The sequence below is a fragment of the Marinococcus luteus genome (assembly GCF_900106595.1).
GTDB lineage: Bacteria > Bacillota > Bacilli > Bacillales > Marinococcaceae > Marinococcus > Marinococcus luteus.
Genome location: NZ_FNNC01000005.1, coordinates 57,672 through 115,342, shown reverse-complemented (window position 1 = coordinate 115,342; position 57,671 = coordinate 57,672). Strand labels below are relative to the sequence as shown.

Below are 57,671 nucleotides of genomic sequence, written 5' to 3'. Positions count from 1 at the left end.
AACGCTCTGCCTGGATAACATAAATAGCCAAAGCCCCAAGCAGTGTAAATCCTACAGCTCCTATTTCCCATTGAAACCAGGTGAGAAAGGCAAGTGCTATTCCGGCTAGTATGAACAATCCGACGATATGATAGCCGTACCACCGCCGTATTAAAAACTTCGGCATGTAACTCAACCCCTACTTCGTGTCGGTTTGAATGCGTTGCTTCAAGTTTAGACCTAAATCTATTATACCTAAAATGCGGGCTAAAAATAATGCTATTGTTGATAATAATATACTCCCGACAATAATGAGAACCCCGTAGTATTTCGGATAAGATTTAGCATGCAGAAAATAAAAGATCACGGTAAAGCCCTGAATAGCCACAGCCAGCTCTAAAAGAGGAAAAAGGTTCATAACAACAATATACATAGCTGTGCCTTCTTCAAGTCCAATCAAAATAAATATAGAACCAGTCAAATAATACCATATGAGAGACCTCGGAAAATTCCAGTTTCGAAAAGCCGGAAACTGCTGATAGTCCATCCGGACACGCTTCAAAATGACATGAGCGAACACCTGGGTTATAAATGAAAGAATAATGCCTGTACCAATCAGGAGCACCGGGCCGATATACTGAACCAGCGTGACCATCTCTGCTAAGGCATCCAGATTCGAAGTATTTTGATCGATGCTCTCCATCATGCTTCTTGCCTGGGCAATAGAGTCATTTAATGTTTGCTGGATCAATTGGATCGGATCAATATTAAACAGAAGAACCGAACTCAAATAAAATAAAACCAGGCCGATTATATACGCGACAGTTCCTGCAGCAAAAACGGCAAAAGCCGGCTTCTTTTGATGAATAAGCTCACCTGCTGCAATGCCCCCAAGACCGAAAATCAAAGCAGTCGGAAAACCAATACCGCCCGTAAACAGAGTCGCAAGCAGCGCACAGACGATAAACATAAAAACGCCCGGCTTCCATCCGTTTCTTGCCACAAAAATAATAAACGGAAGCGGCATCGCTATCGTTAATATACTTCCCACGACCGGCACAAAGATCAACAGCAGTACCAGCACCAGGAAAACAGCGCTAAAGACGGCTGCTTCTGCGACACTTCTAGCATTTTTCACTTCACGTTCACCTCATTTACAAAGGCAGTCAAATAAATGTACAGCAGCCGCCTGATTGCTTTTACTCCGACATTATCCCCGTGCTGCCTTTATCCCTTCGTATTCATGGAAATTCCATTCGTTCATTTTAGCTTATTCCTTTTCAAAAAGAAAGACGAACAGCCGAATAGTCAAAGGCTGTTCATATCTAAAAAACGCTGACTTCCGTCAGCGCCTTATTTCGTTTATTTATCTGCTGCAGGGCTGCTGTTTATTCTTCATTCGGCAGTTTGAAAGAAGATTCGTTTAGCACTTCCGCTTCTATGTTTTCATCTGCGGCCTGAATATCATCCTGCTTCAGTTCTTCAAGCTGTTTATTAATTTTCGTAATATAAGACTGAACGTCCATGTGAAAACCTCCTTCCCGGTATATAAAACGCTTTAACAATTACTTCATTTATACCCCGGGGAGGAAGCAGACTAAACATACAGCCATTTTTTTACAATAAAACACCCTTTCCCAGGCCTGAAACCTGGAAAAGGGTGCTTCAATGTTATCCTTACTGCTCACGCACGAAAGGAAGCAATGCTACGTGACGGGAACGCTTGATAGCGCGAGTCAGCTTACGCTGATATTTCGCACTCGTACCAGTTACGCGGCGTGGAAGAATCTTCCCTCTTTCTGAAATAAACTTCTTCAAGAGTTCAGTATCTTTGTAATCGATATGAGTAATTTTGTTTACTGTGAAGTAACAAACTTTCCGTCTTTTTCCTCTACGACGTGCTGCTGCTGCCATTGTTTATCCTCCTTTATAAAAGATTGTTTATGCTCTCAGGGGTTTTAGAATGGCAAATCGTCATCTGAAATGTCGATTGGCTGCCCGTTATCCGAAAACGGATCATCGTTTAAATTAGACGAATCGCGATTTTGCTGGCCTGAACCTGAGCTCTGGCTGCTCTGCTGCTGAGAATAGCCGCCTCCCTGCGAAGAACCTCCGCCTCCGGATGCTCCGCGCGGTTCAAGAAACTGCACGCTCTCCGCCTGAACTTCTACTACCGTTACACGACGGCCTTCCTGGTTTTCATAGCTCCGGCTCTGCATACGTCCGTCCACACCGGCCAGGCTGCCTTTTTTCAAGTAATTGGCCACATTTTCTGCCTGCTTCCGCCAAATGACGCAGTTAAGAAAGTCTGCTTCACGTTCGCCCTGCTGGTTGGTAAATGGACGATTTACCGCAATGCGAAAGTTAGCGACTGCTACGCCGTTCGGGGTATAACGCAGATCAGGGTCCGCGGTCAGCCGACCGACTAACACGACACGATTTATCATTTAAACCCCTCCTGATTGTTAATGAAATTAGTCGTCGTTACGAACAACTAAGTGGCGGATTACGTTATCATCGATTTTAACCAGACGGTCAAATTCGTTGGTAGCGTCCGCGGTGCCTTTAATATAGGTTACAACGTAATACCCGTCACGAAAATCATTGATTTCGTATGCGAGACGTTTTTTTCCTACTTCGTCTACTTTTTCAATCTCAGCGCCGTTATCTGTTAAGATTTTGTTGTACCGTTCGATTGTGTTTTTGACACCATCTTCGTCAACATTCGGGCTGATAATGTAAAGTACCTCATAATTCCGCATGCTGCGTCACCTCCTTTTGGTCTTCGGCTCTTTTCCGGTGGAAAAGAACAAGGAGCAAAAAACGCTTATCCGTTTTTAACTCGCAAGTTAAAATTATATCAGCTTGACTTTCATTTTACAATATTTCCGGCAGAAAAATTAAACGTTAAAACGGAAGTGAACGACGTCGCCATCCTTAACGATATATTCTTTCCCTTCAAGCCTTACCTTGCCTGCTTCTTTGGCGCTGTTCATTGCACCTGCCTGCATCAGGTCCTCATATCCGACAACCTCAGCACGGATAAAGCCCTTTTCAAAATCACTGTGAATTACCCCTGCTGCCTGAGGGGCTTTTGTATTTTTGCGGATCGTCCAGGCCCTTACTTCCGGCTCGCCTGCAGTAAAATACGTCTGCAGGCCAAGCAGGGAATAAGCTTCCCGGATCAGCTGGTCAAGCCCCGGCTCTTCAATACCGAGGTCCTGAAGAAATTCATTTTTTTCTTCTCCTTCAAGCTCCGCCAGCTCTTCTTCAATTTTCCCGGAGATAACTACTACGCCCGCCCCTTCAGCTGCAGCGAATTCTCTGACGCGGGAGACGTGTTCATTGTCTTCTGCTTCCATTAAGTCATCTTCGCTGACGTTGGCTACGTATAATACCGGCTTCATCGTGAGAAGCTGGAAGCCTTTAACGATTTTCAGCTCTTCCTCAGTCCATTCCAGGCTGCGCACGGGCTGCTCTTCTTTCAATGCTTCGACAATTTTTTCGAGCACCGCATGCTCCTGCATGGCGTCTTTATCCTTGGACTTGGCAAGCTTTGCCACTTTATCGATCCGCTTTTCCGCCGTTTCAAGGTCTGCAAGAATCAGTTCAAGGTTAATTACTTCGATATCATGGATCGGATCTATTTTCCCGGAAACGTGGGTGACGTCATCACTGTCAAAGCAGCGTACCACGTGGGAAATCGCGTCCACTTCCCGGATATGCGAAAGAAATTTATTGCCGAGACCTTCTCCTTTACTCGCTCCTTCAACAATACCGGCGATGTCTGTAAATTCAAATGCGGTAGGAATCGTTTTTTTCGGCTGAAACATATTTGTTAACTGTTCGAGCCTGCTGTCCGGCACTTCCACAATACCTACATTCGGATCGATAGTGCAGAACGGATAGTTGGCAGACTCCGCTCCAGCCTGGGTGATCGCGTTGAACAATGTTGACTTCCCGACGTTTGGAAGTCCGACTATACCTGTTGTTAAAGCCATTTATTATTTCCTTCTTTCTTTCAATTAATATTTCTCTAAACATAACAAAGAGGACAACCGCAGCTGTCCTGAAAAGCGACTCTTTATCGTTAGCATATTGCTTTGAGTATAGTATAATTTCACTTTTGCGACAACAAGAGCAGCTTTCCCGGAATTATTCAAGAACCTTTTTCACCTTTTTACTGAATTCTTTTCTCGGAAGCATGACGCTATGCCCGCACCCTTCACATTTAATCCGGATATCGGCGCCCATCCGGATAATCCTCCAGCGATTTTCTCCACAAGGATGCTGCTTTTTCATTTCTACAATACTATTGATATCAAAAGGCTGCTTTTCCACCATGAGTCCCGTTTTCTCCTTTCTTCTCAATTCACCTGAATGATTCGATACTTTTTATCCTATCGTACTCCGTCAAAAACCTCAATTAAACTGCCAATTCCGTGTTCAAGGCGGCTGTTGCTTAAATATACCAGTTATTTTTAACCAAACGCGGGTATAGTAAGCTAATACAATTATTTTCAGGGAGGATTCTGGAAAGGAGTTATCTGCTATGGGGAAAAAAGCTGTTTCACGTGAATCCTATCGTACTCATTGTCACGTCAGCATGGATGAACCCGGAAGTGCCGGAGAGCTGGCGGACTGCCTTGCCGGTCATATCCGGGAGCGTGTCACAGATAAAGATATCATCCTTGTCTGTATTGGAACAGACCGCTCGACTGGAGACTCTCTCGGGCCTTTAACCGGAAGCAAGCTTCTTGAAAAACAACTGGAAAACTTTTATATATATGGCACTCTCCAACACCCGGTACACGCTGTTAATTTAGAGGAGACGCTCTCCATCATTGCAGCAGAGCATCCGCATGCTTTTATTATCGCTGTGGATGCCTGTCTTGGCTATCTTCAGAATGTAGGGAAAGTTACTTTGAATGAAGGAGGAGTCACTCCGGGAGCTGCAATGAAAAAGAAGCTCCCAATGGTTGGAGATATGCACATTAACGGCATAGTGAATGTCAGCGGAATGATGGAATACTTTGTGCTGCAAAATACCCGGCTGTATACTATCGACACGATGGCTTCTTTAATAGCCGAAAGCTTCCTTCTTGCCGACCGGTCAATATCAAAGCAGCATGTTCTGCAGGAGAAAGAAGCCACCACCCCTCCGGTAACTTTCCACAATGACGACGACCATGCCCGCTTCCTACGGGAAGCTTCATCCGCCGAACAGACGGATGATAAACACAAAAAAAGCCACCATCGGTATCGCCGGAAGTAGATTGGCCACCCGGATTTCTAACAGACCTGCCAGCTTTAATCCGATAGCGATAATCATCACGCCGCCGGTAGCCGTCATTTCAGTAATAAAAGTATCCATGGCCTCCTGCGGCACCAGCCTGTTAATTTGGACAGCAAAAAGGGCAATGGACCCCTGGTAAATAACGACCGGAATAAACGAAAATAACACTCCGATACCCATCGTTGTTGTAAAAATAAGCGCTGAAAATCCGTCGAGCATTGATTTTGTAAATAAAACATCGTGCTCCTGGCGCAGACCGCTGTCCATTGCTCCAAGCACCGCCATCGCTCCCACCACATATACCAGCGTGGCAGTTACAAAACCTTTGGCTACTGTATTCTCTGTACCGCTGCTCCCCATTCGTTTTTCCACCCACTGGCCGACCGATTCCAGACCATCTTCAATTCGCAGGCGCTCTCCTGCCCAGGCTCCAGTTACCAGACTGCCCACGACAATTAAAAATTGTTCTGTCTGCAGCCCCATCTGGATCCCGAGAAGAACAACCGCCAGCGCCAGCGCCTGCATAATGGTTGTTTTCATTCTTTCCGGTATACGGTGAAACAACAACCCCATTAACGATCCAATAATAATGGTCACTCCGTTGACCAATGTTCCTGTCAGCACCATAAATGTCCGCTCCCTTTTGTTTCTTTACTTCTCTATATACACCCTTTTAGAAATTCCGAGGGGACGCTGATAAACAGCTGTCCAGCCGCCAGAAGCACCGAAGAGATTTTCCATACCGCTTTATTCCTTCCTGAATGAACAAATTTGTTCCTTCCTGCTCAAAAATGGACTACGCGCCTGAATGTGCGCTGCCCTTTTTTCTAAAACAACCTTTAATCACTGTGCCTTTCTTCAGTAACAATTGGGCTTTAAATATTTTACTATGAAATGAACTGAAGCGGGCTTGCCCTAAACGGCAAAAGTTACGTAGCTGATGTCTTTTATCGTTCTTTCCGCCTCTTTCATTTTAAGGAGAGATTATAATGATCGTCCTGTTACCCAATCATAAATACGATACTGCTAAAAGTATACTTGCTTTGCAGCAGCAATCCTACTCCACAGAAGCTATGCTTATAGACAATTTTGAAATTCCTGCTCTAAATGAAACGGTGGAATCTATCCGTTCATCAAAGGAAACCTTTGTCGGCTACTTTGTGGAAGGGGAACTCCGTGCTTTTATTGCTTATGAATATCAGGAGAAAAAGCTGCAACTTACACGGCTCGTTGTCCACCCGGATTTTTTCCGGCGGGGGTTTGCCTCTTACCTGCTGAAATATCTATTAAATCAACATCTCGACACTTTAATCTACGCATACACCAGCGAAAAGAACCAGCCGGCAATCGACCTTTACCATTCGTTCGGATTTGTCATTTCCCGCACATTCAGCCTTTCCGACGGGCACCCAATGGTGGTGCTTGAGCGTCACTCTTCCTACGCCTGATATTTTCCACCGGACTCTACCCTTCGAACCATACAAATCAGCAAAGGCTCCCGGTTAATGAACCGGAAGCCTTTGCTCTATTCTATTTCTTCACTCAGAAGCTGAAGAATCCGCTCCAGGTCCTCATCCGAAAAGAATTCAATCTCAATCTTACCTTTATTTTTTCCCTGCTGAATAGAAACGGAGGTACCAAAATACGATTGGAGTTCCTCTGCTTTTTGTTCAAGGAAAGGAGAGGCCGGCTGTTTTTGCTTTGTTTCACGTGGAACACCCTCGTTCATCTGCTGAACAAGTGCTTCCGTCTGCCTGACATTGAGCGCTTGTTTAACAATCTGTTCGCTTACCTTCACCGCCAGCTCTTTCTTTTTCAACCCAAGAAGCGTTCTGGCGTGCCCCATGGAGATCTCCTTGGTTTCAACGAGCTTTTGCACTTCTGCTGGCAGCTGCAGAAGCCGGATATAGTTGGCAATATGCGGCCGGCTCTTTCCAAGGCGCTTGGAAAGTTCATCCTGAGTAATATCGAGTGATTCCACCAGGCGCTGGTACGCTTGGGCTTCTTCTAATGGATTCAGGTCTTCCCGCTGCAGATTTTCAATTAAAGCGACTTCCATCATCCGCTCATCGCTTAAATCCTTGACGATCGCCGGAATTTCTTTCAAGCCTGCCGCTGAGGCAGCACGGAACCGCCGCTCTCCGGTAACGATGTCGTACCCTTTAATACTTTTGCGGACGAGAATTGGCTGCAGGACACCAAACTCTGCCACAGAGTGCTTCAGCTCTTCAATCGCTTCTTCTTCAAATCGTTTTCTCGGCTGATAAGGGTTCGGCCGTAATTCCTGTACTGGTACGGCAGTGATTTGATCTTCGTTGCCGCCTGTTTCTTCCGGGAAAAAAGCGTTCAATCCTCTACCTAGACCTTTGGCCACCAGCAACCACTTCCTTTGCTAATTCTAAATAGACCTCGGCACCCTTAGACTTTGCGTCATACATAATAATTGGAAGACCGTGGCTTGGAGCTTCCCCAAGACGTATATTCCGGGGAATAATCGTTTCGAATACTTTTTCCTGAAAATATTTTTTTACTTCTTCTATAACCTGAAATCCAAGATTGGTCCTTGCGTCGAGCATCGTAAGCAGGACCCCTTCGATTTCCAGGTCATGGTTTAAGTGCTTTTGCACAAGCCGGACCGTATTGAGCAGCTGGCTCAATCCTTCCAGGGCATAGTACTCACACTGCACAGGGATTAAAATCGAGTCCGAAGCGGAAAGCGCGTTGATCGTTAAAAGCCCAAGGGAGGGAGGGCAATCGATTATTATGTAGTCGTACTGCGCAGCCACATCCTCCAATGCATTTTTCAGCCTTATTTCCCGGGAAATAGTGGAGACCAGTTCAATTTCTGCCCCGGAAAGCTGTATGGTGGCAGGTACTACGTCCAGTTGTTCCAAGGCTGTTCCCCGGACAATATCACGAATATCCGTGTCTTCAACGAGAACGTTATACACGCATTTTTCAACGTCCCCTTTTTCAATGCCGGCCCCGCTGGTGGCGTTACCCTGCGGGTCAATGTCCACGAGAAGCACCCGCTGTCCTACATGTGCCAGACAGGCACTAATGTTTACTGCTGTTGTTGTTTTCCCAACGCCGCCTTTCTGGTTGGCGATAGCAACAGTTTTTGCCATCGATACACCTACTTTCCCAGTTCCATGCTGTTCTTCTTATTTACTGCTTCGATTTTGGTATTCGAATGGTCACCTGATAATAACCATCATAGTCTTCTTCATCCGTATCAATTGTCATACCGCTTTTCGTCACCATGTCTATCGACTCCCGGATCGTATTTAAGGCAATACGGGTATCCCTGGAGACGTGCTTTTTCGGCTGCTTTGTCTTTTTCGGCTTTGGATCAAGCAAAGCAGCAATTTTATCTTCCGTCTGTTTCACGTTCCAGTCCTTTTCGATGGCTTCATCAACGATACGATCCTGGCGCTCCGCCTCCGGCAGCTTCAGAAGCGCCCTGGCATGCCGTTCGGTAATTTCTTTTTCTGACAGCTTCTCCTGAACGTATTCAGACAAATGCAGCAGACGAAGCTTGTTAGCAATGGTCGACTGACTTTTCCCCAGCCGCTGCGCCAGACTTGCCTGGGTGAGCTGGTTCATTTCCAGCAGCCTGGCGTATGCGGCTGCCTCTTCAAGCGCTGTTAATGCTTCCCGCTGCAGGTTTTCAATGAGCGCAATTGAAGCCGTCTGGGTATCATTAAATTCTTTCACCAGCGCCGGTATCTCTTTCCATCCAAGCTTCTGCGAAGCGCGCCAGCGCCTTTCCCCAGCAATAATTTCATAGCCGCCGGACTGCTTTCTGACCGTTATTGGCTGCAGAAGGCCGTGCGTCTGCAGCGATTGGGCTAATTCCGAAAGCTTTTCATCTGAAAAGATGGTCCGCGGCTGAAAAGGATTCGCCATGATTTGATGAATAGGAATCATTTTGACTTCGTGTTCATTAATGCCGCTTTTTTCGGCCTGGTTGTCCCCCAGACCGAACCATTTTTGAATCGACTGTTTCATACCCGTATATCACCTCACTTAAAAACTGCGGCCCTTGATGCTTCACTCGTGGATTTCGTACATATGCTCTTTTCATTCTATCACGTTTCTAAGGGTTGTCGAATGAGCCGTGGGTGATTATAAAGGATTTTTTGCCGGGGTCCCTGGTTTTCTTGGATACGCTTTTGGAGTTTTTTTCTTTTTTTCGAATGTTAAAAGCACCCGCTCGCTCTGTTCTTCCGGGAGCTTCATTTTCTTCGGCGCCGCTGCTTCTGCTTCTAATCTCACCAGGGCGTTTTCCGCCTCATGCAGTTCTTCTTCTCCGCTTGCTCCCTTCCACGCAATGAAAACACCTCCCGGCTTTACAAACGGCAGGCAGAGCTCGAGCAGCACTGGAAGCTTGGCCACGGCACGGGCACTGGCTGCGTCAAACTGATCCCGGTACGTCTTTTGACGCGCTAGCTGCTCGGCCCGGTCATGGATGAGGGTCACTCCTTCAAGCCCGAGTTCACTGACGATTTCTTCTAAAAAACCGATTCGTTTTTTTAAAGAGTCGACGATCGTAACCTGGAGCTCCGGAAAGCAGATCTTGAGAGGCAGACTCGGGAATCCGGCTCCTGAACCAACATCGATCAGGGAGCCTTCCGCCTTAAAGGCCTCCAGGGAAGCTCCGGTAAGAGAATCATAAAAATGTTTTTCGTATACCTCCCCTTCTTCAGTAATGCCTGTCAGATTCATGCGCTCATTCCATTCAACGAGCAGCTGATAATACTGCTCGAACTGCTTTTTCTGTTTATCGTCCAAAGAAATATGTATGGCTTCAAGCCATTCCGGAAACGTTTCTTTACTCATTCTTTTCTTTCCTGCCCTTCACTGGATAATACAACAACGCCTGAACTCCTGGTGTTTACACCTTAGCAAAATGGCGTTGTCTTGAAAAAAAGCCCCTGCTTTCAGTAAGCAGGGGCTTAATCACGCACTGTTACGTTGTTGCCATACGGCCCTGTTCAATATACACAAGCAGTATAGATATATCGGACGGGTTCACCCCGGATACACGGGAAGCCTGGCCGACAGAAAGCGGACGTACTTCTGAAAGCTTTTGTCTCGCTTCAATCGCAATGCCAGAGATGGAATGGTAATCGATACTCTCTGGAATTTTTTTCTCTTCCATTTTCTTCATCCGCTCGACCTGTTCAAGCTGTTTGGAAATATATCCTTCGTATTTCACCTGAATTTCCACCTGTTCGGCTACATCCGGTGCAATAGATGACGGGGCGTCTGCAAATGGAGCAACGTCAGCATAGCCGATTTCCGGCCGCTTCATCAGGTGGGCCGCCGAAGCTGCTTCCTTCATCGCTGTAGAACCGCGGGAAATGAGCATATCATTAATTTCTTCATGCGGCTTCAGGGTAAAGCTTTCCAATCGTTTTTTCTCGGCCTCGATCGATTCTTTTTTATGCACAAATCGTTCGTAGCGGGCCTCCGGGACCAGTCCGATCTCATGACCAATCTCAGTTAAACGAAGGTCGGCGTTGTCATGACGGAGAAGCAGGCGGTATTCCGCCCTCGACGTTAACAGGCGGTACGGTTCGTTGGTGCCTTTAGTGACCAGATCATCAATCAATACTCCAATATACGCATCCGAACGATCGAGGATGACGCCTTCCTTGCCCTGTGCTTTGCAGGCTGCGTTGATTCCGGCCATAATTCCCTGGCCGGCGGCCTCTTCATATCCGGAGGTTCCGTTGATCTGACCGGCGGTAAAGAGACCCTCCACGGTTTTTGTTTCAAGGGTCGGCCACAGCTGTGTCGGCACAATCGCATCGTACTCAATCGCATACCCTGGACGCATCATTTTTACGTTTTCAAGTCCCGGGATCGTTTTGAGTATGCCGAATTGAATGTCCTCCGGAAGACTTGTCGACAGCCCCTGCACGTATACTTCATCTGTATTTCTGCCTTCAGGTTCGAGGAAAATCTGGTGCTTCGGCTTGTCGTTAAAACGGACAATTTTGTCTTCAATTGAAGGGCAGTACCTCGGACCGGTTCCTTCAATCATCCCGGAATACATCGGGGAGCGCTGCAGATTGTTTGTAATCAGCTCATGCGTTTCTGCTCCGGTATAGGTGAGCCAGCAGGGCAGCTGATCGGTAATGAATTCCACTGTTTCGTAGGAAAAGGCCCGCGGCTGCTCGTCGCCGGGCTGGATCTCTGTTTTGCTGTAATCGATGGAGTTGCTGTTAACCCGTGGGGGCGTGCCGGTTTTGAACCGGACCATATCAAGACCGAGCGCTTTAATGCTGTCCGACAAATTGATGGAAGGCTGCATGTTATTCGGACCGCTTTCATACGCGAGTTCTCCAAGAATAATCTTGCCGCGCAGATAAGTACCCGTTGTCACTACGACCGATGAAGCGTAGTAGCTCGCGCCAGTGTTAGTAACTACGCCCTTGCATACGTTATCTTCAACAATCAGTTCCTCCACCAGTCCCTGGCGGATCGTTAAATTGTCTGTGTTCTCAAGGGTCCGCTTCATTTCCTGCTGATAAAGAAATTTATCAGCCTGCGCACGGAGCGCCTGAACAGCCGGCCCCTTTCCTGTATTGAGCATCCGCATCTGGATATGCGTTTTATCAATATTTTTAGCCATTTCTCCGCCGAGCGCATCAATTTCGCGGACCACGATGCCTTTTGCCGGCCCTCCTACGGACGGGTTGCACGGCATAAACGCTACGGCGTCGAGGTTCAGCGTCAGCATCAATGTATTGGCTCCCATGCGTGCAGAAGCAAGACCTGCTTCTACGCCCGCATGTCCGGCGCCGATGACAATCGTGTCATAATTTCCTCCGTTGTAACTCATTACGGTTCCTCCTTCTAGTATTACCCTCCGCCTCCAGCGGATGTATCTATTTTCCGAGACAAAACTGGGCAAACAGCTGATCAATTAATCCGTCATGCACGTTTTCTCCGACAATTTCTCCGAGTTGTTCCCAGGCCCGGGTAATATCAATTTGTACCATATCTACCGGTACTCCCATTTCCACGGCTTCCAGAGCGTCATTTACCGACCGTTTTGCCTGATTCAATAACCCAATATGACGTGCATTGGACAAATAATTCATGTCCGCCGCCTCCACTCCTTCATCAAAAAAGAGGTGGGCAATTGCTTCCTCAAGACTGTCGATGCCTTCATCATTCAGAAAAGAAGCGGCAATAATAGGCCGGCCGGATGTATACTCCCGGAGTTCTTCCTCATCCACCTGTTTGGGAAGATCCGTTTTATTCATTATAACAATAACATTCATGCCTTGAACTGCCTGAAATAATGCTCGGTCTTCATCGGAGAGCGGCTCTGCACTGTTGATGACAAGAAGGATCAGCTCCGCTTCCTGCAGCACCTGGCGGGAGCGCTCTACGCCAATCTTTTCCACAATATCTTCAGTTTCACGTATGCCGGCGGTGTCAATTAAACGAAGCGGCACCCCACGGACGTTTACATACTCCTCGAGCACGTCTCTGGTGGTACCCGGCACTTCCGTTACAATGGCTTTATTTTCATGCACCAAATTATTCATCAGGGAGGATTTTCCTACGTTCGGCCGGCCAATAATCGCTGTGCCGAGTCCTTCCCGCATAATTTTTCCCTGCCGGGCCGTTACGAGCAGCTGATCGATTTCTTCGCCGACAAACGCAACATTTTCTTTTAAAACATTCGTCGTCACAACATCAGCATCAAATTCAGGGTAGTCAATATTCACTTCCACATTGGCCACTGTTTCGAGAAGCTTCTGGCGAAGTTTACGGATGCGTTCGGAAAGCCTTCCTTCAACCTGCTTTAAAGCACTCTGCATGGCCCGGTCGGTTTTAGCCCTGATCAGGTCCATGACACCTTCTGCCTGTGTCAGATCAATACGCCCGTTTAAAAATGCCCGTTTCGTAAACTCTCCAGGCTCCGCCAGCCGTGCTCCCTGACTTAATACGTTATCAAGGACACGATTAACCGAGACCAGTCCTCCGTGGCAGTTAATTTCCACAATATCTTCTCTTGTAAATGTTTTTGGGGCCCTGAGGACAGAAATCATGGATTCTTCAATCACGGAGCCGTCCGCCGGGTCGATAATATGCCCGTAATGGATAGTATGAGTTACCACGTCATGAAGAGATTTTTTGCCCTTGTACACATGATCCGCAATATCCAGCGCTTCGTCTCCGCTCAGGCGGACAATCGCAATAGCCCCTTCCCCGCTCGGAGTGGAAATAGCAGCAATCGTATCTGTTTCCATTCATCAACCCTCCCTGGGTTTTTCTTCATCTATTAGACACACGAAAAGGACGACACCTTTTTCGGCATCGCTTTCGTCGTTTCCTTATATGCTTCTAACTAAATAGAATATCATATGAAAGCAGTTCGCAAAAGGTTTTTATCCACATGTGGATAACCTGTGTACAGCTGCCTGTTTCTTTTTAAAAAACCGCCCGGCAGTCCAGGCGGCAGTTTGTCTTACTTTAGCTTTTCTTTTGCACCGGGTGTAATTACTACGTGACGTCTTGGTTCTTTTCCTGACGATGTTGTTTCAATGTTTTTGTGCTGGTGAAGGGTCTGATGAATAATTTTTCGTTCCGCTGCGTCCATAGGCTCAAGTTTAATTGTTTTGGTTTCCCGCAGAGCTTTCCCGGCCATACGCTCTGCAAACCGCTGCAGTGATTCTTTTCGTTTCCCGCGGTAATTTTCAGCGTCAAGTACAATATGCTGTTTGGCGTCAGCGTACTTATTGGCAGCTGTATTCGTAAGATGCTGGAGCGCATCGAGGGTCTTTCCACGTTTTCCAATCAGAAGGCCGAGAGAAGAGCCTTTGATCTCCATCGCAGTATGCTTCCTGGAGATCTGTACTTCCACTTCTGCTTCTACGTTCATAGCCTGAACCAGATCTTTTAAGTATGCAGCCGCTTCCTCCACAGGGTCGACCCGAAGGAATACTTCTACGGAAGCCTGTCTCGCTCCAATACCCAGAAATCCTTTTCTTGGTTCTTCAAGCACCTGGTACTCGATACGGTCTATCGTTGTTTCCCACTCCTGCACAGCTGTATCTAAAGCTTCTTCTACTGTTTTCCCGGAAACCTTCATCGATTGGTTCACCGTTACCCCGCCCTCCTCGTTCCTTATGTTTCCTCGTACCTGTTTTTCGTTTATAACGGTCATCTATATGCATATGCTGAACGTATGTGTATGTGTAAAATGATTCTGAGTTCATTTACGCATGGTTCCTGTAAATAATTTCTTCAGCACCAGCAGAAATCCCTCTATTTTAAAAGTATTTTTCGCTCCCAGCCGCTGCCGGCCAGAAGCGAAAACAGCTTTTATCTACCTTTTAGGCTTTGTTTTCCCTGAGTTTAACAAACCGGCTTTTTTAAATACATGGGTCAGACTTTTTTTCGTTTCATGGTAATCCATATCCGCTACCGGTTTCCTGGCTATCACTATCAGGTCATAGCCTCCGGGGATCCGGGGCTCAAGCTCTGATAAAGCTTCACGCAGGTAGCGCTTGATCCGGTTGCGCATGACGGCGTTTCCCATCCGCTTGCTGACGGTAAGTCCTGCCCGGTAATGAACCTGCTCCTCTTTTTTTAAGGTATAAAGCACAAATTGCCGGTTGGCGAAGGAAGTTCCGTGCGCAAAAATATAGCTGAACTCGTGATTCTTTTTTAAACGATTGTGCTTTTTCATCACCCGGTCCTCCCCTTTTTCCTGTAATAACCGCCGGCATTTTTATTTTTCTTCCGGCTGAAGACAGAAAAAAAGACCACTGGATAAAATCCGTGGCCTTCTTATGCAGATAATACTTTTCTACCTTTACGACGACGATTTTTCAAAACCTGACGCCCGTTCTTTGTTCCCATTCTCGCACGGAAACCGTGTACTTTTTTACGCTTCCGGTTGTTAGGGGTAAATGTTGGTTTTCCCATAGTGTATCGCACCTCCTCAAGGAGTAATAAACGTTCGAAAACATTCCCGTAAATTATATAGAGAATAAGAAAAACTGTCAACCACCCCCTGACCGATACCAGCGGCTTCTTTCCCTGCATTTGTACACAGCAATTCCTCCTTACTGTGTGGATAAACAAAAGCGAACATAAAAAATGCCCACAGCGTTATGAACAACTTGTACACATAATCTAGTGCTGTGGATAGTTTCTCTACACAAGTTCTTGAGTTTGTGGATAAACAAATATGTTCCCGTTGTTATTCATCTTTTTATTTGCTATTATGGATTAAGTTTCTGTTAATAACATTCCATACAATGCAACCTTATCCACAGCTGTTGATAACTTTGTGGATAATTTTCCACAGCTGTTGGACAATGTTATTCACAGCCCTGTGCATTATGTGTATTTCTTTTTTTACATAATTTTATTATTATTGCACAATAATTTTATACCGCATATAATATGCAACTCCCGCATATTCACTTATTGGGTTTCTTTCTTTCACCATGATAAGATAGAAGCCTTTTCTGTCTTTCCAGCGATTTGAGTCTCCAGCCAAACCATTGTATACTGCTAAACCTGTACGAGAGGAGTGCGTCCTTATTGGAAAATATTACTGATTTATGGAACCAGACATTGGAACTAATGCAGGAAAAAGTAAGTAAACCAAGCTATGAAACGTGGTTGAAAGCGACAGAGGCCTCGGATCTTCAAGGAGATACCGTAGTTATTGAAGCACCAAACGAGTTTGCCCGTGACTGGCTTGAGAGCCGTTATACAAACCTGATTACTGATGCTTTAGAAGATATTACCGGATCCGCGCTGCAGGTGAAATTTGTAATCCCGCAGGCTGAAGCTCCGGTGGAAAATGAACCAGCGCCTCCAAAAGCAGCTCCGTCCGGTTCCAGCCAGGACCCTCCAAAGAGCATGCTGAATGATAAATACTCATTTAATACTTTTGTGATCGGATCCGGGAACCGTTTTGCCCACGCCGCATCGCTTGCAGTAGCTGAAGCGCCAGCCAAAGCATACAACCCATTGTTTATTTACGGCGGCGTCGGCCTTGGAAAAACCCACTTGATGCATGCCATCGGCCATTACGTTATTGATCATAATCCCAATGCCAAAGTTATGTATTTATCCTCTGAAAAGTTTACCAATGAATTTATTAATGCTATCCGGGACAACAAAGCTGTGCATTTCCGGAACAAATATCGAAACGTCGATGTGCTGCTAATCGACGACATTCAGTTTTTAGCGGGAAAAGAGCAGACCCAGGAAGAGTTTTTCCACACTTTCAATGCTCTTCATGAAGAAAGCAAACAAATTGTCATTTCCAGCGACCGTCCGCCAAAGGAAATACCAACGCTTGAAGACCGGCTCCGCTCCCGGTTTGAATGGGGATTGATCACTGATATCACGCCGCCGGACCTGGAAACAAGAATCGCTATTCTGCGCAAAAAAGCGAAAGCGGAAATGCTTGATATCCCAAACGAGGTCATGCTCTATATTGCCAACCAAATCGATACAAACATCCGTGAACTCGAGGGGGCACTCATCCGTGTCGTCGCTTATTCTTCGTTGATCAATCAGGATATGAACGCTGACCTGGCGGCTGAAGCTTTAAAAGACATTATTCCTACCGCCCAGCCTAAGACAGTTACTATTGAGCATATCCAGGAACGGGTCGCGACCCAGTTTCAGATGCCTGTGCCGGAATTAAAAGCAAAAAAGCGTACGAAGAGCATTGCTTTTCCGCGTCAGATCGCAATGTATCTTTCCCGGGAAATGACAGATGCCTCTCTGCCGAAAATCGGCGAGGCTTTTGGCGGCAGAGACCATACGACCGTCATTCATGCCCACGAAAAAATATCAAATCTGATGTCGACAGATACAGAACTGCAAAAAACTGTCCAGGGAATCATCGATCAATTACGCACATAGGTGTGGATAACCCTGCGAAGTTATGCACAACTTATTCACAGAGGTAAATGCCCGATTTAGCAGTTCAAATCTTATTTATCCACATTACTAACAAGCCCTACTGCTATTACTACTTTAAAAACAATATATATAAAGGGAGATGACCTATGCATTTCACCGTCGATCGAGATCAATTTGTGCAACATGTACAAAACGTAAATAAAGCTGTCTCCTCCAGAACGACAATTCCAATACTGACCGGAATTAAAATCGTTGCCGCCGCCGATGGCGTAACATTAACCGGCAGTGATTCTGATATATCCATCGAAACGTTCATTCCAACAGAGGAAAACGATAATCAGTATGTTCAGGTGCAGGAGCAGGGGAGCATTGTGCTCCAGGCCCGTTTTTTTGCAGAAATAGTAAAAAAGCTTCCGGGAGAAGAAATCGAAGTCGTCGTACAGGACCAGTTTGCCACTACAATCCGTTCCGGCTCTGTCGTATTTAACCTGAACGGTCTGGACCCGGAAGAATACCCACGGCTTCCAAAGCTTGACGATACAAATATGTTTCATCTGCCGCAGAGCTTACTCAAGGACATGATCCGCCAGACGGTTTTTGCCGTTTCAGCCCAGGAAACACGACCGGTGTTGACAGGTGTAAACCTTGAAAGTGAAAACGGAGAGCTGATCTGTACTGCTACAGACAGCCACCGGCTCGCTCTCCGGAAAGCAAATCTCGAAGCAGGTTCAGACGCTCCTGATTTATCCAACATTGTTATTCCGGGTAAAAGCCTGAATGAATTAAGCCGCCTGCTGAGCGATGATGATGCCACCGTCGAAATTATTATTACGGAAACCCAGGTAATGTTCCGTTTTCCACATCTCCTGTTTTATTCCCGGCTTCTTGACGGGAAATATCCGGTAACAAAAAATATGATTCCTTCTGAAACCAAAACCGGCGTTGAACTGTCCACGAAAGAATTACTGCAGTCGCTTGACCGGGCACTGCTGCTTTCAAGAGAAACGAAAAACAATGTAATCAACTTAAAAACACTCGGAGACGGAAGGGTAGAGATCAACTCCGTTTCTTCCGAAATAGGGAAAGTGACGGAAAATATTGATTGTGATAAAATAGACGGAGAAGAGCTTCGCATTTCGTTTAACGGAAAAAATATCACAGATGCCCTGAAAGTAATCGACAGTGAAAAAATTCATATTCAATTTACCGGGGCAATGAGCCCATTTGTGGTGCGGCCGACAGACCATGATCAGATGCTGCATTTATTCTCACCGGTACGCACGTATTAAAAATTGAACAATTATACGGCCTTTTGTATAAAAACAGGGGGCCGTTTTTCTTATGTTATGCTGACAGGGAATGTGAAACGAATAGTGCGATATACTGGCATTTTCCGCTTATTTTTAGTAAAATATAGAGTATGAATGAAATATGTTCGGAAACAGGCAGAAGTAATAATTATGCTTTAATATCCGGCGTCGGGAGGATCGATATGGGAGAGGCGATTAATATCACAACCGAATATATAACACTCGGCCAGTTCCTCAAAGAAGCTGGAATCATCGATACAGGTGGTATGGCAAAGTGGTTTCTCTCTGAATTCGCTGTGGAAGTGAATGGAGAAGAAGAAGCCCGCAGGGGAAGAAAGCTGTATCCAGGGGACGTAGTGGAAGTCGAAGAAAACGGAAGCTTCACTATCGGTACCGGCGAAGGATGAGCACAGGCCTGTGTATGTAAAAAACATTCGGCTCAAGCAGTATCGCAACTACGGTGATATTGCTTTGCAAATAGAGAACACTGTAAACGTTATTGTCGGGGAAAATGCCCAGGGAAAAACAAACCTGATGGAAGCTATTCATATGCTTGCTTTTGCGAAATCCCACCGGACTTCCAAAGACAAGGAGCTGATTGGCTGGAATCACGAATTTGCCCGTATCGAAGCTTCAGTAGAGCGGGAGCATCGTCATGTTGATCTCGAAGTTATTCTTTCAGCTAAAGGAAAAAAAGTAAAAAAGAATGGCATCGAACAAAAAAAGCTAAGTGAATATATAGGCGCATGCAACGTCGTCATGTTTGCCCCGGAGGATTTAAACCTTGTAAAAGGCGGGCCGAATATGAGGCGGCGTTTTATTGATATGGAGATTGGTCAGATCAGCCCGGTGTACCTGCACGATCTTTCCAAGTACCAGCGCATTCTTAAGCAGCGCAACCAGCTGCTGAAGGGCATGTTTCCCGTGCCGAGCCGGGAGCAGGAATTAACACTTGAGGTCATCGACGAGCAATACATTGAAGCAGCCGTGAAAGTAATTCAGCGGCGTTACGGATTTTTGCAGCAGCTTGAAGGCTGGGCCTCAGAGATTCATACACGGATCACACAGGGCCGGGAGCAGCTTGAGCTGCAGTATGACCCCTCTGCAAACATTCATGCGGAAATGGAAGCCTCAGCACTCGCTGAACAGCTCCGGGCAGAGCTTGCGCGCCGCAGGGAAAATGAAATCCGCCGGGGACTTTCACTTGCCGGACCGCACCGGGATGAAATGAAGCTTCTGGTCAACGAAAGGGACGTACAGACATATGGCTCCCAGGGCCAGCAGAGAACAGCTGCATTATCGTTAAAAATGGCAGAGATAGAGCTGATACGCTCTTACGTAGGAGAATATCCCATCCTGCTGCTTGATGACGTACTCTCTGAACTCGATCAGCATCGGCAGTCTCATTTACTGGACGCGATCCAGGGAAAAGTACAGACTTTTGTTACAACCACAAGCATTGAAAGCATCAAGCACGAGACAATCGAGCGGGCAACCGTATTTACTGCCCGCCAGGGACAATTGGAAAAACAGTAGGTGGTGAATCACATTGTTTATACATTTAGGCGACGGCACCGTAATACGTTCAAAAGACGTCATTGCGATTTTAGACAGCAACAGTCAGGATTCTTCAAGTATCACAAGACAGTTCCTGCAGGCAGTCGAAAATGATGATAAAGAACAAATTGCAGATTCCGAAGCAAAGTCCGTCGTGGTTACAAAAGAGAAGGTTTATTTCTCCCCTATTTCTTCGTTAACGCTGAAGCGCAGATCGCAAATTATTTCAGAATATGATGAATATCATGAAGAAATCCAGTCAGCCAAAGAGGACTGAGCGAACATAGAGATGAAAACGACGGCAGGTATTAACGGACTACACGCGAGAATTGATCCCGCAGGAAGCGAAGGTGAACAGATTGTCGATGAACCAAAATTCATATGATGAAAATCAAATCCAGGTACTTGAAGGACTCGAAGCAGTCCGGAAACGTCCAGGCATGTATATCGGCTCTACAACGTCCAGAGGACTTCACCATTTAGTGTGGGAGATTGTTGATAACAGCATTGATGAAGCCATGGGCGGCTATTGTGACCAAATATATATTACGATCGAAGAAGACAACAGCATCACCGTAGAAGACAACGGCCGTGGTGTGCCTGTCGGCATGCACGAAAAAATGGGCCGGCCGGCCGTGGAGGTTATTATGACCGTGCTTCACGCCGGCGGTAAATTTGGCGGCGGAGGCTATAAGGTTTCCGGCGGTCTTCACGGCGTAGGAGCGAGCGTGGTGAACGCTCTTTCCGAAACGCTTGATATCGAAGTCCACAGGGAAGGCGAAATCTACCAGCAGGCTTACCGCCGCGGAATCCCGCAGCACGACCTTGAAAAAGTCGGCAAGACAGATAAACGGGGCACGAAGATCCGTTTCAAACCGGATGCGGATATCTTTGAAGAAACGACTGAGTTTGAATTTGAAACGCTCACGACCCGTGTACGGGAACTCGCGTTTCTCAATCGGGGACTCCATATTACGTGTACTGATAAACGCACGGAAGAAGAGCAGGTGCAGACCTATCATTACGAAGGCGGGATTGCTTCCTTTGTGGAATATTTGAACCGTCAGAAGGACACCCTCCACAAAGAGCCGATTTTTCTTGAAGCGAACCGCAACGATATTCAGGTGGAAGTTGCGATGCAGTACAACAATGGGTATACAAGCAATGTGTATTCGTTTGCGAATAATATTAATACTCATGAAGGCGGGACCCACGAGTCCGGATTCCGGACGGCACTGACGAGAGTTATTAATGACTATGCCCGCAAAAACAGCCTGTTCAAAGAAAACGATCCAAATTTGATTGGAGACGATGTGCGCGAAGGACTGGTCGCGATTGTCAGCGTGAAAATTCCGGATCCGCAGTTTGAAGGGCAGACAAAAACAAAATTAGGGAACGGGGAAGCCCGCACCATCACGGATTCATTATTCTCGGAGCATTTTTCAAGGTTTATGAGCGAAAACCCGGATACGGCCAGGACGATCGTAGAAAAAGGGCTGATGGCCTCAAGAGCCCGGGACGCTGCTAAAAAAGCGCGGGAATTAACCCGCCGTAAAAGTGCCCTCGAAGTCAGTTCCCTGCCGGGAAAACTGGCCGACTGCACCTCGAAGGATGCGGCGAGCAGCGAAGTATATATTGTCGAAGGGGATTCTGCCGGCGGTTCAGCCAAGCAGGGACGGGACCGGCACTTCCAGGCTATTCTGCCGCTGCGCGGAAAAATTCTGAACGTGGAAAAAGCGCGTCTGGATAAGATTCTTGCCAACAATGAAATCAGAACCATTATTACAGCTCTCGGAACCGGAATCGGCAACGAATTTGATATCGAAAAGGCCCGCTACCACCGCATTATTATTATGACGGATGCCGATGTGGACGGAGCCCATATCCGGACACTTCTGCTGACCTTCTTTTATCGTTATATGCGGCCGCTGCTTGAAAGAGGATATATTTATATTGCCCAGCCGCCTCTTTATAAGGTCCAGCAGGGCAAATACGTTCGCTATCTCTTTTTCGAGCGTGAACTTCAGCCTGCCCTGGCCGAGCTTCCGGCGCAGCCAAAACCAAATCTTCAGCGCTATAAAGGGCTTGGGGAAATGAATCCGACCCAGCTTTGGGAAACGACCATGGATCCGGATTCAAGAACGACGATGCAGGTTACGCTTGAAGATGCGATGGTGGCCGATGAAGTGTTTGAAACGCTGATGGGCGATCACGTAGAGCCGCGTCGTGACTTTATCCAGGAAAACGCGCATTACGTACAGAACCTCGACGTGTAAGAGCCGGCATTAAGGTGAAACAAAGAAACCCCCGCGAAAGATTAAAGCGGGGGTTTCTATCGAATATAGCAGAAACAGGCATTGAAGCCTGCTGGAATAGAAAGTAGGAGGTTACTGCAATGGCAGAAAACGAATCCAGAGTCACGGAGATTGGTATTGGCGAGGAGATGCGCACCTCGTTTTTAGATTACGCAATGAGTGTTATCGTCAGCCGGGCTCTCCCGGACGTTCGTGACGGAATGAAGCCGGTGCACCGGCGTATTTTATTTGCAATGAGTGAACTCGGCATGACGCCGGAAAAACCGTTCCGGAAGTCCGCCCGTATCGTTGGTGACGTTATCGGTAAATACCACCCGCACGGCGACTCCGCGGTTTATGAAACAATGGTGCGTATGGCACAGGATTTCAGCTACCGCCACCCAATCGTTAACGGGCACGGGAACTTCGGTTCCGTGGACGGAGACGGAGCAGCGGCAATGCGTTACACCGAAGCAAAAATGTCCAAAATATCGCTTGAAATGGTCCGCGATATTAACAAAGACACGATTGATTATCAGGAAAACTATGACGGCAACGAGCGGGAACCGGTGGTTCTGCCGGCGCGTTTCCCAAATCTGCTGGTTAACGGCACATCCGGAATTGCCGTAGGTATGGCTACCAATATCCCGCCGCACCGTCTTGAAGAAGTTATTGACGGGGTACTCGCCCTGAGTGAAGATCCTGATATTACGGTAGAGGAGCTGATGGAATATATCCCCGGGCCGGATTTTCCAACAGCTGCTTCCATTTTAGGCCGCTCCGGTATCCGAAAGGCGTATCAGACGGGTAAAGGCTCAATTATTATCCGTTCGCACGCCTACATCGAAGAAGATAAAAAAGGCAAGGAAACAATCATCGTAGATGAGCTGCCTTATCAGGTGAACAAAGCCCGGCTGGTGGAGCGTATTGCAGAACTGGTTCGCGATAAAAAAATCGACGGTATTACTGATCTTCGCGACGAATCAGACCGTAACGGCATGCGGGTCGTCGTGGAAGTACGAAGAGATGCCAACGCCAACGTTATTTTAAATAACCTATACAAGCAAACGGCACTGCAGACGAGCTTTGGTATTAACATGCTGGCTCTCGTGAACGGCCAGCCGAAGGTGCTTAACCTCAAAGAATGTCTGTATCATTATCTCGAGCATCAAAAAGTAGTTATTAAGCGCCGGACTGCCTTTGAACTTCGAAAAGCAGAGGCCCGTGCCCACATTGTGGAAGGTCTGCGGGTGGCGCTTGACCATCTGGATGCGGTGATTGAACTGATCCGGGGATCGGAAACCACAGAAATCGCAAGAAACGGTTTGATGGAGAACTATGATTTGAGTGAAGATCAGGCTCAGGCTATTCTCGACATGCGCCTGCAGCGTTTAACCGGCCTTGAAAGAGACAAGATTGAACAGGAGTACCGGGAGCTGATGGAGCGTATCCGGGAACTGAAAGAAATTTTGGCTAACGAAGAACGGGTGCTTGAAATCATCCGGGAAGAGCTTACCGAAGTGAAGGAAAAATTCGGTGATGACCGGAGGACACGTCTGGAAGCCGGAGAGAATTCCATCGAAGATGAAGACCTTATTCCGCGGCAGGACGTAGTGGTCACCATCTCGCATCAGGGCTACATTAAACGTATGCCGATTGATACGTACCGGAGCCAGCGTCGCGGCGGCCGCGGCGTTCAGGGAATGGGAACAAATGAAGATGACTTTGTGGAGCATCTGCTGACGACCAATTCCCACCAGACAATTCTTTTCTTTACCAACAAAGGGAAAGTATACCGTTTGAAAGCTTACGAAATTCCTGAATTAAGCCGTACGGCTAAAGGGATTCCATTAATTAATCTGCTTCAGATTGATAAAGGGGAATATATCAGCACAGTCATTCCGATCGAGGAATTCTCGGAAAACGCTTATCTTTTCTTCCTGACGAAAAAAGGAATTTCGAAAAGAACCGTTCTCTCCGCCTTCTCGAACATTCGCAAGGGCGGCCTGTTCGCTATTAATGTCCGGGAGGACGATGAGCTTCACGGCGTGCGGCTCACCTCCGGGGACGATTCCTTAATCATCGGCACAAAGCAGGGAATGTCCATTCACTTCGGCGAAGAGGACGTGCGCTCGATGGGACGTACTGCTTCAGGTGTCAAGGCAATTTCGCTTCGTGCTGACGACGAAGTAGTAGGTATGGATATTTCAGTGGAGAATGAAATGATCCTAATGGTGACAAACAAAGGATACGGGAAGCTTACATCAATTGAAGAATTCAGTAAGCAGAACCGGGGCGGTAAAGGGTTAAAAGCGATTAAACTCACAAGCCGCACCGGAGAACTTGCAGCGATGCGTTCGGTGCCATTGGACATCGACCTGATGGTAATGACCATTCAGGGAGTGGTGATCCGCATGCAGGTAGGTGACGTTTCAAGACTCGGCCGGTACGCCCAGGGCGTGCGCCTTATCCGCCTTGATAAAGGTGAAGCCGTGTCTACAGTAGCCCCTGTAATTGAACAAGAAGCCGCCAAAGAAGAACATGTTCCAGCAGAATCAGAAGAAGAATAGTTCGAGTCCCGGCCGTATTTTAAACGGCCGGGCTTTTTTTGCGTGAGAAATGGAATTTTATTCTAGAAATCTTCATAAGAACAGTGAAAGTAATTGAAGTAAAGCCGGTGCTTGTCAACGGCGATCCCTTTTCTCCAGCCGAAGAGGCTGAGACAGTCAGGGAGCATCATCAGCCGGTATTTGAAGACGTTTATGATACAGCGGTGGAAGCTCATGAATCCATGTGGCGCTCCTGGACAGCCGGAGCTCCCATCGAAATGAAAAAAGCACGTGCAGTTGTTGCTCCCCTGATCGAGGATCTCGAAGAAAACGCTTCTCATATATTTACCAGCTATCAGTTTGCGGAGCAGGAAAAGTACTAAAGTCATCATGCGGTATCAGTGGCGCTGTTGGCTGCGCTGCTGGCTAAAAAGCATAGCTGCAGCCGGAAGGAATGGCTCGGAGCGGCAGAAGGCGGAAAAGCATCCGATTCAGAGCTACCAGATGGCAAAGGCTACCGGAACGCTCAGTGATGAGGCATTGCTGGCTATTTTGCAGCACCATGAACGTGAAGACGGAAGCAGTTATCCACTCGGGATGAAAAACGGCAAAATATATGTGCTGAGCAGCCTTTTAGCAGCGGCGGACATGTACCACTCCATGGCAGCCGAGCGGCGGGAGAATGAGGGGAAATCGGCTTTTCATGCAATGCGCGAGCTGACGGTGCAGTGTTTGGAAAGCTTCCTCCCGCCGTAGTCGAAACATTAACAGAGCAGTTCATTACTGTAATGACCGGAAAGAAGGTGCAGCTCGCCGAGGGCAGCTCTGCTTCTATTGTGCATATGGACCGCCGGGAGATAGAATACCCGCTCGTTCAGCTTGATAAAGATGGTCAGATCATCCAGCTAAATGAAAAGTCAGCCATCCACCATGTGGTCTAGCGTGGTGGATATAGCTTTGAAATCCTTTACATAATTATTAGCGTCTGTTTATAAATTTTCGGAAAAATAAAACATATTCCTTTTACTTCTGAGACTGGCCCAAACGTGATAAGATATTAGAAATAAATATAGTTACAGGCAGCAGAGTAGTGAAAAATCCTGTAAAATTACCCATTTTGAAGGAGGAAGATTCGTGCGAGCAGATAAGTTTTCCCAAGAAGGTCTAACGTTTGATGACGTTTTATTGTTACCGGCAAGATCTGATATTCACCCAAGGGATGTATCAGTACGGACATCGTTAACCGATAAGCTTCCTTTAAATATTCCTGTTGTAAGTGCTGGAATGGACACAGTGACGGAAGCAGATATGGCGATTGCCATGGCACGGGCCGGCGGTCTCGGTATAGTGCATAAAAACATGTCTATCGAAGCCCAGGCAGAAATGGTGGACCAGGTGAAGCGTTCAGAAAGCGGAGTTATTACGAATCCTTTCTTCCTTCATCCGGACCACCAGGTGTTCGATGCAGAGCATTTAATGGGAAAATACCGCATTTCCGGTGTGCCGATCGTTGATGAGAACCAAAAGCTGGTGGGAATCATTACAAACCGCGACCTCCGCTTTATCGAAGATTATTCGATCGGGATCAAAGAAGTGATGACCGCCAACAACCTCGTTACAGCACCTGTGGGAACCACGCTTGAGGAAGCGGAGGATGTACTGCAGAAACACAGAATTGAAAAGCTTCCGCTTGTAGAAAAGGATGGCACGCTGAAAGGCCTTATTACGATTAAAGACATCGAGAAGGTAATCGAATTCCCTCATTCGGCAAAGGATACCCAGGGAAGACTGCTAGTCGGAGCGGCTGTCGGAGTGAGCGCCGATACGGATAAACGTGTGGAAGCTCTGGTTAAAGCAGAAGCCGATGCAATTGTGATCGATACTGCCCACGGTCATTCCAAAGGCGTACTCGATAAAATTGCAGAAATCCGCAACAGCTATCCTGATGTGGTGCTGATAGTTGGCAATGTGGCCACAGCTGAAGGAACCAGGGATTTAATCGAGGCAGGAGCGGACATTGTAAAAGTCGGCATTGGACCGGGCTCCATATGTACCACCCGCGTAGTAGCCGGCGTTGGTGTTCCGCAGATCACCGCTGTATATGAGTGTGCAGAAGAAGCGGATAAGCATAACGTACCGATTATTGCCGACGGTGGAATCAAATATTCCGGCGATATCGCCAAAGCTCTGGCTTCCGGTGCTCATGCAGTTATGCTCGGCAGCCTGCTTGCAGGAGTGACAGAAAGTCCTGGAGAGCGTGAAATTTATCAGGGCCGGCAGTTTAAAGTCTACCGCGGCATGGGCTCGATGAGCGCTATGGAGCGGGGAAGCAAGGACCGCTATTTCCAGGAAAACAGCCAAAAGCTTGTGCCGGAAGGCATTGAAGGCCGTATTCCTTATAAAGGTCCACTGAAGGATACGATTCATCAGCTGCTTGGCGGCTTGAGAGCCGGTATGGGCTACTGCGGTACCCCGACGATCTCATCTTTGCGTGAAGACGCCCGCTTCGTACGGATTACCAACGCCGGCCTGCGGGAAAGCCACCCTCACGATGTACAGATTACGAAAGAAGCACCAAACTACTCTTCCTAAGAACGAAAGACGGGGGCCGGCGGCTCCCGTCTTTTCTATGCCCAGAGATATTTCCCAGGAAATATCTCTGGGCGTTGCCAGGTGCAGGCGGGCGGCTTTATAAAAGGAACAATGGCAGGTATGTTTTAAAATGGGGCTGTGGTAAAATATTCGATAGCAAAACACCACGGAGGTGCAGAGATTGAAGAGAAATAAGTTGAAAACAGCAGGTGTTTCCTGCGTGGCGGCTGCAGCCATCTGGACGTTCGGCAGCACGCCGGCTCAAGCGGCAGAGCCTGAGATAGAAGCAAATGCTTCTATTATGATAGATGCGGACACAGGGCAGGTAGTTTATGAAGACAATACCGATGAACTGCTGTCTGCGGCCAGCATGTCCAAAATGATGACAGAATACATAGTAAACAAAGCAATCGAAGACGGCGACATCAGCTGGAACGATGAAGTAGCAATCAGCGATAAAGTCCGCGAACTTTCTCTTCAGACAAATTTATCAAATGTGCCTCTTCGCCAGGACGAAGCCTATACGGTTGAAGAGCTCTACGAGGCCATGGCCATATACTCTGCGAACGGAGCAACGATAGCTCTGGCAGAACATATCGAGGGAAGTGAGGAAGCTTTTGCCGACCGGATGAATCAGCAGGCCGGAGAGCTTGGCATGGAGAATTATGAATTCGTGAATGCGACCGGGCTGAATAATTCCACGATGGTGGGCTACGCTCCGGAAGGCAGCGAAGAAAACGCAGAAAACATGATGTCGGCAAACGATACCGCCCTTTTGGCTTATCATCTTTTGGATGAGTATCCTGAAGTGCTGGACGTAGCGGGTGTTCCGAAAAAAACATTCAAGGAAGGCACGGAAGAACCAATCGATATGATCAACTGGAATAAAATGCTCCCTGGGCTTGAGCAGGAATACGAAGGAGTGGACGGCCTGAAAACAGGTACCACTGATCTGGCTGGAAATGCTTTTACCGGGACCGTCGAACAGGACGGAAACAGATATATATCGGTAGTGATGAACGCAGAAACGAAAATGTCGCGTTTTACCGAAACGGCTAAACTATACGATTATGCTGAACGCGAGCTTGAAAGCCGGACACTCGTGGAAAAAGGCGGAGAAATCGATGGGGACTCCTCCATTGAAGTTGACGGCGGCCAGGAAGAAAGCATAGATGTGACAGCTGGAGAAAAGCTGGAGCTGATTTCGTCGGAGGAAATAGAACCGGAATATGAAATTGCTGTCTCCAAAAATGAAGCCCCGATCGAAAAAGGGGAAGAAGTCGGGACAGTGGTCGTCACAAACAGCGAAGCCTCGTATGTACAGGGCGGAGAGGACCGCACAGAAGTACCTTTGACAGCAGGGGAAGCAGTGGACGAGCGCGGGTGGTTTGGTAATATTGTGCAGAGCATCGGCAACCTGTTCAGCAGCGTCCGGCACGCAGCTGCTGGTAAATAAAAACCGGCACAAAAGCTTTTTCAGTTGCAAACAAGATGCTTTATCCGGACATAGTATAGTGTTACAATAGGGCTACTGAGTGTTATTATTACACCGCAAAATCGGTGGCAATAGATAGAATAATGGAGCTGGAGGGCTGAAGTATGGCAGAGAGAGGAACAGACCGCGTTAAAAGAGGCATGGCTGAAATGCAAAAGGGCGGCGTTATTATGGACGTCGTTAACGGAGAACAGGCTAAAATCGCCGAAGAGGCAGGAGCAGTAGCTGTTATGGCACTGGAACGGGTGCCGTCAGACATCCGTGCTGCAGGCGGCGTAGCCCGCATGGCAGATCCTACAATTGTTCAGGAAGTGATGGACGCTGTATCGATTCCTGTAATGGCAAAAGCCCGTATCGGCCACATCGTGGAAGCCCGGGTGCTCGAATCACTGGGTGCTGATTATATTGATGAAAGTGAAGTGCTTACACCGGCGGATGATGTGTATCATATGGATAAATCAGAGTACACGGTGCCATTTGTCTGCGGAGCTCGTGATCTTGGTGAAGCGACCCGCCGTATTGGTGAAGGAGCTTCCATGCTGCGGACAAAAGGGGAGCCGGGTACCGGCAACATTGTGGAAGCAGTACGCCATATGCGTTTGATCCAGTCTCAAATCCGCAAAGTGATCGGCCTGTCGAAGGACGAATTAATGACAGAAGCGAAAAATCTTGGTGCGCCGTATGAACTGCTGCTTCAAATTCGCGAAGAAGGACGCCTTCCAGTCGTTAACTTTGCAGCAGGCGGCATAGCAACACCAGCTGACGCGGCTTTAATGATGCAGCTTGGCGCCGACGGTGTATTCGTAGGCTCCGGTATTTTCAAATCCGAATATCCGGATAAATTTGCCCGGGCCATCGTAGAAGCGACGACTCACTATGAAGACTATGAGCTGATCGCTAAGCTGTCCAAAGGACTGGGTACTGCAATGAGCGGGATGGATATTTCCCAGCTTGAAGGCTTTGATCGCATGCAGGACCGCAGTCAGTAATATAAATACAGGGGGTTTTTACTCATGATGAAAATCGGCGTTTTAGCTCTTCAAGGCGCTGTTCGTGAACATGTCAAAAGTTTAGAGGCCCCTGATACGGAAATTATTATCGTAAAACGGCCGGAACAGCTTGAAGAAATTGATGGGTTGGTCTTTCCAGGCGGCGAAAGCACGACGATGCGGCGGCTGGTGGAAAAATATCAATTTTTTGAACCGCTGCAGGCGTTCGCCAAAGCAGGAAAACCAGTGTTTGGCACATGTGCCGGATTGATTTTAATGGCTACTGACGTGTTAGGCGAGCCGGAAGGTCATCTCGAGCTGATGGATATGACGGTTCAGCGTAATGCGTTCGGACGCCAGCGTGAAAGCTTTGAAACCGAGCTTTCCATTCGCGGAGTTGCGGATGATGTCGAAGCGGTATTCATCCGCGCCCCGTTGATTACGGAAGTTGGACAGAATGTCGAAGTGCTTGCAGAATATAAAGATGAAATCGTGGTGGCACGGCAGGATCATCTGCTTTCCTGCTCCTTTCATCCGGAGCTGACGAACGACCGCAGATTTCATCAGTATTTCGTACAGATGGTACGTGAAGCACAGGCGGCAGTAAATGTGTAAATACAATCGCGTTGATGGACAATAGTACTTTTGCTTTTTTCTTCAGAGAGTCGGTGGCTGGTGTGAACCGATGAAAATGCGAAAGGAATCCCGTCCGGAGTAAAACGGTGAACTTAAGTAGCCGTTTTCGGTTCGTCCCCGTTAACAGATGAGAGAAGAAGCCGGCAGTAACGTTTACTGCAACGAGGGTGGCAACGCGGGAAATCAAAGTCTCGTCCCTGATTTACAGGGGCGGGGCTTTTTTATAATATATAAACAGCTACTATGAAGGAGGCATCACCTATGCTAGACCCTAAACGATTGCGAAATGATTTTGATGCAGTAAAAGAGCAGCTTTCGAAACGAAACGAAGATATCAGCGAGCTGGATTCCTTTGAAGAACTCGACCGCGAACGCAGGGAACTGATCCAGGAGACGGAGGAATTAAAGCAGCGGCGCAACACCGTATCCGATGAAATCGCAGCTAAAAAGAAAAATAAAGAAGACGCCGATGAACTGATTACGGAAATGCGGGACGTATCAGGCAGAGTCAAAAAACTGGATGAACAAATCCGTGAAAAGGATGAACGCCTGCAGCAGATTCTGCTTTCCATTCCAAATGTTCCACATGAAACAGTTCCGGTCGGCGAAGATGAATCGGATAACGAAGAGGTAAGAGCCTGGGGAGAAACACCGGTGTTTGATTTTGCTCTGAAGCCGCACTGGGACCTCGGCGTGGATCTGAATATGCTTGACGCTGAGCGGGCTGCAAAAGTAACCGGAAGCCGGTTCATGTTTTATAAGGGAGCCGGGGCACGTCTTGAACGGGCGCTGATTCAGTTTATGATGGACCTGCACAGCGATGAACACGGCTATGAAGAATTGATTCCCCCGTATATGGTAAACCGCGACAGCATGACCGGCACCGGCCAGCTGCCAAAGTTTGAGGAGGATGCTTTTCAGATCCGGGAAGAGGACTATTTTCTCGTACCAACGGCAGAAGTGCCTGTCACGAACATGCACCGCGAAGAAATTCTCGCAGGAAAAGAACTACCCAAAGCCTATACGGCGTTCAGTGCGTGCTTCCGTTCTGAAGCAGGCTCGGCAGGACGCGACACTCGCGGCTTAATCCGCCAGCACCAGTTTAATAAAGTGGAACTTGTACGGTTTACGACGCCGGAAAATTCCTATGAAGAGCTTGAAACATTGACCGGCCATGCTGAGAAAGTACTGCAGCTGCTTGAGCTTCCGTATCGTGTGATGAACATGTGCACGGGGGACTTGGGCTTTACGGCAGCAAAAAAATACGACATTGAAGTATGGCTTCCGAGCTATGAAGACTATAAAGAAATTTCGTCCTGCAGTAATTTTGAGGATTTTCAGGCGAGACGTGCGAACATCCGATTTAAGCGGGACCGTGATGCGAAAACAGAATTTGTGCACACGCTAAACGGTTCAGGGCTTGCTCTGGGAAGAACGGTGGCAGCGATCATGGAAAACCATCAGCAGGAGGACGGCAGCATTAAAATTCCTGAAGTGCTGCGCGGTTATATGGGCAACAAAGAATATATTACAGCAAAATAAGCAGGCTTCGATAAAACTCTGGACGCTTTAGGCGGCCAGAGTTTTTTATAGTTATGCAAAATACTTTCGAAGAAGCGATTGTAATGAAAGCGATTACATTGTAGTATGGGAAGTATCTTCGGGCTGTTTTCGAATCGTATAACGTTATATAATCTTACAAAAAAATTCATAAAATTCTTTCACGAATATTGCAATAATAAAAACAATTACTTATAATTACGTTAATCCACCCGGGGAATTGTTACGAAATTACTAAGGTGAGCTGTGGTTATCTCGGTGATTCGTAATAAAGGATGCAAGGTCATCAAGGTGAGAATGGGAAAAAGAGAAGGGATGCCAATGAGTGTTTCATTAGATCAGGTAGATATGTCGATACTCGGGTATCTGCAGGCTAACGGCAAGGAGTCATACAGTGAAATTGCCCGCTGCCTGGGAGTGAGTGAGGGGACTGTCCGTTCAAGAATTAACAAAATGCTCCGGCATAATGTCTTTGAATTTATCATACATACCAATCCGAACAAAATCGGGCTCGATGTGCAGACGATTATCGGGCTGAGCACAAAGCTCGGGATGCAGGACGAAATCGCGAGTAGGCTTCAGCGTTTTTCCGAAGTAAGGTTTGTCGGTGCTTTCTCTGGTAATCATGATTTAATTTTACAGGCTTATTTTAGAAATAACGAGGACTTAGTGAATTTTGTTAACAGAGATTTAGCACAAATTGACGGAATTTTGAACGCCGATGTGAATGTTGAATTAAAACAGTATAAGGATTCGTTTTCTTATTTAACTTCTGAGTAAAAATAAACATTAAAGGTGGTGGTATCACGGGCACAGTTCAACCCGGAACAGTTTAATCTGCTGCGTAGTATAAAGCAAGCAGCAGAAGATCCAGGACAATCAGCGCTGTAGTCTGAATGAAAAGGACACGAAAAAAAGAAGTCTGGATGACCTCAGAAGGCGCAAGCCGTTGTTCCCAGCCCTGAGTTGAAGGTCTGGAGGGGGCAAGGCGGTGAGCCACTTTTCGAAAACTGTGGGTAATGGCATCGAAAAATCCTCCGCGCATTACAAACGCTGCAATGAAAATGATTAGATAAAACAAACCTACATAAAACACATAATTGATCACATTCAGCAGCCCAAAGGCCGGAGAAAAAATGAAAAACAGCAGGCCGGCAGCTATTAAATTAACGGCAAATATGGAGAGATTCAGCTTCCAATGCATAGACGGAACTCCTTCAGGAATTTTATAACGCCCATTATTATAGCACAACTGCTGCCTGCCGCTGAACGAAATATTTCATTTACGAATAATTGCCCTGTGTGGAAAAACATTAATGCTTTTCGTATAGACAAAGCGAATAAATTTTCATTTTCGCAAAAAATCAAAAAATTAGTGAAAATATTCGCAATATCTTGTATACTTTGTAAATACAGAGATAACAGAAATTTTACACAACAAAATATCGAAAGTTTTGGGGAGGTCAACATATCTTATGAAAAAGACAAAAATGACAGTATTAGCTTCTGCATTAACAGCAAGCACAGTGCTCGCAGCGTGTTCCGGCGGCGGGGGCGGAGAGTCCGGCGGAGACGGCGGCAACGGCGGTGGTGACGGAGGAGGCGAAGGCGAGGCAAGCGGGGAGCAGGTAGTCAACCTGGCACAGTCTGCCGATATTCCTTCCATGGACCCGTCGCTCACCACAGATACATACGGTATTCAGTGGACAGGGGAAATTTATGAAGGTCTCTACCGTCTGGGTGAAAACGGAGAGACAGAAGAAGGGATTGCCACGGGAGAACCGGAAGTGAGTGATGACGCGCTAACGTATACATTTAACCTCCGGGAGGATGCCACCTGGACAAACGGTGACCCTGTCACGGCTCAGGATTTCGTTTATTCTTGGCAGCGTGCCGTGGATCCGGAAACGGCTTCTGAATATGGTCCTTACATGATGGGCGGCGTTATCGACAACGCTACCGAGATCAGTGAAGGCGAAGCAGATCCGGAAGAGCTGGGCGTTGAGGCCGTGGATGATTATACGCTTGAAGTAACGCTTGAAAAAGCGACGCCTTACTTTGAATCATTAGCTACATTCCCAACCTTCCTTCCATTAAATGAAGAATTTATTGAAGAGCAGGAAGATGATTATGCTTTGAGCCCGGACAGCATGATGACGAACGGCCCATTCACAATGGAAGAGTGGAATCAGGGTGAAAGCATGTCGTTTGTGAAAAACGAAGACTACTGGGATGCAGACGCTGTGCAGCTTGAAGAAATCAACGTTCAGGTGGTCAAAGAAGTATCCACCGGCGTTAACCTTTACGATACCGGCGAAGTGGACCGTGCAGGAGTTAGTGCAGAATTTGTGGACGAATACAGCACGGAGCAGGATTTCCGTACGGTAGAGGAGCCGACTGTTTTCTATCTTAAAATGAACCAGGAAGGCAACGAAGCCCTCGATAATGAAAACATCCGTAAAGCTATCCAAATGTCTGTGGACAAAGAAGGATTAACGAACACGATTCTGAACAATGGTTCTATTCCTGCTGAAGGCTTAATGCCTGCAAACTTTGTATTCAGCCCGGACGGTGAAGAAGACTTCCGTGAGCAGAACGGAAACCTTGCTGAAGTAAACAAAGATGAAGCTCAGGATCTCTGGGAGCAGGGCCTTGAAGAGCTTGGCTCTGACAGTGTAGAAGTTGGCTTCCTGGGAGATGACACAGAAACAGCCCAGAATACGAATGCCTATATTAAAGAACAGCTGGAAACTAACCTTGAAGGCTTGACTGTTAACGTCCAGGAAGTGCCTTTCCAGGAGCGTCTGGACCGTGACACGAATATGGATTATGACATGCAGTTTGCCGGATGGGGACCAGACTATGTGGATCCAAACACATTCATGAACCTGTTTGAAACCGACGGTGAAAATAACCATATGGGCTACTCAAGCGAGGAGTACGATTCCCTTCTTGAAGAAGCAAACAGCGAGCTGGCTACAGAGCCGGAAGCACGCTGGGACAACTTCCTGCAAATGGAGCAGATTCTTATTGAAGAAGATGCCGCAATTTCACCATTGTATCAGCGCTCCACGGCTTACCTCTGGAACCCGGCGCTGCAGGGTGTTATCGTAAACTCTGCCGGTCCTGACTTTGAATACAAATGGGCCTACATGAACGAAGATGCGACAGAAGAATAAAAATTAAATAAAATAATATTTTCAGGGGGCAAGAGAGTATATCCATGATAATTGGCTTATACTCTCTTTTCCCTTGTTTCCTGTTAATTTCAAAATTTGTACATCAGAGAAAAACATCATGAAATCTCCAAGGAGGAAAAAAGCACATGGCTCGTTACATTGTCACAAGAATTGTCTACATGGTGATCACGCTCTTTATTATCGCCAGTATTACATTCTTTCTTATGAAATTAATGCCGGGGACACCGCTGAGCGCTGCCGACCGCCTACCCGAAGCCCAGCAGCAGATTGTGCTGGAGCAGTACGGGTTGGACAAGCCGGTGCCGCTGCAATATGTTGACTACATGCTTGGCCTCGTCCAGGGAGACCTGGGGGTTTCTTTTCAGTTCGATAACCGGGACGTTTCATCGATACTTGAGAACCGGATTGGCCCGTCTCTGCAGCTCGGGATTCAGTCGTTAATTATTGGTTCTTTTTTAGGCGCCATCCTCGGGTTGATTGCTGCTATTTTTCATAATGGTATTTTAGACTTTAGTTCCACGCTGCTTGCGGTTATTGGAACTTCCATTCCGTCTTTTATTTTTGCAGGACTTCTTCAATATTACTTAGGCGTGCAATGGCAGGTATTGCCGGTCGCCACGTGGGGCACATTTGCCCACACTATTATGCCGACAATCGCATTATTAATATTCCCTATGGCGATTTGTGCGAGGTTTATGCGTACAGAGATGCTTGAAGTGCTCAATAAGGATTATATTATGACGGCGAGAGCCAAAGGGGTTAAATGGTCTTCTGTAATTTTGAAGCACGGGCTTCGTAATGCTTTGATTCCATTAATTACAGTGCTCGGTCCGCTTGCAGTCAGTCTGTTGACCGGAACGCTTGTTATCGAGCAGATCTTTGCGGTGCCGGGGATCGGGGAACAGTTTGTCACAGCTGTAACGACTAACGATTATCCAATGATTATGGGAACGACGCTGTTTTTCAGTTTCTTGTTCGTTCTGATCATTTTAATCATTGATATTCTTTACGGCATCATCGATCCGAGAATCCGCCTGGATGGAGGGAAATAAGATATTATGCAGCACGAAAATGATAAAGAAAAAAAATATAATAAAGAATTGTTTTCCCCGGCAGACGTCAATGAAGAAGAAACAGAGAAAATCAACCGCCAGAGCCGGACGTTTTGGCAGGATGCGTTCCGTGCCTTACGCAAAAACGTAGCAGCCATGATTTCCCTGGCCGCTTTAGTATTAATTACGCTGCTCGCGATATTTGGCCCAATGATGAATGAATACACGCCGCGAGAGCAGGATCTATCGAGGTCCAACCTGCCTCCAAAAGCACCTGTTTTAGAAAACATTGGGTTTTTAAATATGGACGGCCAGGAAACATACGTGTTTGAACATATCTCTGCCGAGCAGGCGCAGATGAACGCTGAGAGCCGTTTCGGTGAAGGGGACTATGTAGAATATGAAACGCTGAGTGAAGGCGATGGTTCTGTAGGGTCCGCTCAGGTTCAGGCGAGTGTTGATACTTATGCAGAAGCCGGGGTGGAAGAGAACTTCTGGTTTGGTACAGACCGGCTCGGCCGCGATCAGTGGACTAGAACGTGGGACGGTACAAGGGTATCGCTCTACATTGCCCTGATTGCAACGCTGCTTGATTTGTTTATCGGTGTCGCCTACGGCGGTATTTCCGGTTTCTTTGGTGGAAGGACGGATAACATTCTGCAAAGAATACTCGAAATTCTCTCCGGTATACCGAATTTGGTTATTTTAATTTTGATGATTGTTGTCCTGGACCCAGGTATTCTTTCCATATCACTAGCGATTGCAATTACCGGATGGATCGGCATGTCGCGTATTGTCCGGGGAGAAATCTTAAAGCTGAAAAATGAAGAGTTTGTGCTGGCTTCCCAGACGCTTGGTTTATCTAACTCCAAAGTTATTACAAGGCATTTGGTGCCAAATACATTAGGCTTAATCATTATAAACACAATGTTTACGATTCCGAATGCGATTTTCTTCGAAGCTTTTCTAAGCTTTATCGGCCTGGGGCTCCAGGCGCCGAATGCTTCGCTCGGGGTGTTGATTGATAACGGCTTTGATGCTCTGCAGACTACGCCGCACGTATTAATATTCCCGGCCGTCGTGCTGTCGGTGTTAATGATTGCCTTTAACATTTTGGCTGATGGTATGCGTGATGCGTTTGATCCGAAGATGCGCGATTAGAATGTGGGAGGAACGAACATGAGTAATGAAACCATTTTAGAAGTGAAAAATTTAAGTGTTTCCTTTAAAACTGCCAACGGTGAAGTTCAGGCGGTAAGAGACATTAGTTTTTCAGTCGGAAAAGGGGAGACCCTGGCGATCGTAGGCGAGTCCGGATCGGGCAAATCGGTAACGACAAAGGCGCTGATGGGACTGCTTCCGGCACCGAAGGGGTATATTAAAAACGGCAATATTCTATATGGGGATGAGGATTTTGCCAAGCTGAGCGATAAGCAGATGACCAAATACCGCGGTAAGGATTTTGCGATGATTTTCCAGGATCCCATGACCTCCCTGAATCCGACGATGAAGGTAGGAACGCAGGTGATGGAAGGGCTGCGGATGCACCGCGGAATGAACAAAGAGGAAGCGAAAACAGAAGCGGTACGGCTTCTGGAGCTGGTCCGGATTCCGGACGCGAAGGCAAGAATGGATCAGTATCCGCACCAGTTTTCCGGCGGTATGCGCCAGCGGGTGGTCATTGCCATTGCTCTTGCCTGCGACCCGAAGGTATTGATCGCGGACGAGCCGACAACAGCGCTCGACGTAACAATTCAGGCGCAGATTCTCGATATTATGAAAGATATTCAGGAAGAGTTTGAAACCTCGATCATTTTCATTACGCACGACCTGGGTGTTGTTGCAAATGTGGCGGACCGGGTGGCAGTCATGTACGCTGGTAAAATTGTAGAAATCGGCGCTGTCGATGAACTTTTCTATAATCCCAAGCACCCTTATACATGGGGGCTGCTCGGCTCCATGCCGACAGTGGATCAGCGCGAGGAAGAATTATTTGCCATCCCGGGAACGCCTCCGGATCTGCTTCATCCGCCCAAAGGGGATGCTTTTGCTCCCCGGAACCGGTACGCATTAAAAATTGATTACGAAGAGCAGCCGCCGATGTTTCAGGTCTCTGAGACGCATTACGCAGCGACATGGCTGCTGCACGAAAATTCACCGGACGTACAACCACCCGCCTCAGTACAGCAGCGCATTGAGGAGATGGACGGGAAATGGGAGGCAGGACAGTAAATATGAGCGATGAGAAATTATTGGAAATCAAAAATCTGAGCCAGCACTTCAAAACAGGCAGAAAGAGTGTCGTGCGGGCAGTCGATGGCTTGAATTTTGATATATACAAAGGGGAAACGTTCGGCCTTGTAGGAGAATCGGGCTGCGGAAAGTCAACGACCGGGCGCTCGATTATCCGTCTGTATGAAGCGACGAGCGGCGAGGTTTTGTTCAAGGGAGAAAATGTTCAGGGGAAAAAATCCAAGACGGAGCTGAAAAAGTTTAACCGCCAGATGCAGATGATTTTCCAGGATCCGTATTCCTCGCTGAACCCGCGGATGAAGGTCATTGATATTATCGCGGAAGGCATTGACATTCACGGCCTTGCAAACGATAAAGAGGAGCGGCGCCAGCGTGTGTATGAGCTGCTCGAAACGGTGGGGCTGAGCAGGGAGCATGCAGAGCGCTATCCACACGAATTCAGCGGGGGCCAGCGCCAGCGGATCGGGATTGCACGGGCGCTTGCTGTGAAGCCGGAATTTATCATTGCCGATGAACCTATTTCGGCTCTCGATGTGTCGATTCAGGCACAGGTCGTCAACTTAATGAAAAAGCTTCAGCGGGAAGAGGATTTAACGTACTTGTTTATTGCCCACGACCTGTCCATGGTAAAATATATCAGCGACCGTATTGGTGTCATGTATTTCGGCCGGCTGGTGGAGCTTGCTTCGAGTGAAGAGCTGTACAGAAATCCGCTGCATCCGTATACGAAATCACTTCTGTCCGCTATTCCGCAGCCGGATCCGGTACACGAGCGCACAAGACGCCGTCTTGCTTATAACCCGGAAGATCATGACCAGAGCGAAGAGCCTGAGTTCCGGGAAGTAACAAAAGATCACTACGTGCTGTGCACAAGTAAAGAATTTGAAGAGATGCAGCAGCAGGCGCCGGTATAATTTATATTTTCCCGTTCCGTAAGTCTTTGAGGGACGGGGAAATTTTCTTTCTGTATGGGTTGATCAACGGTTGGGCCTGTGCTATGATTATCGTTGTCAGTCACCAAGCTACATATTTTTCAGCACGGAGGAGTACCCAAGTCTGGCTGAAGGGAGCGGTCTTGAAAACCGCCAGGGGCTTTGCGGCCCGCGGGGGTTCGAATCCCTCCTCCTCCGCCATTAATTTACCAGTGAGAACTGCCCCAGACGGCAGTTTTTTTTAACGCCACTATCCGTTACGAGTGAAAAGAGGGCAGACGGTAATGGATCTACATACATATTGGATGCAGGAAGCCATCCGCGAAGCAGAGCAGGCAGAAGCAGCAGGAGAAGTGCCGATCGGCGCGGTCATTGTTTATCAAAATGAAGTGATCGGACGGGGGCGGAACAGGCGGGAGGAAGATCAGCAGGCGTCCGCTCATGCTGAGATGATTGCCATTCAGGAAGCCTGTACGTTTTTAAACAGCTGGCGGCTTGAAGAATGTACGCTTTACGTTACGCTTGAACCTTGTCCGATGTGCGCAGGGGCTATTGTGCAGTCCCGGGTGCCTTCCGTCGTTTTTGGAGCGTATGACCCAAAGGCAGGCTGCGCCGGGACACTGATGAACCTGCTTCAGGAGGAGCGCTTTAATCACCGCTGTGACGTCATCCCCGAAGTTGAAAGCGCGGCCTGTGCAAACCTTCTCACGTCATTTTTCCGGCGAATGAGAGAGAAGAAAAAGAATAATAAGAAAGAAAACGGGGAATAGCTCTACAGTCGTTTAATTCTATTTGGAATATAGAAGCAGTTCGTGCTATATTTAACAAAATTATTGAATAAACAGGGGGTTTTCCAGTGCGTTCAAATCAATTTACCGTGGAAACGGCGCAGAAGCTGTCTGAAAAGCTGAATGTCCCGGCTGAGCAGATTATGCATACACCGCCTCATCTGATTAAAGAAAAAATTGCCGAGTGGGAAGAAAAAGAAGTCGGTAAAAGCGGCTATAAATCTATGTCTGCCGATTGAACCTCATCGGTTGCATATTACCGAAAAAATAGATATACTTATTAATGCGCTTCGATAAGAAGTGCCTAAATATAGTGAACCCATTTGCCGTGCTAAGTGGGGAGGTAGCGGTGCCCTGTACTTGCAATCCGCTATAGCAAGACCGAATCCCTTTCCGAGGCTTTATTTTTGTAGGGTCTGCCCTGCGTAAGTGGTGTTGACGTCCAGGTTCTGCGCAACGGAAACCCGCGAACCCTGTCAGGTCCGGAAGGAAGCAGCAGTAAGCGGACTCTTCCGTGTGCCGCAGAGCTGCCTGGACCGAGCAAACTGCGCAGGTAACGCTTATGAAAATATTGTCGAAGAAAGGTGCACGGCTCTATAAACATATCAGCTAAACGATTCCGTCTCAGGGATCGTTTTATTTTTATATTCGAATGCTTCCTCAGGTCGTTTGAGTTTTGAAAATACCTTTATAAATAGGTATAATGAATAGAGGAAGAAACGGAAAAGAAGGGGGGGAACATGGTTGGGCCATCAAGCTTTATACCGGATGTGGCGGCCGCAGCTGCTTGAAGACGTAGTCGGCCAGGAACATATTACAAAAACGCTTCAAAATGCCCTCGTGCAGGAAAAATTCTCCCATGCTTACTTATTCAGCGGCCCAAGAGGAACAGGAAAAACGAGTGCCGCTAAGATCTTCGCCAAAGCGATTAACTGCGTGCAGGCTCCAACAGCTGAACCATGTAACGAGTGTGACGCCTGCAGAGGGATCATGGACGGCTCAGTCGTTGACGTGATAGAGATTGACGCAGCCTCCAATAACGGTGTGGATGAAATTCGTTATATTCGCGAAAACGTGATTGCCGCTCCAAGGGACATCCGTTATAAAGTGTATATTATCGATGAGGTGCACATGCTGTCGACCGGGGCTTTCAATGCGCTGCTGAAAACATTGGAAGAGCCTCCGAAGCATGCTGTTTTTATTTTGGCGACGACGGAGCCGCACAAAATTCCGCTTACAATTGTTTCCCGCTGTCAGCGGTTTGATTTTAAGCGTATCCAGCCGGAGACGCTGGTCGAACGCATGAAATATATACTCGATGAGCAGCAGGACTCGGCGGAGGAACAGGCACTCTACCTGATTGCCCGGGCGGCGGAGGGTGGAATGAGAGATGCGCTCAGCCTGCTTGACCAGGCAATGTCATTTGCTGAAGAAGCGGTACAGGCAGAAGACGTCCTGGCTATCACCGGCGCCGTTTCGCAGCAGTTTTTGACAGATACTGTGCGGGCATTGAAGGAGCAGAATACAGCCGAAGCGGTACAGGCAGCCGACCGCCTGGTAAAGGAAGGCAAAGACCCGGTTCGTTTTATGGAAGACATCATCTACTATCTCCGGGATATGCTGCTGCACCAGGCGGCTCCGGGGATGCAGGAGCTGCTGGACCGGGCTACACTCGATCAGGAGTTTGAAGCCCTGTCTTCTGATGTCCCGGCAGAATGGATTTACCAGATGATTGATCAGTTAAATAAAATTCACCAGGATATGCGCTGGTCGAGCCATCCTAAAATCTTTCTGGAGGTGGCGTTGATTCAGTCCTGCCATACCTCTGCCGGCAGAACTGCCCCGGCGGCAGAAAGCAGTATTTCGGATGATAGAAATGCGCGTCTCGAAAACCGTATTGCGTCACTTGAAAAAGCGTTGAAAGAAAAACCGGCGCCGCCGGCAGCTCCGGTTCAGGAAGCGCCGGCAGCCGAAGAGCCGAAGCCGGAGCCGGCCAAGCGTGCTTCCAAAAAAGGAGCTTCTTCTTCTCCGTCGCAGGGTAAAGTCAAAGAGATCTTAAAAACAGCGACGAAGCAGGATCTGCAGGGTCTGGCGAGCCAATGGGACAGCGTGATGAATGCGATGCGGTCGAGAAGCGTGCCCGGACATGCCTGGCTGAACAACTCCAAACCAGTAATTGTGAATGAGACAGCCGTGCTTTTGGCCTTTAAAAACGAAATGCACCGCAACATGATTGAAACAAAGTTCCGGGAGGAAGTTATCGACGCCCTTCGGGAAATCACAGGAAAAGAATTGGAGCCATACACGATCCTTTCGAATGAATGGGAGAGGATCAAGGAAGAGTATAAGCAGACTCAGCAGGAAAATGGAACGGAAGAAGCAGAGAGCGAAGAGTCCGAAGCTCCGGAAGATTCGCAGGAAGCGCCGCCGGATCCGTTGGTGGAAGAAGCAGTGAAGCGCTTTGGCTCTGAATTTGTCGAAGTCGTGGATCACTAATATGAGGAGGAATTAATAATGAAAAACCAGGCAAATATGATGAAGCAGATGCAGAAAATGCAGAAGGACATGCAGAAAGCTCAGGAAGAATTGAAGGAAAAATCAGTAGAAGCAACAGCCGGCGGCGGAGCTGTAAAAGTAGTGGCTTCCGGGGACAAACAGATTTTAGACATTGAAATTGACGAAGACGTAGTCGATCCGGATGATGTTGAAATGCTTCAGGACCTCATGCTTGCAGCAATGAATGAAGCACTGAAAAAAGTGGATGAGCTTGTTGAGCAGGATATGGGGAAATTTACTAAAGGAATGAACATTCCCGGAATGTTCTAGGAGGAGATCAGGTGCAGTATCCGACACCTATTTCGCAATTAATCGACAGTTTTATGAAGCTGCCCGGCATCGGCCCGAAAACAGCCGGCCGGCTGGCTTTTTATGTATTAGATATGAAAGAAGACGATGTTCTCGAATTTGCCAAAGCGCTTGTTAATGCAAAACGGGAGCTTACGTATTGTTCGGTCTGCCACCACATTACTGATACGGATCCATGCTATATCTGTCAGGATAAGCAGCGCGACCGCTCTATCGTGTGCGTCGTGCAGGACGTCAAAGACGTTATAGCGATGGAAAAAATGCGGGAATTTTCAGGGCTGTACCACGTGCTGCACGGGGCGATTTCCCCCATGGACGGCGTGGGGCCCGAGGACATTAACGTGCCGGATCTGTTAACCCGGCTGCAGGACGAACAGATTCAGGAAGTGATCATTGCGACGAACCCGACTATTGAGGGAGAAGCTACAGCTATGTATATTTCGAAGCTGCTGAAGCCGACCGGTATGAAGGTGACAAGAATTGCTCATGGTCTCCCAATCGGCGGGGATCTGGAATACGCTGATGAAGTAACATTATCAAAAGCCATTGAAGGACGTCGCGAGCTGTAAGGGGATCTGTATGCCACTGAAAAAAAAGCTGAAAAAACAGGAGCTCGAACGGCTGAAGGACCATATCTACGCTGCGAAGGAAAAAATGGAGCAGTACCAGCAGCTGTTGAATAAAAGCGTGGAGCCGTCGGAAGAACTTACGATCCAGTTCAAAATTCATCAGGCCAAATATGTTTTTTTACTCAAAGAAGCAAGGCATCAGAGGTATGAAGTAAAAACAAGCCCGTTTATTCGGAATTAATACAAAAAAGCCGCTTTAGGCTTCTGGTACATCCGGAGCCTGAAGCGGCTTTTTATATCTTGGTATTTCTGTCTTTACTCAGGTTAATAAACACCTCAAAAGGGGAAGAGAACTACCGAACAAAAGCATGACCATATTTTGAGCTTTCAGGGAAAGGATGAGTCATTGATGAATAATTCAATTCCGGAAATCCGCCTGCATGACGGCCTGACACTTCCAGTCATTGGTTTTGGGACGGCGGCGGTGATTGGGAACGAAGGGGCAAGTGCTGTGGACCGTGCGATTCATGCAGGCTACCGACTGATCGACACGGCGTACAACTATGAGAATGAGGGCACAGTCGGAGAAGCCGTGCGGCGCAGCTCTGTCCCGAGGCAGGAGCTCCGGATTACGTCCAAGCTTCCGGGACGCTATCATAAATATGACAAGGCTGTCCCGGCAATACAGGAATCGCTGTACCGCGCAGGGCTGGATTACTATGACCTGTATTTGATTCATTGGCCCAACCCAAAGCAGGGACATTACGTTGAAGCATGGCAGGCGCTGATTGAGGCCCAAAAATGGGGACTGGTCCGCTCCATCGGGGTATGCAACTTTTTACCGGAACACCTGGAGCATCTTGAAAAAGAGACAGGCGTGAAGCCGAGCATCAATCAAATTGAACTGCACCCGTATTTTAACCAGGAAGAATCAAGAAAATGGCACGAAAAGCATGATATTCAAACCGAATCCTGGAGTCCGCTGGCAAAGGCGAGCGATGTACTGCAGGACGAGACGCTTCGTAAAATAGCAAATAATCACAATAAAACGGTGTCTCAGATTATTCTCCGCTGGCATTATCAGCTGGGCACGATCCCGATACCGAAATCGATGTCGCCCCGCCGGCAGATTGAAAACCTTTCGATCTTTTCCTTTGCGCTCGACGAACGGGAAATGGAGATGCTTGCCTCCTTGAATCATCCGGACGGACGCATAAATGATCAGGACCCGGCGGTATATGAAGAGTTTTAAACCTGAGCTGTATAATATAAAAAAAGCCGGAAAGAGGCAGCTCCTCTTTCCGGCTTTTGCGTAAGGATAAAATTAAACGGTTTTTGGCACCTGATGGAAGCAGCGCTTGTAGATCCACTCGTAGTCGGATACTTTCAAGTCGCGAGGGTTGCCCTCTGTCTGCGGGTCGTTCATTGCTTCTTTGGCAAGACGCTCTGTCATGTCAGGATTTACGCCCTGCTCTTCAAGAGAAGGAATATCGAGCTCTTCCGCGAGATCATACATATACTGTACAGAAGCTTTAGCTGCTTCTTCGGTGCTCATGCGTGCCGTGTCGATGCCAAATGCCTGGGCGACACGTGCAAAACGCTCTGGTGCACCTTTCCAGTTGTATTCCATTACCGGTCCCATCATAGCTGCCACGCACTGGCCATGTGCTACTGGAATGATACCGCCAAGCGTCTGGCTCATGGCGTGCGCAGCGCCGGCAGATTCACTGCCGTAGGAAAGGCCTGCAAGCATAGCTGCCTGGGCCATGCCGTAGCGAGCTTCAAGGTCTTCACCGTCGGCATAGGCGCGGCGGATATATTTTGCAGCGTACTCAATCGCAAGAAGGGCTACTGCGTCTGTGACAGGCTGGGCGAATTTCATTGTATAGCATTCAACCGCGTGAGCGATCGCATCAATACCGGTCATTGCAGTTACATGCGGAGGCATGGATACGTGAAGCTCCGGATCGATGATGGTTACGTATGCCGGGATGAGCGGGCCGCCGGTGTTGAATTTAAATTCGCGGTCTTCGTCTGTGATTACCGCCCACTGGGTTACTTCAGAGCCGGTTCCTGCCGTTGTTGGTACGGTGATGAATGGAGGAATGCGGTGCTCCAGGGGCTTTTTGCCTTCGGCAGCTTCATAATCGAGAATCGAGCCTTCGTGGGTAGCCTCAACACCGATGGCCTTTGCAGTATCCATCGAGCTTCCGCCGCCGACAGCGACCAGGCCGTTGCAGTTTTCTGCTGTGTAAAATTTGGATCCTTCTTCAATCAGGCGTACGGGAGGGTTCGGCTCTACTTTATTGAAGAGCACAACCTCTACACCGGAAGCTTCAAGGTTTTCGATAACAGGCTTTGTTACGCCTGCATTGTGGATGCCCGGGTCTGTGACGAGTAATACTTTGTCAGAGCCGAGAGCTTTGATTTCTTCACCGATATGTTTGATGGCACCGATGCCGTGTTTGATTGCTGTTGGTACTTCAAATGTGTGATAGCTTAACATGCTTTCGACTTTCATATTCATGCTCATGAGAAAATCCTCCTTAAAATACTTCATAATATAGAAATAGTTGGGGTTTGGTGCAAATTATTTATGGGGTTTGTGTCTATAAGAAGGCGTCAACCGGTGTAACCGGAGGACGCCGTATTTTTTGCTGGTTGTTTAGAAAAAGTTCAGAGCTTCCGGATTAGTGTTACGGAAGATGTGTTTTGTTTCGGTGTACTCTTCCATGCCGACTTTACCAAGTTCACGGCCAATGCCGGACTGCTTGTAGCCGCCCCACGGTGCCTGGGCAAAGTAAGGGTGGAAGTCGTTGATCCAGACCGTACCAAGACGGAGACCGGAGGCCACTCGCTCTGCTTTGCTGATGTCTGTTGTAAACGTAGCGCCGGCAAGACCGTAAACGGTGTCGTTCGCTTTTTCCACGGCTTCTTCTTCAGAAGTGAAGGTTTCCACGGTGAGTACCGGGCCGAAGATTTCTTCCTGCACGATTCTCATGTCCGAGCGGCAGTCAGTAAAGATCGTCGGCAGAAGGAAGAATCCTTTTTGGAGCGTTTTGTCGTCCGGACGTCCGCCGCCGACAGCAACTGTTGCCCCTTCCTGTTTACCAATTTCTATATAATTTTCGACCTTGCTCAGGTGCTCCGCGGAAATGAGCGGTCCCATCTGTGTTTCTTCATCCTGGCCGCTGCCGAGACGAATGTTTTTCACCCGGTCGACGATCGCTTTGACGAAATCGTCATGGATGGATTCTTCCACCAGCAGTCGTGCTCCGGCAGAACAAACCTGCCCGGCGTGGAAGAAAGCGGCATTTAAGGCCTGGTCCACGGCAAGATCGAAATCGGCATCGGCGAAAACAATGTTAGGGTTTTTACCGCCAAGCTCAAGTGCGATTTTTTTCATATTGGAGGTGGCGGACTGCATGATTTTACGGCCGGTTTCAATACCGCCTGTAAAGGAAATCAGGTCCACGTCCACGCTTTCGGAAAGCTCCGCACCTACGTCAGTGCCTTTCCCGAGAACCAGGTTGGCAACGCCTGCCGGAAGACCGGCTTCTTCCATCAACTGGAATACCTTGACGGTCGTAAGCGGCGTAATCTCACTTGGTTTTACGATGATGGTGTTTCCAGTCGCAATAGCCGGTGCGATCTTCCATGCTGCCTGCAGCAGGGGATAGTTCCAAGGAGTGATTTGGCCGCACACGCCGACAGGCTCGCGGACGATTTTGCTGTCCGAGTCCGGAAGCGGGGAAGCAATGTATTCGCCGCCGTCTTTATCAGCAAGGCCGGCAAAGTAATGGAACACTCCGGCGATATCATCCATATCGGCACGGCTTTCTCCCATTGTTTTACCAGTATCGAGCGTTTCGAGTTCTGCGAGTTCTTCTTTATCCCGCTCAATAAGCTGGGCAACCTTTAATACGTAAGCTCCGCGCTCTGAAGCGGGCGTAGCGGCCCATGGTCCTTTATCAAATGCACGGCGGGCAGCCTGTACTGCTTTTACAGCGTCCTCGCGGGAGCCTTCCGCTGCCTGCGTAATAACGCTTTGGTCAAGCGGATTAATGATGTCCCGGGTTTCGCCGTTAGCAGCGTCCACCCACTCGCCGTCGATGTACATGCGAATATCCATATGTGTGTGCCTCCTATTCGTTAACTTTGTTAAAAAATTATTTAACGTTTTGAACAACTTAAATCTAACAGCTTTCGAACATCTTGTCAAAGACCTGCCGTGTAATTTTTTGATAATGAAGGAAGAGACCGCCCTTAAATAAATAAATTTAAAAAAGATTTACAGGCTTCTCTCGCGCGCGTGCGAATATACCCGAAAGCTTTTTATTTCCCGGGGAATAAACATAAAGTTCGCAGGCTAATATTTTTGATTAGGGATTTGACAAGAAATTTTTATACGTTAAGATTAGAGACTGTGAAGAAAATATTTAACAAATTGAATTTTTTTAATAGAAAAGGAGGGGCCCATGACTGATTCTCATCACCAGGATGAATGGAGGGAGTCACTCGAAAGCGCCAAAGACATTATAATTGATTCCCTTGCAGAGACCATGGATTTGTACGGTGTAACAAGAAGTGTTGGTACTTTGTATGGGACAATGTATGTTGAAGGCGATATGACGCTGGATGAAATGAGAGAAAAACTCGGAATGAGTAAACCGAGTATGAGCACTGGTGTACGGAAGCTGCAGGAGTTCAACGTCGTAAAGAAAACGCACCGGCGCGGAAAGCGAAAGCAGACCTACGTAGCCGAAAAGGATTTCTTCCGTTTTTTCACCAACTTCTTTACCCAGCAGTGGGAGAGGGAAGTACGGACGAATTTGAGCGCTATCGAAAGCGCCTGGAAACAATTAGACATGCTGATTCAGTCGGAAGAAGCAGAAGAGTCAATAAAAGAAGAAGCCCGGGAGATTCAGCGAATTCTCAGCCAGTCGATTAAGTACTACAAATGGCTGGGTCGTCTCGTAGAGTCTATTGAAACGGGAGAGCTGTTTAAATATATTCCGGTTGAAGAGGATGATAAAGAGAGATAACAGCCATACTTTATCTCTCTGTGAAACGTTTTCGCAATATTTAGAATTTTATTAAAACTTGAGGTGTTGCTTGTGATAGAGAAAAATTTAAACTTACTGAAGAGTCTGGGATTCGTCCTTCTGGTAGCAGCGGTCATGATTTACATAATTGCTACTGGTGACGAAGTCATGTGGAGCGGCTTTATTGCCATGCTTGTTTTCTACGCTTTGATGTACTATGTCGGTGCCTATTTTGCCGCTAAAAAGTCTGATTCTCTCGACGACATGATGGTGGCCAAACGGAGCCTCCCGCTTGTGATCATGATTTTCACCATGGCTGCCACCTGGGTAGGCGGCGGTTATATTAACGGGACCGCAGAATCAACATACGTTGACGGCCTTGTGTGGGCCCAGGCACCGTGGGGTTATGCCCTTAGTCTTATTATTGGCGGTATTTTTTATGCGAGAAAAATGCGCCGCTATGAATTTAAAACCATTATTGATCCGCTCGAGCAGCGGTTTGGCAAGAAAATGGGCGGTCTGCTGTATCTTCCGGCGCTCCTGGGTGAAATGTTTTGGAGCGGCGCGATTCTGACAGCGCTTGGGACTACATTCGGTACTATTTTAGGGATCGATTTTACGACGTCGATTGTCATTTCAGCCATTATTGCGATCGCCTACACCGTATTTGGCGGTATGTGGGCGGTTGCCTATACAGACCTTTTACAGATGATTCTGCTTTTGGGCGGTTTGTTTCTTGTGCTGCCGTTTGCCTTTGGCAACACCGGCAGCCTGAGCGTAAACTGGAACGATTATCAGGCGGATCTTGGCACCTATGCGAACCTTTTTCCACCGCTTGACGGGTGGAACCATCCCGAATGGGGCAGCTATTTCTGGAACTGGTGGGATTATGCCTTTCTATTGATTTTCGGCGGCATTGCCTGGCAGGTATATTTCCAGCGCGTGCTTTCTGCTAAAAATGAAAAAACAGCTATGTGGTTTTCGATCATTGCCGGCGTAGTATGTATTATTGCGGCTGTCCCTGCTGTTCTTATTGGTATGATTGGCTACAACGTTGACTGGGCGTCCTTTGGTACTTCAGCACCGGAAACAGCGGCTATGGTACTGCCGGAGGTGCTTCAGCATCTGACGCCGGGATGGGTAGCGGCTATCGGCCTCGGGGCTCTTGCAGCAGCCGTAATGTCTTCCATGGACTCCTCAATTCTGTCTGCATCCTCGATGGCGTCATGGAATATATACCGCCCGCTGGTTCGTCCGAAAGCCTCCCACGATGAACTGAAAAAAGTGATCAAGACCTCGATCGTGATCATCGGGGCGGCGTCGACGTTGATTGCTTTAAACGTTGGAAGTGTATATACACTGTGGTACCTTGCATCAGATTTGATTTTCTGTATTTTGTTCCCGCAGCTGACGATGGCCTTGTTTTATAAAAATGCGAATGTGTACGGTTCGCTTACAGCATTTGTTGTATCTGTCTTTTTACGCCTTGGCGGCGGGGAGCCCGCGATCGGCCTGCCGGTCTTTCTTCCGTACCCGATGATCGAAGACGGGATTGTACTTTTCCCTTTCCGTACGGTGATCGTGATTATCGCGTTTATTCTCATATTTGTTGTTTCTGAAGCTACGAAGAAAAAGGCTGTTCCGAAGCCGCTTCTTATGCCGCATGAGCGGAATGACAATGAAGCTTTAGAAAAACAGCCATCTAAATAAAATCAAAAAAAGAGCCTGGAAGCAGCAATGCTTTCAGGCTTTTTGGCGTACAGCGCCGCATATAAAAAGAAAAACAGCTTCTACAGCTGTATACTGAAACTTAGGAAGTTTTCGGGAAGGTCAACATACCTAACGACGTTCAGTGCATTTATAGTAACATATTTCCTTCATTTGTCTATTAAACACAAAAAAGAATATCTATAATTAATGCTGTTTTTTAGCTAATATTTGCTTTCCATGCCGATAAGCGCCTGTTTTCATATTATTTCATGGTTATTTGAATTATATGGAAATAATCAAATAGAAAATGATTGAATTTCATCAGCATTTCTATACAATAAAAGAGGTATTTCCACGTGAATTTGATTAGAAGAGGAGACCCTGATGCTTAAACGTTTTTATTCCTATTACCTTCCTCATAAACAGCTTTTTTTCATCGATTTTTTCAGCGCAATCGCTGTTGCAGCACTGGATCTGGTCTTCCCGCTTGTGGTCCAGTGGTTTATTGATTCCCTGCTTCCCCAGGAGGATTGGAATCTGGTCGTGTGGGTCTCAGCCGGCCTGCTTGCTATTTACCTATTCAGCGCGTATCTGCAGTATATCGTCAATTATCTGGGGCACAAGCTTGGCATTAACATTGAAACGGACATGCGGCGTGAGCTGTTCAAGAGCGTGCAGGGCCAGTCGTACCGTTTCTTTGATAATACGAAAACCGGCCACATTATCAGCCGCATCACTAACGATTTGTTTGATATTGGAGAGCTTGCCCATCACGGGCCGGAGGATTTGTTTATTGCCATTATGACGTTTGCGGGCGCTTTTACGATTATGTTTTCGATTAATCCGCAGCTTGCCCTTGTGGCTCTTGTTTTTGTGCCGTTTTTGATTGCACTTATTACCTATACGAACATTCAAATGAACAAAGCCTGGACAAAAATGTATGCAGAAATCGGTGACGTGAACGCCCGGGTGGAGGACAGCGTCTCCGGGGCGCGGGTAGTGCAGTCCTTTACAAATGAAGCCTTTGAAATCGACCGGTTTGCCAAAAACAACAACCGGTACCGCCGGGCTAAGCTGTCGGGCTACCGCACGATGGGCCACACCACGGCGACTATTTTCTTAACAACCCGTCTCATGATTCTGGCTGTGCTTGTTTACGGCGCATGGCTCGTTTACACAGGTGCTATTACAAACGGAGAGTTTGTCGGCTTTATTTTGTACGTGAACGTGCTGTTCAAGCCGATTGAGAAAATCAGTGCCATTTTAGAGCTGTATCCGAAGGGAATGGCCGGTTTTAAACGGTTCGTGCAGATGACAGATGCAGAGAAAGATATTGTCGACCACCCTGATGCAGTAGAGGCTCCGGTGCTTACAGGTGACATTAAGCTCGAGGATGTCACGTTTGGGTATCATGAAAGCCAGCCGGTGCTGCGGGACATGAACGTAACGGTACAAGCCGGAAAAACAGTTGCCTTTGTCGGCTCCTCCGGCGCCGGGAAGACGACAATCAGCTCACTGATTCCGCGATTTTACGATGTGGACGCCGGTGCCGTGACTATTAACGGTATAGATATCCGGAAGATGACAAAAGAATCTCTGCGTTCGCAGATCGGCATGGTGCAGCAGGACGTGTTTTTGTTTAACGGCACGTTGAAGGAAAATATCGCTTACGGACGTTTAACGGCGGAAGAAGAAGAGATTGAAGAAGCCGCCCGGCTGGCGAATCTGGACGGCTTTGTGGAGGAGCTTCCGGATGGGTATGAAACAGAAATCGGCCAGCGGGGGTTAAAGCTTTCCGGAGGTCAGAAGCAGCGGATTGCAATTGCGCGGGCTTTCTTGAAGAACCCGCCGATTTTAATTTTGGATGAAGCGACCTCAGCGCTCGATACGGAAACCGAAGCACTGATTCAGCAGTCGCTGACCCAGCTGGCGGAGAACCGGACGACGATTGTAATTGCCCACCGGCTTGCGACCATCCGCCATGCCGATAATATTGTGGTGGTGACCGGCGGCCGCATTGCTGAGCAGGGAACGTACGAAGAGCTGATCCATAAAAACGGCGTTTTCGCTTCGCTGAACAGTGTGCAGCTTGAATATCAATAAAACGCAATCCTCTCCTGTCTACACGGGGAGGATTTTTTTATGTAAATATGGATGAGAACGATTTCAGCAACCAAAGAATTTTCAAAGTAAGCCGATAAATAAAAGTAGAGGGTATATTACATAGAAAAATTTATTCAGAAAAGGGGACGCCTATGCTGCAATCATTAACACTGCGAAAAAATTATACATCTCGTTTCTGCTCGTACCAAGTATTATTATCGGCTTCAGCTCCTACGCGTCTGCCAAAAACGAAGTCGGCAGCCAGATGAATAGCAACGCCAGGGAAAGCGTTGGTCTGATAAACCAACAGGTGGACGAAGAAATGAACGCAAGAATTGCTGATATCGGCCATTATGCGAACCTCGTCACCGAAGAATCATTTACCGATCCTGAGGCCGAAGAACGTATGCTCGACACCTTTAATGACTATATTCAAACACATGACAAGGTTGTTTCCATGGAGGAAGATCTTCAACAGGAAGTCAGCTACTTTAAAATATCGAGAAAATATTGTTTACGGGCAGAAAATCCTTAGGGGTTTTCTGTTTTTTTTTTATAAAATACAATTAAAACAAGTATTACCCGGGAAATAGAAAGGGGCATCCATTAATAGTCTGTAACTTCAGGAGGGGCCATGAGAAACTTACCGTTCGACATAGGTTTATTTCGCTTTTTTATCTTTTGGTACATATGCGGTCTTGTGCTGCTGACGTTTGATTTGCTCCCGGTATGGCTGGAATGGGCAAACGCTGTTTTTCTGTATTTAACCGGAGTAATTGGAGCTTTTTTTCTGATTCGGTCTTACGGGGGGAAAACTGGAGGCGGGCTGACTGCCGTTATTTTTCTGCTTTCAATGTTTCTTGAAGGGATCGGTGTGCAGCTGAATCTCTTTTTTGGGAGCTATGAATATGCCTCTGATTTTGGGGCGATGATTCTCGGGGTGCCGCTGACGATTGGAGCAGCATGGGTGGCTATCGTTTCGGGTTCACATGCGTTAATGCTGTATGTTCTGGGCATGTTGCCACGCCTGCGCGGATGGGGGGCATTTGTTCTTTATGTGCTGCTTGGGGCGCTTTTGGTCACCGGAATTGATTTTGTGCTCGATCCTGTAAATTACCTGGTGCAGGGGTACTGGATATGGAATGAAGGCGGCTGGTATTACGATATTCCGTTTTCGAATTTCCAGGGCTGGTTTATTATTGGCTTTCTTCTGCATGCGATTATGTATTTGGTTCTCCGTTTTCAGGGAAGATTGTCTGACGTGTCGGCCTATTGGCAGCCGCGCACCGCTGCTTTGTACATTCTGCTAACCTTTATGTTTACCGTGCTCGCGCTGTTAAACGCTCTTTGGCTCGCCGGGGCGATCGGAATTGGTATCATGATTTTTTGCTTTGTGGTGCTTGCAGGAAGAAAGCAGCGTGCCGAAGAAAAGTAACAAAACATTAACAGGTTCTTCACACAAGCATTACATTAAAGGCTTAACATAAGGAGTGTTGATCCCCCAGGTTCATCTCACTGGACAGGTAACCCCCTCTATGCGCCTCCCCGAACCCCCGGGGAGGCTTTTTTTATGCATTCAGAACGTTGAACAGCCTTGGAAGGGGGATGAGCTCGAGCGTCGTGTCTATTCGGGGGTCTGGGTTAGTTTTTTCTTCTGCTTCGGTACAGTAAATCAATTGTTCCTCTTCAAGAAAATAAAGAGAGTCCTGTACTTTCCGCTCCTGAGTGCTGGTTAAATGTACCACGATTGATTCATTATTTTTTAAAGCAGTTTCGGCAGCGGGGGCTGCATGTTTGTTTAATTTATGGAATGCACGGTTTACTTTAATAGCGAGCATGGCGCATGCCTCCTGTTTTACAATTATGGGAATAGGTTTCCCTGTGCTCAGGCGTATTAAGCTTTACTTTCGGCCTATCTTTATACGAAAAGCCCTTCCGGAAAGGAAGAGCTTCTCCTGTTATGCCTGCTGCTTTTCGTCCCAAACCTGCTGCAAAGCCTGTTCAAATGTTTCTGACGGCTGAGCGCCGGAGAGAGTGTACGTTTCATCGAATACATAAAAAGGCACGCCGTCAATTCCTATATAGGAAGCCTCCTGTAAATCTTTTTGCACGCTCGGGGTGTAGGCATCCAGCTCGAGCAGCTCCCTTGTTTCTTCCTCCACGAGGCCGACATCTCCGGCCAGACCGACGAGGGTGTCGATATCCGCAATGTTTTTGGATTCGGTAAAATATGCGCGGAAGAGGCGTTCTGTCATGCGGTTGTTTTTGCCGCGTTCTGTGGCGAACTGCAGCAGCCGGTGGGCGTCGAACGAATTAGCCGGCACTGCTTCGTCCATGTTGTATTCCAAACCGATATCCCGCGCCTGATCGGTGAGCTGCCGGTGAAACGCAATCACCTGCTCCCGGTCCATGCCTTTTTGTTCAGAGAGAAAGGTATGAATGTCCGAAGCTGGATTTTTTGGCATCTCTGGATTCAGCTGAAAGCTGTGATAGACCACCTGAACCTGGTGCTTGAACGGCATGTTTTCCAAAGCGGCCTCAAAACGCCGTTTTCCTAAATAGCAAAACGGACACATTACATCAAACCAAATATCTACCTGCATGCTTTTCCTCCTTTAAAATACGCTATGTACAGTATGAAGAAAAAATTTTTTTCTGCCTACAGAAATGCTTACAGAGAGCGGTTTTTTCCACTCAGATAAAAATCCAGTAAAAAATATCCTTTTCTCGAACGTACGTTCTTGTATAATAGAAGTAATATACTTCTCTTTGAAGGGGATGTGATGCTGATGACTGAAGAACAAAAAACAATCGCCCGCATGATAGCGGCGGAATGGGAAAAAGAAACGGAGGACTGGAAACAGAAGGAACGTCTTCTCCGTAAAGCCTGGGCAGAAAAGTATGAATTAAAACTACGCTGGAAAAATGAAGAAAATGTAGTAGCTGCAACAGGAACATGCACGTATATTGATCACATGAAGCGGCTTATTCACTGGAAGGACGAGCAGGGCAGTTATTATAATATTTCATTTGACCGGATTCTTTCCGTACAAAAAGGGCGTGAAGAGTTGTGAAAAAGGAAGAACTCGCTGTGCTCTCCGCTTATCTGGATAAACAGATTGCTCATTTGACCAGCCGCACGCCCTACAGCAAAGAAGATGATTTGCTTTGTCTGGGTGGACGGCTTGCGTACCAGCAAATTCGTGCTGAAGTACAGAAAATAGCAGAGCAGAAAGAAAATTACTATAAATAATCTGGTGAAAAAACGGTGAGGAAACAATTTATGGTATTCTGAGGGAAGAAGGTATTCAAAATTACTCTGTTGGTTTTGAAACCGTTATCTTGATGAGCTCAGACCCGGGAGGGGACACCATGAAAATAGGAATGATTGGCATCGGGGACATTGCCAAAAAAGCGTATCTCCCCATTTTAAGCAACTTAAAAGATGTAGAACTGCACGTGTACACAAGAAACCCGGATACGTTAAAAGAAATTGCTGATACGTATACGATACCTCACACATATCAGCAGATGGACGAATGGCTGAGCTGTGGTATGAAAGCAGCATTTGTGCATACAGCGACCGTAGCGCATGAGCCTATTATAGATGCGCTGCTCGACATGGGCATCCACGTGTATGTGGACAAGCCGATTACGTATCACGCCGAATCTGCCCAAAGGCTGCTTACCAAAGCCAAAGAGAAGCGGCTGCTGTTAATGACCGGGTTTAACCGCCGGCATGCCCCTTCCTATCAAAAGCTGATGGAAGCAGAGGACACGAATATGATTATTGTTCAAAAGCATCGGGGCCACCAGGCAGTGGATGCCCGTACGTTTGTGTTTGACGACTTTATCCATGTGATTGATACGATTTTGTATTTGTTTCCGGAGACAATTGAGAACATGACGGTGAGCGGTAAAGGAGAATATGATCTTCTGCACCATGTGACGCTTCAGCTTGAGTCACCCAATGTGACGGCGCTCGGTATTATGAACCGCGAAGCCGGCACCTCTCTGGAACGTGTAGACGTGATGAATCAGGAGCAGACGTTGACGGTAAGTAATGTCCGGGACGTCAGTGTCCATAAAAATAAAGACGTTTGGCACCAGGGAGAAAACGACTGGGAATCCACATTGAAAAAGCGCGGTTTTGAAACTATTATTACAACCTTTCTGGCTTTTGTGGAACAGGACATTATACCGGAATACATGTATGAACAGGCCTGGGAAACCCATCAAATGGCCGAAGACGTTGTCCGGCACCTTACCAGCTCTTAAATAAAAGCTCTGTCTCTCTGCAGTCGCAGCAGAAAGACAGAGCTTTATTATGAAGGAAAAATAATATCGATCCCGTGCTGTCCGAAAAAATCGAGCCACTCCTCCGCAGGTTTTTTGTTGGTTACCAGGCAATCCACCTGTTCAAAAGGAAATGTTTTGACCAGGGAGACAGCTCCAAACTTTGTATGGTCGACAAGCAGAATAACCTGCCGTGCCTGATTCTGCATGTACTGCTTTAAATCAGCTTCCGGCTCATTCGTATCCATAATGCCCTGCGTCATTGAAATGCCTTTACAGCTGACTACAGCTGCATCTACGTTGTACTGCTGTACTGAACGAATGGCTGACGGACCCACCAGGGATCGCGAGTTTTTCCGAAGGCTTCCTCCGGTAGAGAACACGTCAAAGGATGAAAATGCAAAGTCCTGAAGAATAGAGACGCTGTTTGTAATAATGGTGAGATGATCCTTGGACTGCTGAAGCACCTGCAGTGCTTCATACACCGTGGAGCTCGTGTCAGCCATAATGGAAGAGCCGTCCTTGATGAGCGGCGGCACCAGTTGTGCAATGACTCTTTTTTCCTCTAAATTGATCGTATTTCTTGTCTGGTAGGGAAGGTCTTCGCTCGTTCGTTCATTGAGCGTGGCTCCGCCGTAATTACGGGTAACAACCCCTTCACGTTCAAGCTTTTCAAGGT

General features: G+C 47.5%; 62 protein-coding genes, 1 tRNA gene, 1 other RNA gene and 1 other annotated feature (2 of these 65 cut by a window edge). Of the genes, 40 read left to right on the top strand and 24 right to left on the bottom strand.

The genetic code is table 11. The annotated features are described in order from the left end of the window. The 8 genes from BLV22_RS11155 to BLV22_RS11125 form a co-directional block, all read right to left on the bottom strand. On the bottom strand, positions 1-166 hold the 5' portion of the coding sequence (locus BLV22_RS11155; protein WP_091615228.1) for a DHH family phosphoesterase. Its footprint begins 1,805 nt before the window's first position; 166 of the gene's 1,971 nt are visible here — the first part of the coding sequence; its start codon is at positions 164-166; its stop codon lies off the left edge, out of view. 12 nt (positions 167-178) lie between these two features. Further along, positions 179-1,117: a YybS family protein gene (locus BLV22_RS11150; protein ID WP_091615225.1), complete on the bottom strand. Its 939-nt coding sequence runs from the start codon at positions 1,115-1,117 to the stop codon at positions 179-181. Between the two features lie 250 nt (positions 1,118-1,367). Further along, positions 1,368-1,505 (bottom strand): hypothetical protein, encoded by a 138-nt coding sequence (locus BLV22_RS15080; RefSeq protein ID WP_176967748.1) that lies wholly within the window; start codon positions 1,503-1,505, stop codon positions 1,368-1,370. 151 nt (positions 1,506-1,656) lie between these two features. After that, a complete protein-coding gene (gene rpsR, locus BLV22_RS11145) occupies positions 1,657-1,893 on the bottom strand; it encodes a 30S ribosomal protein S18 (RefSeq protein ID WP_022792963.1) in 237 nt (78 codons plus the stop codon). 44 nt (positions 1,894-1,937) lie between these two features. Next, the gene (gene ssb / locus BLV22_RS11140) at positions 1,938-2,426 is read right to left on the bottom strand and encodes a single-stranded DNA-binding protein (RefSeq protein ID WP_091615222.1); all 489 of its coding nucleotides are present in this window, start codon (positions 2,424-2,426) and stop codon (positions 1,938-1,940) included. A 27-nt stretch (positions 2,427-2,453) separates the two neighbouring features. After that, positions 2,454-2,741 (bottom strand): 30S ribosomal protein S6, encoded by a 288-nt coding sequence (rpsF, locus tag BLV22_RS11135; RefSeq protein ID WP_022792961.1) that lies wholly within the window; start codon positions 2,739-2,741, stop codon positions 2,454-2,456. A gap of 138 nt (positions 2,742-2,879) precedes the next feature. Next, complete coding sequence (gene ychF, locus BLV22_RS11130; protein WP_091615219.1) at positions 2,880-3,980, bottom strand: redox-regulated ATPase YchF; 1,101 nt, start codon at positions 3,978-3,980, stop codon at positions 2,880-2,882. Positions 3,981-4,134: 154 nt separating this feature from the next. Then, on the bottom strand, positions 4,135-4,323 hold the full coding sequence (locus tag BLV22_RS11125; protein WP_091615215.1) for a DUF951 domain-containing protein: 189 nt from the start codon (positions 4,321-4,323) through the stop codon (positions 4,135-4,137). Positions 4,324-4,531: 208 nt separating this feature from the next. Between BLV22_RS11125 and yyaC the strand changes: the two genes are divergently transcribed. Continuing rightward, on the top strand, positions 4,532-5,254 hold the full coding sequence (gene yyaC / locus BLV22_RS11120) for a spore protease YyaC (protein WP_245724080.1): 723 nt from the start codon (positions 4,532-4,534) through the stop codon (positions 5,252-5,254). Here yyaC and BLV22_RS11115 read toward each other — a convergent pair. Beyond that, on the bottom strand, positions 5,192-5,902 hold the full coding sequence (locus tag BLV22_RS11115) for a DUF554 domain-containing protein (RefSeq protein WP_091615212.1): 711 nt from the start codon (positions 5,900-5,902) through the stop codon (positions 5,192-5,194). The genes yyaC and BLV22_RS11115 overlap by 63 nt on opposite strands. Before the next feature lie 362 nt (positions 5,903-6,264). Here BLV22_RS11115 and BLV22_RS11110 point away from each other — a divergent pair, with 362 nt between their 5' ends. Further along, positions 6,265-6,723 carry a GNAT family N-acetyltransferase gene (locus BLV22_RS11110; protein WP_091615211.1) on the top strand — a complete coding sequence of 153 codons (459 nt, stop codon included), beginning with the start codon at positions 6,265-6,267 and terminating at the stop codon, positions 6,721-6,723. 77 nt (positions 6,724-6,800) lie between these two features. On the opposite strand, the gene BLV22_RS11105 is transcribed toward BLV22_RS11110, so the two are convergent. From BLV22_RS11105 to rpmH, 9 genes are all read right to left on the bottom strand, one after another. Then, entirely contained in the window at positions 6,801-7,649 is an 849-nt protein-coding gene (locus BLV22_RS11105; protein WP_091615209.1) for a ParB/RepB/Spo0J family partition protein, read from the bottom strand. Further along, complete coding sequence (locus BLV22_RS11100) at positions 7,630-8,403, bottom strand: ParA family protein (protein WP_022792953.1); 774 nt, start codon at positions 8,401-8,403, stop codon at positions 7,630-7,632. The genes BLV22_RS11105 and BLV22_RS11100 overlap by 20 nt, the downstream gene beginning before the upstream one ends. Positions 8,404-8,443: 40 nt before the next feature. Then, a complete protein-coding gene (gene noc / locus BLV22_RS11095; RefSeq protein WP_091615207.1) occupies positions 8,444-9,286 on the bottom strand; it encodes a nucleoid occlusion protein in 843 nt (280 codons plus the stop codon). 117 nt (positions 9,287-9,403) lie between these two features. Next, positions 9,404-10,117, bottom strand: coding sequence for a 16S rRNA (guanine(527)-N(7))-methyltransferase RsmG (gene rsmG, locus BLV22_RS11090; RefSeq protein ID WP_091615201.1), 714 nt, complete (start codon positions 10,115-10,117; stop codon positions 9,404-9,406). 130 nt (positions 10,118-10,247) lie between these two features. Next, positions 10,248-12,128 (bottom strand): tRNA uridine-5-carboxymethylaminomethyl(34) synthesis enzyme MnmG, encoded by a 1,881-nt coding sequence (gene mnmG / locus BLV22_RS11085; protein ID WP_091615199.1) that lies wholly within the window; start codon positions 12,126-12,128, stop codon positions 10,248-10,250. 46 nt (positions 12,129-12,174) lie between these two features. Then, positions 12,175-13,551 carry a tRNA uridine-5-carboxymethylaminomethyl(34) synthesis GTPase MnmE gene (gene mnmE / locus BLV22_RS11080; RefSeq protein ID WP_091615196.1) on the bottom strand — a complete coding sequence of 459 codons (1,377 nt, stop codon included), beginning with the start codon at positions 13,549-13,551 and terminating at the stop codon, positions 12,175-12,177. A 218-nt stretch (positions 13,552-13,769) separates the two neighbouring features. Further along, positions 13,770-14,405, bottom strand: a complete 636-nt coding sequence (gene jag, locus BLV22_RS11075) for an RNA-binding cell elongation regulator Jag/EloR (RefSeq protein WP_245724079.1) — start codon at positions 14,403-14,405, stop codon at positions 13,770-13,772. 225 nt (positions 14,406-14,630) lie between these two features. After that, positions 14,631-14,993 (bottom strand): ribonuclease P protein component, encoded by a 363-nt coding sequence (gene rnpA / locus BLV22_RS11070; RefSeq protein WP_091615190.1) that lies wholly within the window; start codon positions 14,991-14,993, stop codon positions 14,631-14,633. Between the two features lie 101 nt (positions 14,994-15,094). After that, positions 15,095-15,232: a 50S ribosomal protein L34 gene (rpmH, locus tag BLV22_RS11065; protein ID WP_079474470.1), complete on the bottom strand. Its 138-nt coding sequence runs from the start codon at positions 15,230-15,232 to the stop codon at positions 15,095-15,097. 624 nt (positions 15,233-15,856) lie between these two features. On the opposite strand from rpmH, the gene dnaA reads away from it, so the two are divergent. From dnaA to BLV22_RS10990, 16 genes are all read left to right on the top strand, one after another. Continuing rightward, entirely contained in the window at positions 15,857-17,197 is a 1,341-nt protein-coding gene (gene dnaA / locus BLV22_RS11060) for a chromosomal replication initiator protein DnaA (RefSeq protein WP_091615188.1), read from the top strand. A gap of 146 nt (positions 17,198-17,343) precedes the next feature. Further along, complete coding sequence (gene dnaN, locus BLV22_RS11055; protein ID WP_091615185.1) at positions 17,344-18,486, top strand: DNA polymerase III subunit beta; 1,143 nt, start codon at positions 17,344-17,346, stop codon at positions 18,484-18,486. Between the two features lie 203 nt (positions 18,487-18,689). Next, positions 18,690-18,914: a S4 domain-containing protein YaaA gene (gene yaaA, locus BLV22_RS11050; RefSeq protein WP_022792944.1), complete on the top strand. Its 225-nt coding sequence runs from the start codon at positions 18,690-18,692 to the stop codon at positions 18,912-18,914. Positions 18,915-18,924: 10 nt separating this feature from the next. Next, on the top strand, positions 18,925-20,043 hold the full coding sequence (gene recF / locus BLV22_RS11045) for a DNA replication/repair protein RecF (protein ID WP_091615183.1): 1,119 nt from the start codon (positions 18,925-18,927) through the stop codon (positions 20,041-20,043). 13 nt (positions 20,044-20,056) lie between these two features. Beyond that, positions 20,057-20,341, top strand: coding sequence for an extracellular matrix regulator RemB (remB, locus tag BLV22_RS11040; RefSeq protein WP_022792942.1), 285 nt, complete (start codon positions 20,057-20,059; stop codon positions 20,339-20,341). Positions 20,342-20,423: 82 nt separating this feature from the next. Further along, entirely contained in the window at positions 20,424-22,340 is a 1,917-nt protein-coding gene (gene gyrB / locus BLV22_RS11035; protein WP_218130603.1) for a DNA topoisomerase (ATP-hydrolyzing) subunit B, read from the top strand. Positions 22,341-22,459: 119 nt separating this feature from the next. Then, positions 22,460-24,928, top strand: coding sequence for a DNA gyrase subunit A (gene gyrA, locus BLV22_RS11030; protein WP_091615179.1), 2,469 nt, complete (start codon positions 22,460-22,462; stop codon positions 24,926-24,928). Between the two features lie 83 nt (positions 24,929-25,011). Then, on the top strand, positions 25,012-25,290 hold the full coding sequence (locus BLV22_RS11025) for a hypothetical protein (RefSeq protein ID WP_143030980.1): 279 nt from the start codon (positions 25,012-25,014) through the stop codon (positions 25,288-25,290). A gap of 7 nt (positions 25,291-25,297) precedes the next feature. Further along, positions 25,298-25,663 carry an HD-GYP domain-containing protein gene (locus tag BLV22_RS11020; RefSeq protein WP_091615175.1) on the top strand — a complete coding sequence of 122 codons (366 nt, stop codon included), beginning with the start codon at positions 25,298-25,300 and terminating at the stop codon, positions 25,661-25,663. Then, the gene (locus BLV22_RS14830; protein WP_143030979.1) at positions 25,636-25,848 is read left to right on the top strand and encodes a hypothetical protein; all 213 of its coding nucleotides are present in this window, start codon (positions 25,636-25,638) and stop codon (positions 25,846-25,848) included. Before BLV22_RS11020 ends, BLV22_RS14830 begins: the two co-directional genes overlap by 28 nt. 193 nt (positions 25,849-26,041) lie before the next feature. Next, entirely contained in the window at positions 26,042-27,499 is a 1,458-nt protein-coding gene (gene guaB, locus BLV22_RS11015; protein WP_091615173.1) for an IMP dehydrogenase, read from the top strand. Between the two features lie 181 nt (positions 27,500-27,680). Next, positions 27,681-28,955 (top strand): D-alanyl-D-alanine carboxypeptidase family protein, encoded by a 1,275-nt coding sequence (locus BLV22_RS11010; RefSeq protein WP_143030978.1) that lies wholly within the window; start codon positions 27,681-27,683, stop codon positions 28,953-28,955. Positions 28,956-29,098: 143 nt separating this feature from the next. Continuing rightward, on the top strand, positions 29,099-29,983 hold the full coding sequence (gene pdxS, locus BLV22_RS11005) for a pyridoxal 5'-phosphate synthase lyase subunit PdxS (protein ID WP_091615168.1): 885 nt from the start codon (positions 29,099-29,101) through the stop codon (positions 29,981-29,983). Positions 29,984-30,007: 24 nt separating this feature from the next. Continuing rightward, on the top strand, positions 30,008-30,598 hold the full coding sequence (gene pdxT, locus BLV22_RS11000; RefSeq protein WP_091615165.1) for a pyridoxal 5'-phosphate synthase glutaminase subunit PdxT: 591 nt from the start codon (positions 30,008-30,010) through the stop codon (positions 30,596-30,598). A 2-nt stretch (positions 30,599-30,600) separates the two neighbouring features. Next, positions 30,601-30,821: a binding site (T-box leader), on the top strand. Positions 30,822-30,880: 59 nt separating this feature from the next. After that, positions 30,881-32,161 carry a serine--tRNA ligase gene (gene serS / locus BLV22_RS10995; protein WP_091615163.1) on the top strand — a complete coding sequence of 427 codons (1,281 nt, stop codon included), beginning with the start codon at positions 30,881-30,883 and terminating at the stop codon, positions 32,159-32,161. Between the two features lie 339 nt (positions 32,162-32,500). After that, a complete protein-coding gene (locus BLV22_RS10990; protein ID WP_091615161.1) occupies positions 32,501-32,959 on the top strand; it encodes an Lrp/AsnC family transcriptional regulator in 459 nt (152 codons plus the stop codon). A 52-nt stretch (positions 32,960-33,011) separates the two neighbouring features. Here BLV22_RS10990 and BLV22_RS10985 read toward each other — a convergent pair whose 3' ends face one another. After that, positions 33,012-33,383, bottom strand: a complete 372-nt coding sequence (locus BLV22_RS10985) for a DUF3899 domain-containing protein (RefSeq protein WP_091615158.1) — start codon at positions 33,381-33,383, stop codon at positions 33,012-33,014. Between the two features lie 271 nt (positions 33,384-33,654). Here BLV22_RS10985 and BLV22_RS10980 point away from each other — a divergent pair, with 271 nt between their 5' ends. The 14 genes from BLV22_RS10980 to BLV22_RS10915 all read left to right on the top strand — a co-directional run bounded on the left by BLV22_RS10980 (position 33,655) and on the right by BLV22_RS10915 (position 45,090). Continuing rightward, entirely contained in the window at positions 33,655-35,358 is a 1,704-nt protein-coding gene (locus tag BLV22_RS10980; protein WP_091615155.1) for a peptide ABC transporter substrate-binding protein, read from the top strand. A gap of 146 nt (positions 35,359-35,504) precedes the next feature. Continuing rightward, a complete protein-coding gene (gene opp3b / locus BLV22_RS10975; RefSeq protein WP_091615153.1) occupies positions 35,505-36,431 on the top strand; it encodes an oligopeptide ABC transporter permease in 927 nt (308 codons plus the stop codon). Positions 36,432-36,437: 6 nt separating this feature from the next. Then, on the top strand, positions 36,438-37,592 hold the full coding sequence (gene opp3C, locus BLV22_RS10970; protein ID WP_091615150.1) for an oligopeptide ABC transporter permease: 1,155 nt from the start codon (positions 36,438-36,440) through the stop codon (positions 37,590-37,592). An 18-nt stretch (positions 37,593-37,610) separates the two neighbouring features. After that, positions 37,611-38,663 (top strand): ABC transporter ATP-binding protein, encoded by a 1,053-nt coding sequence (locus tag BLV22_RS10965; RefSeq protein WP_091615148.1) that lies wholly within the window; start codon positions 37,611-37,613, stop codon positions 38,661-38,663. A gap of 2 nt (positions 38,664-38,665) precedes the next feature. Next, positions 38,666-39,598: an ABC transporter ATP-binding protein gene (locus tag BLV22_RS10960; RefSeq protein ID WP_091615615.1), complete on the top strand. Its 933-nt coding sequence runs from the start codon at positions 38,666-38,668 to the stop codon at positions 39,596-39,598. A gap of 126 nt (positions 39,599-39,724) precedes the next feature. Then, a tRNA-Ser gene (locus BLV22_RS10955) sits at positions 39,725-39,817 on the top strand. Positions 39,818-39,900: 83 nt separating this feature from the next. Continuing rightward, a complete protein-coding gene (gene tadA / locus BLV22_RS10950) occupies positions 39,901-40,386 on the top strand; it encodes a tRNA adenosine(34) deaminase TadA (RefSeq protein WP_091615145.1) in 486 nt (161 codons plus the stop codon). Positions 40,387-40,472: 86 nt separating this feature from the next. Then, positions 40,473-40,643 carry a YycC family protein gene (locus BLV22_RS10945; protein ID WP_091615142.1) on the top strand — a complete coding sequence of 57 codons (171 nt, stop codon included), beginning with the start codon at positions 40,473-40,475 and terminating at the stop codon, positions 40,641-40,643. Positions 40,644-40,730: 87 nt separating this feature from the next. Then, positions 40,731-40,996, top strand: an RNA gene (gene ffs, locus BLV22_RS10940) — signal recognition particle sRNA large type. 152 nt (positions 40,997-41,148) lie between these two features. After that, on the top strand, positions 41,149-42,900 hold the full coding sequence (dnaX, locus tag BLV22_RS10935; RefSeq protein WP_091615141.1) for a DNA polymerase III subunit gamma/tau: 1,752 nt from the start codon (positions 41,149-41,151) through the stop codon (positions 42,898-42,900). A gap of 18 nt (positions 42,901-42,918) precedes the next feature. Then, positions 42,919-43,230, top strand: coding sequence for a YbaB/EbfC family nucleoid-associated protein (locus tag BLV22_RS10930; protein ID WP_022792923.1), 312 nt, complete (start codon positions 42,919-42,921; stop codon positions 43,228-43,230). Positions 43,231-43,241: 11 nt separating this feature from the next. After that, a complete protein-coding gene (recR, locus tag BLV22_RS10925; protein ID WP_091615138.1) occupies positions 43,242-43,838 on the top strand; it encodes a recombination mediator RecR in 597 nt (198 codons plus the stop codon). Positions 43,839-43,848: 10 nt separating this feature from the next. After that, the gene (locus BLV22_RS10920; RefSeq protein WP_091615136.1) at positions 43,849-44,079 is read left to right on the top strand and encodes a YaaL family protein; all 231 of its coding nucleotides are present in this window, start codon (positions 43,849-43,851) and stop codon (positions 44,077-44,079) included. A gap of 168 nt (positions 44,080-44,247) precedes the next feature. Next, a complete protein-coding gene (locus BLV22_RS10915; protein ID WP_091615134.1) occupies positions 44,248-45,090 on the top strand; it encodes an aldo/keto reductase in 843 nt (280 codons plus the stop codon). A 72-nt stretch (positions 45,091-45,162) separates the two neighbouring features. Here BLV22_RS10915 and gbsB read toward each other — a convergent pair whose 3' ends face one another. Next, complete coding sequence (gene gbsB / locus BLV22_RS10910; RefSeq protein ID WP_091615132.1) at positions 45,163-46,371, bottom strand: choline dehydrogenase; 1,209 nt, start codon at positions 46,369-46,371, stop codon at positions 45,163-45,165. Positions 46,372-46,503: 132 nt separating this feature from the next. Then, positions 46,504-47,970: a betaine-aldehyde dehydrogenase gene (gene betB / locus BLV22_RS10905; protein ID WP_091615129.1), complete on the bottom strand. Its 1,467-nt coding sequence runs from the start codon at positions 47,968-47,970 to the stop codon at positions 46,504-46,506. 346 nt (positions 47,971-48,316) lie between these two features. On the opposite strand from betB, the gene cudC reads away from it, so the two are divergent. The 5 genes from cudC (at position 48,317) to BLV22_RS10880 (ending at position 54,131) form a co-directional block, all read left to right on the top strand. Continuing rightward, entirely contained in the window at positions 48,317-48,883 is a 567-nt protein-coding gene (cudC, locus tag BLV22_RS10900; RefSeq protein ID WP_091615126.1) for a choline uptake/conversion transcriptional regulator CudC, read from the top strand. Positions 48,884-48,955: 72 nt separating this feature from the next. After that, a complete protein-coding gene (locus tag BLV22_RS10895) occupies positions 48,956-50,593 on the top strand; it encodes a high affinity choline transporter 1 (protein ID WP_425433808.1) in 1,638 nt (545 codons plus the stop codon). 384 nt (positions 50,594-50,977) lie between these two features. Then, a complete protein-coding gene (locus BLV22_RS10890) occupies positions 50,978-52,696 on the top strand; it encodes an ABC transporter ATP-binding protein (RefSeq protein WP_091615123.1) in 1,719 nt (572 codons plus the stop codon). Positions 52,697-53,018: 322 nt separating this feature from the next. Continuing rightward, positions 53,019-53,231, top strand: coding sequence for a hypothetical protein (locus BLV22_RS10885; RefSeq protein ID WP_091615121.1), 213 nt, complete (start codon positions 53,019-53,021; stop codon positions 53,229-53,231). 99 nt (positions 53,232-53,330) lie between these two features. Continuing rightward, the gene (locus tag BLV22_RS10880) at positions 53,331-54,131 is read left to right on the top strand and encodes a carotenoid biosynthesis protein (protein ID WP_091615118.1); all 801 of its coding nucleotides are present in this window, start codon (positions 53,331-53,333) and stop codon (positions 54,129-54,131) included. A 133-nt stretch (positions 54,132-54,264) separates the two neighbouring features. Here the strand turns inward: BLV22_RS10880 and BLV22_RS10875 are convergent, their stop codons facing one another. Beyond that, positions 54,265-54,534: a hypothetical protein gene (locus BLV22_RS10875; RefSeq protein WP_091615115.1), complete on the bottom strand. Its 270-nt coding sequence runs from the start codon at positions 54,532-54,534 to the stop codon at positions 54,265-54,267. Between the two features lie 120 nt (positions 54,535-54,654). Then, positions 54,655-55,299 (bottom strand): DsbA family oxidoreductase, encoded by a 645-nt coding sequence (locus tag BLV22_RS10870; protein WP_091615113.1) that lies wholly within the window; start codon positions 55,297-55,299, stop codon positions 54,655-54,657. Between the two features lie 186 nt (positions 55,300-55,485). Here BLV22_RS10870 and BLV22_RS10865 point away from each other — a divergent pair, with 186 nt between their 5' ends. The 3 genes from BLV22_RS10865 to BLV22_RS10855 all read left to right on the top strand — a co-directional run bounded on the left by BLV22_RS10865 (position 55,486) and on the right by BLV22_RS10855 (position 56,974). Then, on the top strand, positions 55,486-55,770 hold the full coding sequence (locus BLV22_RS10865; protein WP_143030977.1) for a hypothetical protein: 285 nt from the start codon (positions 55,486-55,488) through the stop codon (positions 55,768-55,770). Beyond that, positions 55,767-55,949, top strand: a complete 183-nt coding sequence (locus BLV22_RS10860) for a hypothetical protein (protein ID WP_091615107.1) — start codon at positions 55,767-55,769, stop codon at positions 55,947-55,949. Before BLV22_RS10865 ends, BLV22_RS10860 begins: the two co-directional genes overlap by 4 nt. 119 nt (positions 55,950-56,068) lie before the next feature. Then, the gene (locus tag BLV22_RS10855; RefSeq protein ID WP_176967747.1) at positions 56,069-56,974 is read left to right on the top strand and encodes a Gfo/Idh/MocA family protein; all 906 of its coding nucleotides are present in this window, start codon (positions 56,069-56,071) and stop codon (positions 56,972-56,974) included. Between the two features lie 47 nt (positions 56,975-57,021). Here BLV22_RS10855 and BLV22_RS10850 read toward each other — a convergent pair whose 3' ends face one another. Then, positions 57,022-57,671 carry the 3' portion of a DeoR/GlpR family DNA-binding transcription regulator gene (locus tag BLV22_RS10850; protein ID WP_091615101.1) on the bottom strand. It continues 115 nt past the right edge of the window, so 650 of the gene's 765 nt are visible here — the last part of the coding sequence; its start codon lies off the right edge, out of view; the stop codon is at positions 57,022-57,024.

Excerpts from the sequence above, each read along its gene's own strand:
- BLV22_RS15080 (WP_176967748.1), bottom strand. The coding sequence starts at position 1,505 with ATGGACGTTCAGTCTTATATTACGAAAATTAATAAACAGCTTGAAGAA.
- rpsR (WP_022792963.1), bottom strand. The coding sequence starts at position 1,893 with ATGGCAGCAGCAGCACGTCGTAGAGGAAAAAGACGGAAAGTTTGTTAC.
- ssb (WP_091615222.1), bottom strand. The coding sequence starts at position 2,426 with ATGATAAATCGTGTCGTGTTAGTCGGTCGGCTGACCGCGGACCCTGAT.
- rpsF (WP_022792961.1), bottom strand. The coding sequence starts at position 2,741 with ATGCGGAATTATGAGGTACTTTACATTATCAGCCCGAATGTTGACGAA.
- ychF (WP_091615219.1), bottom strand. The coding sequence starts at position 3,980 with ATGGCTTTAACAACAGGTATAGTCGGACTTCCAAACGTCGGGAAGTCA.
- BLV22_RS11125 (WP_091615215.1), bottom strand. The coding sequence starts at position 4,323 with ATGGTGGAAAAGCAGCCTTTTGATATCAATAGTATTGTAGAAATGAAA.
- yyaC (WP_245724080.1), top strand. The coding sequence starts at position 4,532 with ATGGGGAAAAAAGCTGTTTCACGTGAATCCTATCGTACTCATTGTCAC.
- BLV22_RS11115 (WP_091615212.1), bottom strand. The coding sequence starts at position 5,902 with ATGGTGCTGACAGGAACATTGGTCAACGGAGTGACCATTATTATTGGA.
- BLV22_RS11110 (WP_091615211.1), top strand. The coding sequence starts at position 6,265 with ATGATCGTCCTGTTACCCAATCATAAATACGATACTGCTAAAAGTATA.
- BLV22_RS11100 (WP_022792953.1), bottom strand. The coding sequence starts at position 8,403 with ATGGCAAAAACTGTTGCTATCGCCAACCAGAAAGGCGGCGTTGGGAAA.
- noc (WP_091615207.1), bottom strand. The coding sequence starts at position 9,286 with ATGAAACAGTCGATTCAAAAATGGTTCGGTCTGGGGGACAACCAGGCC.
- rsmG (WP_091615201.1), bottom strand. The coding sequence starts at position 10,117 with ATGAGTAAAGAAACGTTTCCGGAATGGCTTGAAGCCATACATATTTCT.
- mnmG (WP_091615199.1), bottom strand. The coding sequence starts at position 12,128 with ATGAGTTACAACGGAGGAAATTATGACACGATTGTCATCGGCGCCGGA.
- mnmE (WP_091615196.1), bottom strand. The coding sequence starts at position 13,551 with ATGGAAACAGATACGATTGCTGCTATTTCCACTCCGAGCGGGGAAGGG.
- rnpA (WP_091615190.1), bottom strand. The coding sequence starts at position 14,993 with ATGAAAAAGCACAATCGTTTAAAAAAGAATCACGAGTTCAGCTATATT.
- rpmH (WP_079474470.1), bottom strand. The coding sequence starts at position 15,232 with ATGGGAAAACCAACATTTACCCCTAACAACCGGAAGCGTAAAAAAGTA.
- dnaN (WP_091615185.1), top strand. The coding sequence starts at position 17,344 with ATGCATTTCACCGTCGATCGAGATCAATTTGTGCAACATGTACAAAAC.
- yaaA (WP_022792944.1), top strand. The coding sequence starts at position 18,690 with ATGGGAGAGGCGATTAATATCACAACCGAATATATAACACTCGGCCAG.
- gyrA (WP_091615179.1), top strand. The coding sequence starts at position 22,460 with ATGGCAGAAAACGAATCCAGAGTCACGGAGATTGGTATTGGCGAGGAG.
- BLV22_RS11020 (WP_091615175.1), top strand. The coding sequence starts at position 25,298 with ATGCGGTATCAGTGGCGCTGTTGGCTGCGCTGCTGGCTAAAAAGCATA.
- pdxS (WP_091615168.1), top strand. The coding sequence starts at position 29,099 with ATGGCAGAGAGAGGAACAGACCGCGTTAAAAGAGGCATGGCTGAAATG.
- pdxT (WP_091615165.1), top strand. The coding sequence starts at position 30,008 with ATGATGAAAATCGGCGTTTTAGCTCTTCAAGGCGCTGTTCGTGAACAT.
- serS (WP_091615163.1), top strand. The coding sequence starts at position 30,881 with ATGCTAGACCCTAAACGATTGCGAAATGATTTTGATGCAGTAAAAGAG.
- BLV22_RS10990 (WP_091615161.1), top strand. The coding sequence starts at position 32,501 with ATGAGTGTTTCATTAGATCAGGTAGATATGTCGATACTCGGGTATCTG.
- BLV22_RS10985 (WP_091615158.1), bottom strand. The coding sequence starts at position 33,383 with ATGCATTGGAAGCTGAATCTCTCCATATTTGCCGTTAATTTAATAGCT.
- BLV22_RS10980 (WP_091615155.1), top strand. The coding sequence starts at position 33,655 with ATGAAAAAGACAAAAATGACAGTATTAGCTTCTGCATTAACAGCAAGC.
- opp3b (WP_091615153.1), top strand. The coding sequence starts at position 35,505 with ATGGCTCGTTACATTGTCACAAGAATTGTCTACATGGTGATCACGCTC.
- opp3C (WP_091615150.1), top strand. The coding sequence starts at position 36,438 with ATGCAGCACGAAAATGATAAAGAAAAAAAATATAATAAAGAATTGTTT.
- BLV22_RS10965 (WP_091615148.1), top strand. The coding sequence starts at position 37,611 with ATGAGTAATGAAACCATTTTAGAAGTGAAAAATTTAAGTGTTTCCTTT.
- BLV22_RS10960 (WP_091615615.1), top strand. The coding sequence starts at position 38,666 with ATGAGCGATGAGAAATTATTGGAAATCAAAAATCTGAGCCAGCACTTC.
- tadA (WP_091615145.1), top strand. The coding sequence starts at position 39,901 with ATGGATCTACATACATATTGGATGCAGGAAGCCATCCGCGAAGCAGAG.
- BLV22_RS10930 (WP_022792923.1), top strand. The coding sequence starts at position 42,919 with ATGAAAAACCAGGCAAATATGATGAAGCAGATGCAGAAAATGCAGAAG.
- BLV22_RS10920 (WP_091615136.1), top strand. The coding sequence starts at position 43,849 with ATGCCACTGAAAAAAAAGCTGAAAAAACAGGAGCTCGAACGGCTGAAG.
- BLV22_RS10915 (WP_091615134.1), top strand. The coding sequence starts at position 44,248 with ATGAATAATTCAATTCCGGAAATCCGCCTGCATGACGGCCTGACACTT.
- gbsB (WP_091615132.1), bottom strand. The coding sequence starts at position 46,371 with ATGAGCATGAATATGAAAGTCGAAAGCATGTTAAGCTATCACACATTT.
- betB (WP_091615129.1), bottom strand. The coding sequence starts at position 47,970 with ATGGATATTCGCATGTACATCGACGGCGAGTGGGTGGACGCTGCTAAC.
- cudC (WP_091615126.1), top strand. The coding sequence starts at position 48,317 with ATGACTGATTCTCATCACCAGGATGAATGGAGGGAGTCACTCGAAAGC.
- BLV22_RS10890 (WP_091615123.1), top strand. The coding sequence starts at position 50,978 with ATGCTTAAACGTTTTTATTCCTATTACCTTCCTCATAAACAGCTTTTT.
- BLV22_RS10885 (WP_091615121.1), top strand. The coding sequence starts at position 53,019 with ATGAACGCAAGAATTGCTGATATCGGCCATTATGCGAACCTCGTCACC.
- BLV22_RS10880 (WP_091615118.1), top strand. The coding sequence starts at position 53,331 with ATGAGAAACTTACCGTTCGACATAGGTTTATTTCGCTTTTTTATCTTT.
- BLV22_RS10875 (WP_091615115.1), bottom strand. The coding sequence starts at position 54,534 with ATGCTCGCTATTAAAGTAAACCGTGCATTCCATAAATTAAACAAACAT.
- BLV22_RS10870 (WP_091615113.1), bottom strand. The coding sequence starts at position 55,299 with ATGCAGGTAGATATTTGGTTTGATGTAATGTGTCCGTTTTGCTATTTA.
- BLV22_RS10865 (WP_143030977.1), top strand. The coding sequence starts at position 55,486 with ATGACTGAAGAACAAAAAACAATCGCCCGCATGATAGCGGCGGAATGG.
- BLV22_RS10855 (WP_176967747.1), top strand. The coding sequence starts at position 56,069 with ATGAAAATAGGAATGATTGGCATCGGGGACATTGCCAAAAAAGCGTAT.